At 26.1% G+C, this 57,671-nt stretch carries 52 protein-coding genes, 1 pseudogene and 1 riboswitch (1 of these 54 running past the window's edge); of the genes and pseudogenes, 33 read left to right on the top strand and 20 right to left on the bottom strand.

Annotated elements, in window-relative coordinates:
* The 9 genes in view from PWP28_RS04495 to era are tightly spaced (at most 60 nt apart) and all read left to right on the top strand, a layout consistent with a single transcriptional unit that may run on beyond the window.
* Positions 1-1,633: the 3' portion of a hypothetical protein gene (locus PWP28_RS04495; RefSeq protein ID WP_308644329.1), read on the top strand. Its footprint begins 245 nt before the window's first position; only the last 1,633 of its 1,878 coding nucleotides appear in the window; its start codon lies beyond the left edge, outside the window; its stop codon occupies positions 1,631-1,633.
* 6 nt (positions 1,634-1,639) lie between these two features.
* A complete protein-coding gene (gene amrB / locus PWP28_RS04490) occupies positions 1,640-2,452 on the top strand; it encodes an AmmeMemoRadiSam system protein B (protein ID WP_308644328.1) in 813 nt (270 codons plus the stop codon).
* A 23-nt stretch (positions 2,453-2,475) separates the two neighbouring features.
* Positions 2,476-2,817 (top strand): Asp23/Gls24 family envelope stress response protein, encoded by a 342-nt coding sequence (locus PWP28_RS04485; RefSeq protein WP_109604981.1) that lies wholly within the window; start codon positions 2,476-2,478, stop codon positions 2,815-2,817.
* 18 nt (positions 2,818-2,835) lie between these two features.
* Positions 2,836-4,494 carry a DAK2 domain-containing protein gene (locus PWP28_RS04480; RefSeq protein WP_308644327.1) on the top strand — a complete coding sequence of 553 codons (1,659 nt, stop codon included), beginning with the start codon at positions 2,836-2,838 and terminating at the stop codon, positions 4,492-4,494.
* 15 nt (positions 4,495-4,509) lie between these two features.
* The gene (locus PWP28_RS04475) at positions 4,510-5,370 is read left to right on the top strand and encodes a glycine--tRNA ligase subunit alpha (RefSeq protein WP_109604983.1); all 861 of its coding nucleotides are present in this window, start codon (positions 4,510-4,512) and stop codon (positions 5,368-5,370) included.
* Entirely contained in the window at positions 5,363-7,396 is a 2,034-nt protein-coding gene (glyS, locus tag PWP28_RS04470; RefSeq protein WP_308644326.1) for a glycine--tRNA ligase subunit beta, read from the top strand. Before PWP28_RS04475 ends, glyS begins: the two co-directional genes overlap by 8 nt.
* A gap of 24 nt (positions 7,397-7,420) precedes the next feature.
* Positions 7,421-8,374, top strand: coding sequence for a hypothetical protein (locus PWP28_RS04465; protein WP_109604985.1), 954 nt, complete (start codon positions 7,421-7,423; stop codon positions 8,372-8,374).
* Between the two features lie 60 nt (positions 8,375-8,434).
* Entirely contained in the window at positions 8,435-9,538 is a 1,104-nt protein-coding gene (locus PWP28_RS04460; RefSeq protein ID WP_109604986.1) for a TM0106 family RecB-like putative nuclease, read from the top strand.
* 41 nt (positions 9,539-9,579) lie between these two features.
* Positions 9,580-10,491, top strand: a complete 912-nt coding sequence (gene era, locus PWP28_RS04455; RefSeq protein ID WP_264149263.1) for a GTPase Era — start codon at positions 9,580-9,582, stop codon at positions 10,489-10,491.
* A gap of 51 nt (positions 10,492-10,542) precedes the next feature.
* Here era and PWP28_RS04450 read toward each other — a convergent pair whose 3' ends face one another.
* On the bottom strand, positions 10,543-10,842 hold the full coding sequence (locus PWP28_RS04450) for a hypothetical protein (RefSeq protein WP_264149261.1): 300 nt from the start codon (positions 10,840-10,842) through the stop codon (positions 10,543-10,545).
* Between the two features lie 346 nt (positions 10,843-11,188).
* Here PWP28_RS04450 and PWP28_RS04445 point away from each other — a divergent pair, with 346 nt between their 5' ends.
* The 5 genes from PWP28_RS04445 to tkt all read left to right on the top strand — a co-directional run bounded on the left by PWP28_RS04445 (position 11,189) and on the right by tkt (position 17,407).
* Positions 11,189-11,638 (top strand): PTS sugar transporter subunit IIA, encoded by a 450-nt coding sequence (locus PWP28_RS04445; protein WP_109604995.1) that lies wholly within the window; start codon positions 11,189-11,191, stop codon positions 11,636-11,638.
* Between the two features lie 11 nt (positions 11,639-11,649).
* Complete coding sequence (locus tag PWP28_RS04440) at positions 11,650-11,919, top strand: PTS sugar transporter subunit IIB (protein ID WP_109604996.1); 270 nt, start codon at positions 11,650-11,652, stop codon at positions 11,917-11,919.
* Between the two features lie 22 nt (positions 11,920-11,941).
* The gene (locus PWP28_RS04435; protein ID WP_374045481.1) at positions 11,942-13,198 is read left to right on the top strand and encodes a PTS ascorbate transporter subunit IIC; all 1,257 of its coding nucleotides are present in this window, start codon (positions 11,942-11,944) and stop codon (positions 13,196-13,198) included.
* Positions 13,199-13,266: 68 nt separating this feature from the next.
* On the top strand, positions 13,267-15,432 hold the full coding sequence (locus PWP28_RS04430) for a BglG family transcription antiterminator (RefSeq protein ID WP_308644324.1): 2,166 nt from the start codon (positions 13,267-13,269) through the stop codon (positions 15,430-15,432).
* A 13-nt stretch (positions 15,433-15,445) separates the two neighbouring features.
* A complete protein-coding gene (gene tkt / locus PWP28_RS04425; protein ID WP_305081373.1) occupies positions 15,446-17,407 on the top strand; it encodes a transketolase in 1,962 nt (653 codons plus the stop codon).
* A gap of 54 nt (positions 17,408-17,461) precedes the next feature.
* Here the strand turns inward: tkt and PWP28_RS04420 are convergent, their stop codons facing one another.
* Together PWP28_RS04420 and PWP28_RS04415 are read right to left on the bottom strand one after the other, a co-directional pair.
* On the bottom strand, positions 17,462-18,361 hold the full coding sequence (locus tag PWP28_RS04420; RefSeq protein WP_109604999.1) for a DapH/DapD/GlmU-related protein: 900 nt from the start codon (positions 18,359-18,361) through the stop codon (positions 17,462-17,464).
* A complete protein-coding gene (locus PWP28_RS04415) occupies positions 18,348-18,911 on the bottom strand; it encodes a hypothetical protein (protein ID WP_305081374.1) in 564 nt (187 codons plus the stop codon). Before PWP28_RS04415 ends, PWP28_RS04420 begins: the two co-directional genes overlap by 14 nt.
* Positions 18,912-19,214: 303 nt before the next feature.
* Here PWP28_RS04415 and PWP28_RS04410 point away from each other — a divergent pair, with 303 nt between their 5' ends.
* The 4 genes from PWP28_RS04410 (at position 19,215) to PWP28_RS04395 (ending at position 24,533) form a co-directional block, all read left to right on the top strand.
* Positions 19,215-20,147: an ABC transporter substrate-binding protein gene (locus PWP28_RS04410; protein ID WP_109605001.1), complete on the top strand. Its 933-nt coding sequence runs from the start codon at positions 19,215-19,217 to the stop codon at positions 20,145-20,147.
* 473 nt (positions 20,148-20,620) lie between these two features.
* Complete coding sequence (locus PWP28_RS04405) at positions 20,621-22,111, top strand: methyl-accepting chemotaxis protein (protein WP_305081375.1); 1,491 nt, start codon at positions 20,621-20,623, stop codon at positions 22,109-22,111.
* A gap of 188 nt (positions 22,112-22,299) precedes the next feature.
* Positions 22,300-22,458 carry a hypothetical protein gene (locus PWP28_RS04400; protein WP_158274850.1) on the top strand — a complete coding sequence of 53 codons (159 nt, stop codon included), beginning with the start codon at positions 22,300-22,302 and terminating at the stop codon, positions 22,456-22,458.
* A gap of 122 nt (positions 22,459-22,580) precedes the next feature.
* Entirely contained in the window at positions 22,581-24,533 is a 1,953-nt protein-coding gene (locus PWP28_RS04395) for a methyl-accepting chemotaxis protein (RefSeq protein ID WP_308644323.1), read from the top strand.
* A gap of 43 nt (positions 24,534-24,576) precedes the next feature.
* Here PWP28_RS04395 and PWP28_RS04390 read toward each other — a convergent pair whose 3' ends face one another.
* From PWP28_RS04390 to PWP28_RS04360, 7 genes are all read right to left on the bottom strand, one after another.
* Positions 24,577-25,452 (bottom strand): aldose 1-epimerase family protein, encoded by an 876-nt coding sequence (locus PWP28_RS04390; protein ID WP_308644322.1) that lies wholly within the window; start codon positions 25,450-25,452, stop codon positions 24,577-24,579.
* 110 nt (positions 25,453-25,562) lie between these two features.
* A complete protein-coding gene (locus tag PWP28_RS04385; protein WP_308644321.1) occupies positions 25,563-28,070 on the bottom strand; it encodes a hypothetical protein in 2,508 nt (835 codons plus the stop codon).
* Positions 28,067-29,038: a LacI family DNA-binding transcriptional regulator gene (locus PWP28_RS04380; protein ID WP_109605006.1), complete on the bottom strand. Its 972-nt coding sequence runs from the start codon at positions 29,036-29,038 to the stop codon at positions 28,067-28,069. Before PWP28_RS04380 ends, PWP28_RS04385 begins: the two co-directional genes overlap by 4 nt.
* A gap of 4 nt (positions 29,039-29,042) precedes the next feature.
* Positions 29,043-29,927 carry a carbohydrate ABC transporter permease gene (locus PWP28_RS04375; protein ID WP_109605007.1) on the bottom strand — a complete coding sequence of 295 codons (885 nt, stop codon included), beginning with the start codon at positions 29,925-29,927 and terminating at the stop codon, positions 29,043-29,045.
* Position 29,928: 1 nt separating this feature from the next.
* On the bottom strand, positions 29,929-31,089 hold the full coding sequence (locus PWP28_RS04370; RefSeq protein WP_206050566.1) for a carbohydrate ABC transporter permease: 1,161 nt from the start codon (positions 31,087-31,089) through the stop codon (positions 29,929-29,931).
* A 34-nt stretch (positions 31,090-31,123) separates the two neighbouring features.
* On the bottom strand, positions 31,124-32,338 hold the full coding sequence (locus PWP28_RS04365; RefSeq protein WP_109605008.1) for an ABC transporter substrate-binding protein: 1,215 nt from the start codon (positions 32,336-32,338) through the stop codon (positions 31,124-31,126).
* Between the two features lie 171 nt (positions 32,339-32,509).
* Entirely contained in the window at positions 32,510-33,979 is a 1,470-nt protein-coding gene (locus tag PWP28_RS04360; RefSeq protein WP_158274851.1) for a diguanylate cyclase, read from the bottom strand.
* 192 nt (positions 33,980-34,171) lie between these two features.
* On the opposite strand from PWP28_RS04360, the gene PWP28_RS04355 reads away from it, so the two are divergent.
* A complete protein-coding gene (locus tag PWP28_RS04355; RefSeq protein ID WP_308644337.1) occupies positions 34,172-34,858 on the top strand; it encodes a DUF6062 family protein in 687 nt (228 codons plus the stop codon).
* A 29-nt stretch (positions 34,859-34,887) separates the two neighbouring features.
* On the opposite strand, the gene PWP28_RS04350 is transcribed toward PWP28_RS04355, so the two are convergent.
* On the bottom strand, positions 34,888-36,171 hold the full coding sequence (locus tag PWP28_RS04350; RefSeq protein WP_109605011.1) for a hypothetical protein: 1,284 nt from the start codon (positions 36,169-36,171) through the stop codon (positions 34,888-34,890).
* Positions 36,172-36,303: 132 nt separating this feature from the next.
* On the opposite strand from PWP28_RS04350, the gene PWP28_RS04345 reads away from it, so the two are divergent.
* Positions 36,304-37,512 (top strand): HDOD domain-containing protein, encoded by a 1,209-nt coding sequence (locus PWP28_RS04345; RefSeq protein WP_308644320.1) that lies wholly within the window; start codon positions 36,304-36,306, stop codon positions 37,510-37,512.
* Positions 37,513-37,553: 41 nt separating this feature from the next.
* Here the strand turns inward: PWP28_RS04345 and PWP28_RS04340 are convergent, their stop codons facing one another.
* The gene (locus PWP28_RS04340; protein WP_308644319.1) at positions 37,554-38,072 is read right to left on the bottom strand and encodes a flavodoxin family protein; all 519 of its coding nucleotides are present in this window, start codon (positions 38,070-38,072) and stop codon (positions 37,554-37,556) included.
* A 180-nt stretch (positions 38,073-38,252) separates the two neighbouring features.
* Here PWP28_RS04340 and PWP28_RS04335 point away from each other — a divergent pair, with 180 nt between their 5' ends.
* The 4 genes from PWP28_RS04335 to PWP28_RS04320 are packed head-to-tail and all read left to right on the top strand — an operon-like array spanning position 38,253 to position 42,187.
* Positions 38,253-39,233, top strand: a complete 981-nt coding sequence (locus PWP28_RS04335; RefSeq protein WP_109605014.1) for an iron ABC transporter permease — start codon at positions 38,253-38,255, stop codon at positions 39,231-39,233.
* Positions 39,230-40,027, top strand: coding sequence for an ABC transporter ATP-binding protein (locus PWP28_RS04330; protein WP_206050567.1), 798 nt, complete (start codon positions 39,230-39,232; stop codon positions 40,025-40,027). Before PWP28_RS04335 ends, PWP28_RS04330 begins: the two co-directional genes overlap by 4 nt.
* Positions 40,020-41,282 carry a radical SAM protein gene (locus PWP28_RS04325; RefSeq protein ID WP_308644318.1) on the top strand — a complete coding sequence of 421 codons (1,263 nt, stop codon included), beginning with the start codon at positions 40,020-40,022 and terminating at the stop codon, positions 41,280-41,282. Before PWP28_RS04330 ends, PWP28_RS04325 begins: the two co-directional genes overlap by 8 nt.
* A 17-nt stretch (positions 41,283-41,299) precedes the next feature.
* Positions 41,300-42,187 (top strand): ABC transporter substrate-binding protein, encoded by an 888-nt coding sequence (locus PWP28_RS04320; RefSeq protein ID WP_305081383.1) that lies wholly within the window; start codon positions 41,300-41,302, stop codon positions 42,185-42,187.
* 98 nt (positions 42,188-42,285) lie between these two features.
* Here the strand turns inward: PWP28_RS04320 and surE are convergent, their stop codons facing one another.
* From surE to PWP28_RS04290, 6 genes are all read right to left on the bottom strand, one after another.
* A complete protein-coding gene (gene surE / locus PWP28_RS04315; RefSeq protein ID WP_305081384.1) occupies positions 42,286-43,011 on the bottom strand; it encodes a 5'/3'-nucleotidase SurE in 726 nt (241 codons plus the stop codon).
* Between the two features lie 4 nt (positions 43,012-43,015).
* Positions 43,016-43,654 (bottom strand): hypothetical protein, encoded by a 639-nt coding sequence (locus PWP28_RS04310; RefSeq protein ID WP_308644317.1) that lies wholly within the window; start codon positions 43,652-43,654, stop codon positions 43,016-43,018.
* Positions 43,651-45,117 carry a bifunctional hydroxymethylpyrimidine kinase/phosphomethylpyrimidine kinase gene (thiD, locus tag PWP28_RS04305; protein ID WP_308644316.1) on the bottom strand — a complete coding sequence of 489 codons (1,467 nt, stop codon included), beginning with the start codon at positions 45,115-45,117 and terminating at the stop codon, positions 43,651-43,653. The genes PWP28_RS04310 and thiD overlap by 4 nt, the downstream gene beginning before the upstream one ends.
* Positions 45,114-45,740, bottom strand: a complete 627-nt coding sequence (thiE, locus tag PWP28_RS04300; RefSeq protein WP_308644315.1) for a thiamine phosphate synthase — start codon at positions 45,738-45,740, stop codon at positions 45,114-45,116. The genes thiD and thiE overlap by 4 nt, the downstream gene beginning before the upstream one ends.
* On the bottom strand, positions 45,730-46,530 hold the full coding sequence (gene thiM, locus PWP28_RS04295; RefSeq protein ID WP_264149237.1) for a hydroxyethylthiazole kinase: 801 nt from the start codon (positions 46,528-46,530) through the stop codon (positions 45,730-45,732). Before thiM ends, thiE begins: the two co-directional genes overlap by 11 nt.
* A gap of 72 nt (positions 46,531-46,602) precedes the next feature.
* Positions 46,603-46,713, bottom strand: a riboswitch (TPP riboswitch).
* 75 nt (positions 46,714-46,788) lie between these two features.
* Positions 46,789-47,439 (bottom strand): outer membrane beta-barrel protein, encoded by a 651-nt coding sequence (locus tag PWP28_RS04290; RefSeq protein ID WP_305081388.1) that lies wholly within the window; start codon positions 47,437-47,439, stop codon positions 46,789-46,791.
* Between the two features lie 221 nt (positions 47,440-47,660).
* On the opposite strand from PWP28_RS04290, the gene PWP28_RS04285 reads away from it, so the two are divergent.
* From PWP28_RS04285 to PWP28_RS04245, 9 genes are all read left to right on the top strand, one after another.
* Entirely contained in the window at positions 47,661-48,698 is a 1,038-nt protein-coding gene (locus PWP28_RS04285; protein WP_264149235.1) for a GGDEF domain-containing protein, read from the top strand.
* 92 nt (positions 48,699-48,790) lie between these two features.
* Positions 48,791-50,173, top strand: a complete 1,383-nt coding sequence (locus PWP28_RS04280; RefSeq protein ID WP_308644314.1) for a hypothetical protein — start codon at positions 48,791-48,793, stop codon at positions 50,171-50,173.
* A gap of 275 nt (positions 50,174-50,448) precedes the next feature.
* On the top strand, positions 50,449-51,873 hold the full coding sequence (locus PWP28_RS04275) for an FAD-dependent oxidoreductase (protein WP_109606649.1): 1,425 nt from the start codon (positions 50,449-50,451) through the stop codon (positions 51,871-51,873).
* The gene (locus PWP28_RS04270; RefSeq protein WP_264149231.1) at positions 51,870-53,084 is read left to right on the top strand and encodes an NAD(P)/FAD-dependent oxidoreductase; all 1,215 of its coding nucleotides are present in this window, start codon (positions 51,870-51,872) and stop codon (positions 53,082-53,084) included. The genes PWP28_RS04275 and PWP28_RS04270 overlap by 4 nt, the downstream gene beginning before the upstream one ends.
* On the top strand, positions 53,071-53,451 hold the full coding sequence (locus tag PWP28_RS04265) for a DUF1667 domain-containing protein (RefSeq protein ID WP_109606653.1): 381 nt from the start codon (positions 53,071-53,073) through the stop codon (positions 53,449-53,451). Before PWP28_RS04270 ends, PWP28_RS04265 begins: the two co-directional genes overlap by 14 nt.
* Before the next feature lie 23 nt (positions 53,452-53,474).
* Positions 53,475-54,188: an MIP/aquaporin family protein gene (locus PWP28_RS04260; protein ID WP_308644313.1), complete on the top strand. Its 714-nt coding sequence runs from the start codon at positions 53,475-53,477 to the stop codon at positions 54,186-54,188.
* A gap of 36 nt (positions 54,189-54,224) precedes the next feature.
* The gene (glpK, locus tag PWP28_RS04255; protein ID WP_109606657.1) at positions 54,225-55,724 is read left to right on the top strand and encodes a glycerol kinase GlpK; all 1,500 of its coding nucleotides are present in this window, start codon (positions 54,225-54,227) and stop codon (positions 55,722-55,724) included.
* 89 nt (positions 55,725-55,813) lie between these two features.
* Positions 55,814-56,362 (top strand): glycerol-3-phosphate responsive antiterminator, encoded by a 549-nt coding sequence (locus PWP28_RS04250; RefSeq protein WP_109606659.1) that lies wholly within the window; start codon positions 55,814-55,816, stop codon positions 56,360-56,362.
* A gap of 10 nt (positions 56,363-56,372) precedes the next feature.
* On the top strand, positions 56,373-57,251 hold the full coding sequence (locus PWP28_RS04245; RefSeq protein ID WP_109606661.1) for a N(4)-(beta-N-acetylglucosaminyl)-L-asparaginase: 879 nt from the start codon (positions 56,373-56,375) through the stop codon (positions 57,249-57,251).
* On the opposite strand, the gene PWP28_RS04240 is transcribed toward PWP28_RS04245, so the two are convergent.
* On the bottom strand, positions 57,229-57,483 hold the full coding sequence (locus PWP28_RS04240) for a GIY-YIG nuclease family protein (protein ID WP_109606663.1): 255 nt from the start codon (positions 57,481-57,483) through the stop codon (positions 57,229-57,231). The genes PWP28_RS04245 and PWP28_RS04240 overlap by 23 nt on opposite strands.
* A 53-nt stretch (positions 57,484-57,536) precedes the next feature.
* Positions 57,537-57,671 (bottom strand): annotated as a pseudogene (locus tag PWP28_RS13810) (carbohydrate ABC transporter permease); the annotation flags it as partial.

The raw sequence follows: 57,671 nt of genomic DNA, 5'->3' as shown, positions 1-57,671 counted from the left end.
TATATTTTTTTATGCTCCATTAGAAAAGATTGAGGAATATGATTCAAAGATAAAGTTCTTTGGAACAAAAAAGATTAATTTTGAAGAATTTTATTTTAAAAGTTTAAAATTGATAGATTTTTTAGAAATATTATTTGAAAAATATGAAATTAAATTTATAAATTCTACGGAAATACCAGACTTTAAAGTTTCATTAAATAATAATAGTTATAATTTAGAGTATTTTTTAAGACTTTTATACGAAGTATATGGTATTGATAGTAGATTTTATGATGATAAAACTGTAATTATAAGTTATAATAAAAAAAATGAATCAGAATTTTTACCATTAATTTTAAATATTGTTGATGAAGATGATGATTTTGAAATAATAAATATAGATAATGATGAAGATTTGAGTGGAGACTCAGAATTTGAATCTAATAAAGAATCTTTTGTTTTTAATAATTATAAGATTTTGAGTAGTTATTCTGATATAAAATTTTTTGAATATATATATGATATAAAAATTTTTAGTTTTTATGATAATTATTTTTTAATATATGGAAATGAAAAAGATCTTGTTATTATTGAAGAATTGGTTAATAAATTTAATGAAAAAATAAGTTATGTTGATAATAATGAGTTAAAAAGCGAAAAAAGTTTTAATAATTTGAAAACATTAAATAAAATATTCGTTGTAAACGATAAAATGAAGCTTTTATTTGATAAAATAATAATAGATAAGAATATAGATTATTTACCACTTGAAAAGTATGATAATAATTATTTTTATATTTTAAGTTATGGCGAAGAACAAAAAGATTTTATAGAAGATCTCGCCAATCAATTTTATATTAAAGAACAAAAAGAAAAATATAGTTTAGTTAATTTGATAAATTATGTATGTGAAAATGAAGGAATAAAAGCTATATGTAACTTTGAAGATAAAGATGTATTTTTAAGTTCTAAAGATCTTGATTTATTTGAACTTTTTTCTTTTCTTGAAAATAACAGAATATTGTATAATTATATTGATGAAGAAACTATTTATTTTTATTCTGATATAAAATTGTTGAAATATTCTTTATATATTTTTACTGGAAACAACATAAATAACTTAAATATTACAGATCTTTATAATATTTATAATTTAAATATATTTAAAAACACCGATTTTTATGAAGATGTTTTTTTGGTATCAAAACCTATAATATATGTCAATGAAGGTAAAGAGTCTATTATAAACTCTGTTATTTCCATACCTATTATAGATAAAAAAAATGAAATAGTTTCTAAAGTAGAGTCTGGATTCAAGTTTAAAGTATCTGGTAATTATGATAGAAAAACTGATATGGTAACATCTAAAATAAATATAACCATTTCAGAGTTTGAAAATAAAGATAAAAGTCTTATTGTAGATGAAAGAAATATAGAAACCGAATTAAAAATGAACAATAATGGAATAATTAAAATAGGATCTATGTCTTTTGATAAAAATATAAAGAAAGAAACAGGCATACCAATACTTAAAGACATACCTATTTTTGGAAGTATATTTAAAAATTATGATAATTCATATTCCAAATATGAAATAATTATTATTACAAATATAAAAGTTCTCAATAATCCAGAGGCGGAGGATGAGGGGTGAAAAATTATGATAATTAGAAAACCCGCAGTAGCAGGATTATTTTACCCTGATAATGATGAGCAATTAAAACAAAAATTAAATTTTATTTTTGAAAGAAACACATTTAAAATGGAAAATAAATTAAATTCAAAGGTGGGGGTGATTTTACCCCATGCAGGTTATGTTTATTCAGGAAAAACAACTGCAAAAGCATTGAAGAAGGCTTCAAAATTTGGTTGTCCAAATAGAATATTTTTATTTGGACCAGATCATAAAGGTTTGGGTTCTGGAATAAATATAGATGACTCAGATTTTTGGGCTTTACCAGGTTTAAAGTTTGAAGTTGATAAAGATATGGTTTTAGATATGTGTAGGATGTTGAATATAAATCCTGACAGAAATGGTCATTTTGCCGAACACTCTCTTGAAGTACAGCTTCCATTTTTAAATTATGTATTTGGTAATAATTTTAAAATAGTGCCGATAACTTTTACACATGTAGATCAATTTGAATTAAAATTATTTTTGGAAGCTTTTAAAGAAATATTTAATGAAGGTGATTTTATAGTTGCTTCAACGGATTTGAATCATTTTGAAGATCAAAAAACAACTATTGAGAAAGATAAGAAGATTATAGAAGCAATAGAAAAAAATGATCCTGAATTATTGTTAGAAACGATTAGAAAAAATGATATCTCCATGTGTGGTTATTTACCTACTTATATACTATTGAGTATGGGATTGAAAAACATTGAAATAATACATCATACGACCAGTGGAGAGATCTTGAACGATTTTGAGAGTGTTGTTGGTTATTTATCGGCAGTATTATATGATTAAAAATAACCTTGGAGGTGAATTCAATGATTGTAGATACAGAATTCGGTGCAGTTACTATAAGACATGAGGTAGTTAAAGAAATAGTTTATAAAGCTGTTATAGAATCTTATGGGACTGTAGAAATGGGGAAACAGGGGTTTTTTGATAAGTTAGCAAACTTATGGACTAAAGATGAATCAAAAGGTATAAATATTGTTGAGGAAGATGGCAAAATTAATGTAGATTTACATTTGGTTTTAGAATATGGTCTTCCTGTTAAAAGGGTTGCTCAAAATACTCAGGAAAATGTATATCATAGAATAGTATCCATGCTAAATTATGACGATGTACAAGTTAATGTACATATTGCAGGGTTAAAGTTATAAGAAAGGGTGATGAAAAAAATGAAAGAGTATTTGGAAGGGAAAGACTTATATATAGCCATAAAAAAAGCAGCTGAAGTACTTGTAAAAAATAGAGATGAAATAAATGCATTAAATGTTTTCCCTGTCCCAGATGGAGATACCGGATCAAATATGAGTTCTGCTATACTTGAAGCGGTTCAATGGCTGGATAAAGTAAAAAATAATAATAATTTAAAAGAAGTATTAAAAGCATTAAGAGACGGATTATTAATGGGTGCAAGAGGTAATTCTGGAGTTATACTCTCTCAAATATTTAGAGGTTTTACAGAAGCTTTAGATGGAAAAAAGAAAATAACTACAAAAGACTTTATAATGGCATTGGATAATGCCAAAGAAGTTGCATATGGTGCTGTTATAAAACCTGTTGAAGGAACTATGTTAACATTGATAAGAAGGCTTTCAGAGAGGGCAAGAGAAGAACTTTCAGAAATTACCGACTTTTTAGAATTTATGGATAAATTATCAATAATTTCATTTGAGATAGTCGATGAAACACCTAAATACTTAAAAAAATTAAGAGAAGCTAAGGTTGTGGATGCAGGAGCTAAAGGGCTTGCTTATATCCTTAAAGGATTTAGAGATGCAATTCATGGCGATACAGAAGTAAATATAGCACAAATAGAAAATGCAACATCTTCTGAAATTGCAGAAATAGCCTATGAAGATCTTACTTTTCAATATTGTACAGAATGTGTTCTTCAACTAGCAAATGAAGATCTCACGAAAGAAGAGCTTGATACTATAAGAAATTTCCTTGAAGAAATAGGAGATTCTATCGTTTTAGTTCATCAAAATGAATATTTAAAATGTCATGTACATACAAATCATCCAGGAAATGTTTTTGAGAAGTTTCTTGAATATGGTGATTTAATGAAAGTAAAAGCTGATAATATGAAGGTTCAACATGAACATGTTGTTGAAAATATAAATGCCAATAAAGAAAAGAAAATTGAAGAAATTGAAGTAGAAGATGATGAAGATAGAAAATGGGGTATAGTTGCTGTATCTCCAGGAATAGGAATAACAAATGTATTAAAAAGCCTTGGAGTTAATAGAGTAATATCTGGTGGTCAAACTATGAATCCAAGCATTAAAGATATATCAGATTCCATAAATTCCATGCAATATGAAAATATCATCATTCTTCCCAATAATCCAAACATAGTTATGACGGCAGAAAAAGCAGCTGAAATGTCAGAAAAAAATGTTATTGTAATTCCTACAAAATATGTCCAAGAAGGAGTTTCGGCTATGTTGGGATTTGATGATTCATTAGAAGCTGAAGATCTAAAAAATTCTATGACTGAATATGTCAAAGGAATAATTCCTGTTGATGTTACTTATGCAGTTAGAGATTCAGAAATATCTGGTCAACAGATAAAAAAAGATGAATATCTCGTTTTTGCAGGTAAAGATTTAAAGGCACATGGAGATAATCTTTATATAGAAACTGAAAAAGTGCTTTTAGACTTTTTAGAAGAAGGTTATGAAATAGTAACTATATTTTATGGAGAAGGTTCAAATTTAGAAGATATAAATAATATGATAAATAATATAATGCAAAAAGAGCCTAATGTTGAAATTGAAATACATGAAGGTGGACAGAATCATTATCCTATGCTCATTTCGCTCGAATAATGGAGGTAGTTTGAGTTGAATATACAAGACTTAATAATGAAATTGCATGAGTTTTGGTCAAAACAAAATTGCATAATAGATGAACCATATGATATGGAAATGGGGGCTGGAACTTATAGCCCATCGACTTTTTTTGGATCTTTGGGTGTTGAAGAAAAAAAAGTTGCATATGTTCAACCATGTAGAAGACCAACAGATGGTAGATATGGTGAAAATCCAAATAGAATGCAAAGATTTTATCAATATCAAGTTATTATAAAACCATCACCAGAAAATATTCAGGAAATATATTTAGATTCGTTGAGAAGTATAGGTATAAGTCCTGAAGAACATGATATTAGATTTGTTGAAGATAATTGGGAATCCCCTACTCTCGGAGCTTGGGGAGTTGGTTGGGAAGTATGGCTTGATGGTATGGAAATAACACAATTTACTTATTTTCAACAGATGGGTGGAATATCTTTGAGTCCTATAACAGTAGAAATAACATATGGGGTTGAAAGAATTGCCATGTATCTTCAAAATATCGAAAATGTTTATGAAACTAAGTGGAATGATGACACTTTTTATGGCAGTATATATCATGAGAATGAAAGACAATTTTCAATATATAATTTCGATGAAGCAGATATAAATATGTTTGAATCCCTATATAATATATATAAAAAAGAATTTGAAAGATTAATAGAAAAAAATCTTTATTTGCCAGCATATGATTTTCTTACTAAAACGGCACATTCCTTTAATATGCTTGATGCAAGAAATGCTATATCTGTTAATGAGAGACAGAAATATATACTTGATATAAGAAATATGGCGAGAAAATGTGCTCAGGTTTATGTCGATGTAAAAGATGGAGGAGATAAAAATGAATAAATTTTTATTTGAAATAGGAGTTGAAGAACTTCCATCAAGTGAATACAAAAATATAATTATACAACTCGAAGAGAACTTGAAAAATAGTTTGAAAAATAAAAATATAAAATATAAAGATATAAATATATTCATAGCACCTAGAAGGTTTGGAGCTATTATAGATGGTCTTGAAGAAAAACAAGAAGACTCAAAAGAAGAAAGAAAAGGACCGCCAAAGAATATATGTTATGACAAAGAAAATAAACCTACAAAAGCTCTTATAGGATTTTTAAAAGGTGCTGGAATAGGTGAAGATGAAGTTGTTATAAGAAAAATAGGAAATAATGATTATGTTTTTGCAGAAATTTATAAAAAAGGTGAAGATACAATAGAAGTTTTAAAAGAAATAATTCCAGAAATCATCTTAAAAATGAATTTTAAAAAATCTATGAAATGGTCTGAAGGTAAATTTGAGTTTGTAAGACCTGTTCATTGGGTATGTAGTTTATTCAATGATAAAGTAGTAGAATTTGAAATATTCAACAAAAAATCTTCTTCTAAAACATATGGACATAGGTTTTTTGGTGATGAAATAGAATTATCAAATGTAAATGATTATGAAAGCGAATTAGAAAAGAATTATGTAATACCAGACTATGATAATAGAATAGAAAAGATAAAAAAAGAATTAAAAAGAATAAAAGAAGAATATGATTTAGAAATAGATGAAGATCAAAGTTTGATAGAAGAAATAGCCCAATTAACGGAATATCCAACTGGAGTTGTTGGAGAGTTTAAAGAAAAATATATGAAACTTCCAGAAGAGATTATAATTGTGACTGTTAAACATCATCAAAGAAGCTTTGTTGCAAAAGAAAATAATAAAATGTCCAATAAATTTGTGTCTTTTCAAGATGGAATAGGAAGAGAAAAGAACATAATTAAAGGCTATGCAAGGGTTATAAATGCGAGACTTGATGATGCTGCTTTTTATTATGAAGATGATTTAAAAGTTTCATTGGGTGAAAGATTTGAAAATTTAGATTCTATAACATATCAAAAAGGACTAGGTACTTATAAGGACAAAGTTCTAAGGATGGAACAACTTTCTCAAATAATAGCAAATAAGATAAAATATGAAAATAAAAATGTTAAAAGAGCGTCAAAACTTTCAAAAATAGATGTCACTTCAAAAGTTGTTTATGAATTTGCGGAACTTCAAGGTGATATGGGAAGAATAATATTAAAAGAGATGAAAGAAGAGGAAGATGTATATCTAGCGAGTTCACTTCATTATCATCCAATTGAGGAAAATGATTCAATACCAAAAAATCTTGTGGCCAATGTAGTATCTTTATCGGATAGAATAGATGATATTGCTGGTTATATAGGTATAGGAAAAGTTCCAACAGGTTCTAAAGATCCTTTTGCACTTAGAAGAAAAGCATTTGGTATTTTTAGAATAATAATAGACAAAGAATGGGAATTAGATTTGAAAGAATTATTTAAAGAATCTATAAATATATTAAAGGTTAATGATGAATTAGAAAAAATTTCTGATTTTATGAGTTCGAGATTTGAGACTATACTTTTAAAAGAAAATATGAATTCTGATATAATATCTACAACACTTATAAATTGGAATAGACCTTTAAGAGCCTATCTTAGTGCGCAAGCACTCAAAGAATTTGTTGAAAAAGAAGAATTTAAAGAATTTATAACCGCATTTCAAAGAGTTAACAATATTTCAAAGTCTCATAATTCATATGAATATTCAGGAAGAATGTTTAAAGAAGAAGCAGAAAAAGAATTATTTGATAAATATTTAGAAGTTAAAGGTAATTTTGAGGAATATATAAGAATTATGGATTATAAATCAGCTATTAATGAATTATTATTTTTGAAGGGTTCTATTGATAATTACTTTGACAAAGTTTTTGTTATGGATAAAGATGAAGCCATTAGATTGAATAGATTAGGATTTCTGAAAACTTTGGCAAATCTTTTCTATGACATAGGGGATGTTACAAGACTTTATCAAGGTTGATTATAAATAAGGGGGCTTGCGAAATTGAAATTTTTTGAAAAATTGAAGGATTTAGATTTAAAAAACAGGATTACAGGTTTTATATCAGATGAAGATATAACAGAATTATCTTTTCCATCTGTTGTATATTTTAATGGTAAAGATATAGATAATCAAGATGTAAAAGTAATAATGGTTGATTATGACAGAGTACTTGAAATATGGGCTGGAAATAAAAATACTGATAAGGAATTTCAAGAAGTCAACAATTTATTGAGAAGTGAAACTATGTGCAATTATAGGATAGAAAACTATAATTTACCTCTTTTATGGGAGGATTTTAGAGAATATGTGAAATTTTTTCTTGAAAGTGGAGAACTTGAAATACTATGTTTTAATTATATAGATGAAAGAAAAAGTCATGAAGAAGTTATGTTTGGCTTTGAAAGGTCTATAAAGTTATTAAATCTCATAAGAGAATACTCAATAGATTTATTGACAAATAAAAAAAATATATTTCAAATGGATGTAGTGAACTCTGGTAAAATGATAGTTTTTAGTATAGAAACTAATAGATATATAAATTTAGCCAATAAATTTGAGACAGAATCAGAAAAAAAATTTTTATGGTTTATACTGAATCTTATAATGAAAAAGAAAATACTAAAAAGATTTTTTAATTATAAACCTGCAAAAGTTTCTAAGGGTATGATGGGATTTAGTGTTTTAGAAACTGATAGTGAAGAATTAAAAAAATCATTGTATGGCTTGAATGAAGATTTGATATATGATGAAGAAAATGTTATAAATCTTGTTAAAAACAATGAATATTTTATGGATAAATTTTCACAATATAGCGAATTTGTTGGAATGATAAAAAAAGAAACTCGTATGGACTATGAAAATGTTGAAAATATGTTTTTAGATTATTTTGTTAAACAAGGTGATTCATTTATAGAAAATTCAATTGTTTTAGCTGAAAAACTTAAAGAATTATAGTATGGATTTGAATTTTCAAATCCATACTTATAAATATAATATTAGAAAAGGTGTTAATTAATGAATATCATTTATTTTGAAAATCTTAAAAATTGTCCTTATTATGAACCCTCTTACAAAAGACCAGGTACATATTTTTCTGTAGAAATTGAAGATATGAAATTTGAAGCAAATTATGAAAGTTTCGAAGATGGTGTGGTACATATAGTGAGAGCGGGAAATCGTTTAAGATTTTATCACTGGATACATGCTTATGCGGTTTATCTTTATTTTAAAAAACAGGGAAAACAGGTTAAAAAATACCATTTTGAACTTGGAAATCAAGTACATGATATAACTGAACAAGATATATTAAAAAAAGAAAAAAGAATATTATCCGAAATAATAGATTTAAAGTTCATGTATAAAGATCCAGGATCTCATTGTAGATTTTGTAAGATAAAACAAGAATGTCATAAAGAACTTTTAGATAGTGGAAATTTGATAGTTGTTCCATCTATATCTGAAAGAGTTCTTAAAGATTTTGAGGTTATGAATGTAGATCCTCTTGAAGTTATAAAAACAGATAAGATAGATAAATTCAGGCCATTTCAAAGAAAATCTCTATATAATTTGAAATCGGTTTATGAAAATACTCCTTTAAAACTTAGAAAGGTTAAACTTCCTGAGAAATATATAATCTTCGATGTCGAGACTTATCATGAAAATGATTTTCTTTTTGGATATCTTTTAGATGATCAATATATTCCTTTTATATTTGAAAGTAAAGAAGACGATCATAAATATCTTGAAATGATAGAATTCTTGGAAAAACAAGAAAGAATTTTAATTCATTATGATGTTCATGATGTTCAATCTTTAAGAAAAGTTGCTGAAATAAAGCCAGAATTAAAAAAGAGAATAGAGAAAATTTTAAAAAATTCAATAGATTTGTATGAAATAATAATAAAAAACTATTCTTTTCCAGTTACTTCATACTCTTTAAAAGATATAAGCAAGTATTTTGGATTTCATTGGAGAACCGATTTAAATGGGTATGCAGTGATACTTGAATATAAAAGATATTTAAAGGGAGAACAAGGGATAATGAAATCGATTCTTGATTATAATGAAGATGATTGTAGAGCTACAAAACTTGTTATGGAAAAGATGAAAACAATATAAAAAAGTGTATTCATGCTTTTATTAATATATGGAGGTAAAAGATGTCGGAATTCAAAAGTGGATTTGTTTCAATGGCTGGAAAACCAAATGTGGGAAAATCTACAATAATAAACGCTTTAATGGGACAAAAAATAGTTATAACTTCAGATAAACCTCAAACTACTAGAAATAGAATAAATTGTGTTTTAACACAAGAAGATCATCAAATAGTTTTTGTGGATACTCCTGGAATACATAAACCTTTGCATAAACTTGGTAAATACATGGTAGATATTGCAATTGGTGCCTTAAGAGGAGTAGATTTGATACTTTTCGTAGTAGATCCAATAGATGGTGTAAGAAAATCTGATTTAAGAGTTGCTGAAATAATAAACGGTTCAAAAATTCCTGCGATTATAGTTATAAATAAAATAGATGCGATAAAAAATAAAGGTATAATAACTAATGCCATTAGTAAATTAGAAGGAAGTATAGATAATTTAAAAGGAATATTTGAAGTTTCAGCTTTAACTGGAGAAAACCTATCAGAACTTTTAAATGCTATAAAAACAAATCTTCCAGAAGGGCCTAAATATTATCCAGATGATATAATATCAGACAAACCATCAAGATTTATAATATCAGAATTGATAAGAGAAAAAATCTTTCATTTAACCAGAGAAGAAATTCCACATTCAACTGGAGTTGTTGTTGAAGATTTAAAACAAAGAGAAAATGGGATGTTGTATGTGAGAGCAGAAATATATATAGAAAAAGATTCTCAAAAACCTATAATAATTGGTAAATCAGGAACTATGATAAAAAAAATAGGTCAGCATGCCAGAAAAGATATAGAAGAACTTTTCGAAATGAAAGTATATTTAGACCTTTTTGTTAAAGTGAGAAAAAAATGGAGAGAAAATGATAATCTCATAAAAAATACTATGAGATTTAAAGATGATATAAACTTATAAAAAAACACCAAATTTGGTAGTAATATTAAACCAAATAAGGTGTTTTTTTTATTAAAATTGATTTATAGGACCTAAAAAGTCTTCTTCTATTTCTTCATCATCAATTCTTAAAAAATGATCATTTAAATTTTTTATTTCCGAACCCTTTACCCAATTTCCAGCTTTATTGTATACAACACAGAATTTTTCACCTTTTTTCAGTTTACGCAACACTTCCCCTTTAGATAATATATCTTCAACATAGGGAATAGAACCAAAATCCATACTTGTTTTTAGTTCAGAAATAATTTTTTTTGTTACTGGGTTTTCATATCTTACGGCATAAACCCAAAAATCTATTCCGCTGTTCAAATTTATCCCTCCCTGCTCAATAATAAAAATAATATTTTTCCCCCTTATAATATGATATTATCATATTATAAAAATAAACTTAAAATGAATATTGCTATATAATGTTTGGTTATTAAATCTTATTATTTATGATTTATGATGTTTATTATTGAATAAAGGTTAAAAACTTTTTTATATTAAAAAATACAACATAAATATTAAAAATATGGCAATTATTAGATTATTGCCACAATGATTTTGAAAGAATAGAAGTGATTTTTCCTTGATTTTATGAGGGTTTTAGTATAAAATCAATCTAATGAAAGAAAAAATATTATTATAATTATTCAATGTAAGGAGTGAAATTATGCTTTTAGAATTATTAAATGAAAAAAATATAAAAAGTTGTATAAAAGCCAAAAATTGGGAAGAAGTAGTAGATGAATCTGGAAAAATACTTTTAAATCAAAATTTAATAACTGAAAACTATATAGAAGCTATGAAAGAATCAATAAGAAAAAATGGACCTTATGTTGTTATTGCCGATGGAATAGCATTGTTACATGCCAGACCAGAAGATGGCGTAAAAAAATTGTGTATGGGTTTAATAACCTTGAAAGAACCTGTTAATTTTGGAAATAAAGATCATGATCCTGTTAAAGTTGCAATAACTTTGGGAGCAATTGATAATGATCAACATATACAGGCGATGAGAGAACTCATGAATGTCTTAATGCAAGAAAATGCAATAAATACTATAGCTTCTTTAAAAGAAAAAGAAATATATCAATATATACATAAAATTTTATCTGAATAGGAGGAATCAATATGAAAATATTATCAGTATGTGGTATGGGTTTGGGAAGTTCTTTAATGTTGAGAATGGCAGTTGAAAGTGTGTTAAAAGAAATGAAAATAGATGCAGATGTTGAAGTAGCAGACGTTTCAAGTGCCGTTAGCATGAATGCAGATATAATTGTAGCTTCTCCAGAAATAGCAGAACAACTTGCAGGTCATAAGGCTAAGATAGTTTCAATAAAAAATATGACAGATAAAACTGAGATAAAAGAGAAATTAGAAGGTATTATAAATGGTTAAATAGGGAGGTTAAGGGATGAGTATTTTAAATTTTATTGTTGATGAAGTGTTGAGTCAACCATCAATACTGGTTGGATTGATGGCTATGATAGGACTTATAGCTCTTAAAGAATCATTTTCAAAAATTGTATCAGGAACACTCAAAAGTATTTTGGGATTTATCATTCTTGGTGCTGGAGCCGGAGTTCTCATAGGAAGTCTTGATAATTTAGGTCCTTTAATTCAAGAAGGATTCAATGTTCAAGGAGTTATTCCTAATAATGAAGCAATAGTCGCAATTGCTCAAAAAACTTTCGGTAAAGAAACGGCTTTAATAATGGGTTTTGGATTTATTGCAAACCTTGCTATAGCAAGATTTACACCTTTGAAATATGTTTTTTTAACAGGTCATCATACATTTTTTATGGCAGCTTTATTATCAGCAGTTCTTGGAACAGCTGGAATGACAGGAGTACCTTTAATAATATTGGGATCTATACTTCTTGGTTTTATCATGGTATTGATGCCAGCACTTGCACAACCATTCATGAGAAAAATTACTGGAAATGATGATATAGCTTTGGGTCATTTTGGAACAGTAGGATATTTAGCCGCTGGTTTCACCGGTAAATTATTTGGAAATCCAGAAAAATCAACAGAAGAAGTTAAAGTTCCATCATCTTTAAAATTCTTGAAAGACTCTATATTATCTACAGCTATAACTATGATAGTTATATTTTTCATAGTGACTTTAAAAGCAGGCCAAGAAGTGGTATCAAAATATTCAGGAGGACAAAGTTGGTTCATGTTCTCTATAATTCAAGGGTTAACCTTTGCAGCTGGTGTAAGTGTTATTCTTATGGGTGTTCGTATGATACTTGGAGAAATAATACCTGCATTCAAAGGAATAGCTGAAAAAATAGTTCCAGAAGCTAAACCAGCTCTTGACTGTCCTATAGTATTTCCATATGCACCTATGGCAGTTATAATAGGATTTTTAGCAAGCTTTTTAGGTGGAGTTGTTGGAATGTTTTTGATGAAACCTTTGGGACTTGCAGTTATAATACCTGGGATGGTTCCACATTTCTTTACGGGAGCTACGGCAGGAGTTTTTGGAAATGCAACTGGTGGAAAGAGAGGAGCTATATTTGGAGCGTTTGTTAATGGTTTAATCATAACATTTTTACCAGCTCTTTTATTACCAGTTCTTGGAGATCTTGGATTTGCAAATACTACATTTGGAGATGCAGATTTTGGATTAATAGGATTAATAATCGGAAGTATAGCAAAATTATTTTAAATAAATGGCCAGTTTCACTATATATGTGAGACTGGCATTCAAATATGAATCCATTTGGAGTGATTTAAATGGAACTAAAAACTAGAAATTATCATATAATAAAGTATCTTTATGAAACAAAGAATACTACTATAAAAGAATTATCTCAAAAATTTCAAGTCAGTCCAAGAACTATAAGATATGATCTTGATGAGATAGAAGAAATTTTAAAAATTTATGAAATAAAATTAATTAGAAAACCGCATAAAGGTATCAGTATACAAGGAAAAGATGAAGATTTTCAAAGATTTACAGAGGATTTTAAAAATACAGAAAATTTTAGCTCTTTTTTAACTAAAGAAGAGAGAATTATTTTAATTCTTTTTAAATTATTTCAATCTGAAAAACCTCTTCAAATAAAAGATTTTGAAGAACTCTTACTTGTGAGTCCATCTACAATATTGAATGACTTTGATGAAATTGAAATATGGTTAAAAAATAATAATTTAAATCTTATAAGAAAGCCAAATTATGGATTTAAAATTAATGGTGAAGAAATAAATATAAGGCATGCAATAACATTTTTACTCGAAAATACATCCAGTGAAGGGGAAATTTTAAGTTTTTTAAATATAATACAAAATAATAAACTTGCAGATAGAAGACTTGAAAAAAACTTTATAAAAGAATTTGATAAATTAATAGGACATATAGATATATTAAAACTTCAAGAAATAGTACATCAAGCTCAAGAAAAATTAAACTTTAAATTTGCAGACTCTGATTATGCCGCTTTGATAGTTCACATAGCACTTGCCATAAAAAGATTGAGAAATGGTAAAGATATATTTCTTCCAGAATCACAACTCATAGAATTAAAAAACACCAAAGAATTTAAAATAGCTAAAGAAGTTTCTTCAATTATTGAAAAGTATTATGATATAAAAGTTCCAGAATCTGAAATAGGTTTTATAACTTTTCATTTTTTAGGTGCTAAAAAAAGAGAAAAATTGAATAATCCAAACTTTAAAAATAATAAAGATAATGAAATATATGCAATAAGTCTTGAAATGTCAAAGATTTTTGAAGAGATAATGAATATAAAAATATCTCAAGATGAAGATATGTTGAGGGGTCTTTATTTACATTTGAAAGCTGCTCTCAATAGAATAGAGTATAATTTACCTTTAAATAATCCACTTTTAAAAGAAATAAAAGAGAAATATCCCGAAATCTATGATGCAACTAAAAAAGCTTCGAAATTGATACAATCCAATTTTGCTAAAAATATAGATGAAAATGAGATAGGATATATAGCTTTACATTTTGGGGCTGCAATAGAAAGAAATAAAGAAGAAGATCATGAATTCAATGCAGTTCTTGTATGTTCGAGTGGAATAGGTACTACAACTATTCTTGAATCGAGATTGAAAAAAGAGTTTCCAAATATAAAAGTTAAAAATAAAGCATCCGTTTTTGATTATGAAAAAGAAAGTAATTTAAAAGATATAGATATGATAATAAGTACATTTGAATTAGAAAATGAAAATTTACCAGTTATCAAAGTGAATCCACTTTTAAATGAATCCGATATAAAAAAAATATATCAATATATGAAAAATAATGAAAAAACACATAAAACAAAAAAAGAAGAAAAAAAAATAAATATAGAAGATTTATTAAAAATCATAAAAAAGAGTTCAGAAATTGAAAATGAGAAAAAACTTATAAATGATTTAAAAAAATACTTCACAGAAAAAGATATAAAAATAAGAGAAAAAAATCTAGCAAAAATTCAACAATACCATTTACAAGATATTTTGAAAGAGAAATATATAAATTCTATAAATAAAGTATTGAATTGGAAAGATGGTATAAAAAAAGCTGGAAAATCTTTATTGAATGATGGAATAATAGAAAAAACATATATAGAAAGTTGTATAAATATAATAGAAGATAAGGGGCCTTATTCAGTTATAGCACCAGGAGTTAGTTTGATACATGCACATCCAGAAGACGGTGTTAAACATGCTGGATTATCATTATTTATAATAAAAAAGGGAGTTAATTTTAATCACGAATATGATCCAGTAAAGTTAATATTTCTTTTAGCTGTTAAAGATAAATCAAAACATATACCAGCTATGGGCGAATTATTGACTCTATTATATACAGAAAATTTTGTACAAAATATCATAAGTTTTGGAAGTTCTTTAGAAATACTTAATTATATAAAAGATATATTAAAAATTTAAGGAGCTGAATCATATGCTAAATAAAGTTGCAAATATTGTTAGAGGTTTAACTGCGGATGCAGTTCAAAAAGCTGGATCAGGTCATCCTGGAATGCCTCTTGGATGTGCTGAAATAGGTGCAGTTTTGTTTTCGGGAATTATAAAAAATACTAATGAAAATGATAAGTGGATAAATAGAGATAGATTTGTTTTATCAGCAGGACATGGTTCTATGCTATTATATTCATATTTATATTTAAATGGATATATATCTCTTGAAGACATAAAAAATTTCAAACAGCTCGATTCTATAACTCCTGGACATCCAGAATATGGTGTAACACCTGGAGTAGATTGTTCAACAGGTCCTCTTGGTCAAGGCTTTTCTAATGCTGTTGGAATGGCAATTGCTGAAAAAATGCTTGCAGAAAGATATAATACTGAAAAACATAAAATAATAGATCATTATACATATACAATAGTTGGTGATGGATGTTTGATGGAAGGTATATCTACTGAAGCCGCATCCATAGCTGGCCATCTCGGTTTAGAAAAATTAATAGTTATATATGATAGCAATAAAATAACCATAGAAGGCAATACCGATATTGCATTTACAGAAAATATTGTAAAAAAATTTGAATCATTGAATTGGAATGTAATTGAAAATATAGATGGACATGATATAAAACAAATAGAAAAAGCAATAAATGATGCTAAAATTCAAAAAGAAAAACCTACAATAATAATAGCCAAAACAAATATAGCAAAATATGCTCCAACTAAACAAGATACAAAAGAAGCTCACGGATCTCCACTTGGAGAGGATGAAATAATAGGATTAAAAAGAAATTTAAATATACCAGAAAATGAAAAATTTTATATTACAGAAGATGTTTTAGAATATTTTAAAAAAGTACAAAAAGAACAAAAAGATAATTATATAAAATGGGAGAAAACATTTGAAGAATGGTCAAAAGAAAATCCTCAAAAATTGAAGAATTTTGAGCAAGGATTAAATCTTTCATTTGATGAAAATTTAATAGAGAATATTATAAATAAAAAACAAAAAAATCCGATAGCAACAAGAAAAGCATCAGGTGAAATTTTGAATATAATCTCTGAAGATTTAGATTATTTAATAGGAGGATCTGCAGATTTAGGACCATCAACAAATACAGTGATAAACAATAGTAATTATATAAATAAAGATGATTTTTCTCAAAGGAATATACATTTTGGAATAAGAGAACACGCGATGGGAGCAATAGTAAATGGAATAGCTTTACATGGTGGATTTAGAGTTTTTTGTTCAACATATCTCGTATTTTCTGATTATATGAGAAATCCAATAAGAATGGCAGCTTTGATGAATTTACCAGTTATTTTTATATATACCCATGATTCAATATATGTTGGAGGAGATGGTCCAACACATGAACCAGTAGAACAGATAGAATCTTTAAGACTCATACCTAATTTAAATGTAATAAGACCGGCAGATTCTGATGAAGTTAAAACGGCTTGGCTTAGAGTTTTAAAAGAAACCAATAAACCTACAGTACTTATAATGAGTAGACAAGATCTCAATTATAATGAAAAAAATACAGATTTCAAAGATTCAATAAAAGGTGGATATATAGTTAAAAAGATGAAGAATCCTAAAATAGTTCTCATAGGATCGGGATCAGAAGTTAATTTATGTTATAAAATATCAGAAAAGCTATTGAATAAAGGAATTGAAAATAATATTGTATCTATCCCAGATAGAGAAAAGTTTTTAAATCAAAATGAAGAATATATAAATCAAATTCTACCGCAAGATATGGATAGAATAGTTTTAGAAGCGGGAAGAGTTGATGCCTGGTATAAGTTAAAGAATAACAACAACTTCATCGCCATCGGAGTGGACAGATTTGGACTCTCCGGTGATGGTGATGAACTTGCAAAAAGATACGGTTTTGATATAGATAAAATAATAAATCAAATTAAATAAACATAAAAATACCGATTACTTTGATAAGAATTTTTTAAAGTAGTCGGTATTTTTTTAATATTTTTTTATATTATTTATAAATTTTTCATGATCTATTGCGAAGTTACCAGAAACATGTTGGGAATCTAATACATTCTTTGTTACAACAGATCCCATAGAAATATAGGCATCATTTCCAATTTTTATTCTATTTCTTATAGTACTCCCAGGTCCAATCCAGCAGTTACTTCCTATATCAACCATGCCCGTTATATTTACAGAAGCACCTATACGAGTATATCTTTTTATATGAACTCCATGTGCAATATAAACGAGATTATCTGTGAAAACTTCATCTTCTATAATAGTATTTCTTGTGTGGAAAAGACCTTTTGCAACTGTATTATTTGCTTGAAGTTCTACATTATTACCTATTATTAGTTGTCCGCCATGTTTTACGACTTTCATGATGCCATTCAATTTACAAACTTCAAATCCAGAAGTTGATAAAACTGTTCCAGAACGTATAATAGTATTATCTCCTATGATTGTATGAGGATGAATTATAACACCGGGTTCTATTATACAATTCTTACCTATTTTAACACTTTTTTCAGAAATATAAGCATGGTTAGAAATTATCGAAGTTGAATCTATTACATTATCAAAATCTTTTATAAAAAGATTATTTTCAACCGTGTAATTATGAAATAAAAAAAATAGTTCTTTGGGATTTTCATCCAATATAATACCGAATCTATGAGGATATTTTTTTTCTATTTCAGAATGTAATTCTTTTTTGGTTACTATACAAGTAATGTTTTCATTTTGCAAATTATCTATAAATTTTATATTTGAAAAAAAAGTTAAACAATTTTTCTGAGGTATATCTCCCATTTTAGATAAATGATCAAAATAGCCTTCGCTAATTATATGACCTCTGTTTATAGCTTTTGAAATATCATATAAATGCATTTAGATCATCCTTATGTTTCTTCTTTTCTTCTTCGTCCTCAAATGTTATATTTAAAAACAATTGTTTATTTTTTTCTTTTCCTGGAAAGTATGTTTCTATACCAAGTTTCTCATTTAATTCAACTTCTTTTTTTTCTTTTAAAGATAAATTATTCATCTTTGCTTTTTGCTTTTTTTCTTCTTTTTCTTTTTCATCTCCAAGAATGAGATTTTCTTCAATTTTTTCTTTATATTCTTTTATAGCTTTTAATATTTCTGCAATTTTTTGATTAGTTGTAAATAAATCTTCATTTACAAACAAATTTTTTGTATAATTCTCATGATTATTTTCGATTATTCTTTTTTCAATATTTAAGTTGTTTCCCATAGAGGTATAAGATTCTAATTTATTATTAATAAAATTTCTTGAAATTATTTTAGAGTTAGGAATAGAAATATCTTTTTCTTTTAAAGAACCTTCAAAATTCAAAGAATTAGAAAAATCAAAAGATTTTTTATTCAAGTTCAAATAATATTTATTATTGTATATATTATCATTAATTATTTTCATCATATATCACCTCAATATATAATTCTATTATATTATATATTAATCCTTTAAAAAATATTTAATAACTTGACATAAAAATGAATAAATTATATAATAAGATATTAAAAGGAGTGAATTCAAATGTTTGAAAGTAATTACTCAAATTTTAATATGAACAATTGGTGGTGGCATCTTTAAGGGTGCCCTGTTTTTGTATATAAATAATAGAGGCATCCATTTATGGATGCCTCTTTTTAATTGAAAATACCCTTCCTTTAAAAAGAGGAAGGGTATTTTTTTATAATTTTTTGGAGGTTGATTGGCATGAAAAAAATTTTTTTAATTGTTTTTTTAATTTTTACCATTAACGTTTTTTCTTTGAAAGTGGGTATAACTCAGATTATTGAACATCCAGCCTTAAATCTTATATATGAAGGAATAGTTGATAAACTTCAAGAAGAAAATATAGAAATAGAAGTAGACTATCAAAATGCACAAGGATTATTTCAAAATGCAGTTATAATAGCTAAAAAATTTAATTTAGAATGTGATTATATAATTGCAATAACTACACCATCAGCTCAAGCTGCAAAAACAGAAATAAAAGAAAAACCTTTAATTTTTTCCGCAATAAATGATCCAATAGGTGCTGGATTAATTGAACACTATGGTAAAAACAATGGAAATATAGCCGGTATAAGTGATATGTTGCCAGTTGAAACTCATTTAAAATTGATAAAAAAAGTTTCACCACAGGCAAAAAATATAGCAATACTATATAATCCGGGTGAAGCTAATTCAGTATTATTAGTAAAAAAAGCAAAAAAAATATCTAAAAATTTAGATCAAAATATTTTAGATATAACTGGAACAAATATAAATGAAATGATAACATCTATAAATTCAAATTTAAATAAAATAGATGCTGTATATCTTATAACAGATAATCTCGCTGCATCTGGAATTGAAATAATTTCAGATATTTTTTATGAAAATAAAATACCTATATTTTCTTCAGATATAGATATGGCAAAAAAATCAGCTGTTATAGGTTTTGGTTTTGATTATTATACATTTGGTAAAGCAACTGCCGATATGCTCATAGAATTAATAGATGGAAAAAATATCAAAGAAATAGAATCAAAGCTTATAGATTCAAAATATTTAAAATTATATATAAATTTATCCAGAGCTGAAAATTGTGATATAAAAATATCTAAAAAATTTTTAGATAATGCAGATATGATACAAAAATAAAAAGGAAGCTTAAAAAAGCTTCCTAATTCTTATTTTAAGGATTCCCATCAGACCTAATATATTTCAAATGTTTCAAAGTTACAGAAAATCGAGTCAATTTTAAAAATGCCATAATACGAATAAAAACAGTTCTTGCAAATAATTAAATACCTACTTTCATAAATTATAAAAAAGATTATACACTCATAACAATGATTAATTTTTGTTACTTAGAACTTAGTTAAAAAATAAACCAATACAAACGAATTACTCAGTTACATTCGGTCTGATGGGAATTTTTTACCTACAAAAAATAATTTTAAAATCATTGAGATAAGAAATAATCTTATATAAATAATATATTATTATTATGTGCTAAAAATTGCGTTTTAGTTACTTTTTCGAAACGGAAAGAATTGAAAAATTTATTCAAATTATTGTATATTAATGATAAAATATAATTGACTGTTCATAAAAAATGGGGAGGAAAATATATGAATAAAGATTTTTTTAAAAGAATTCATAAGTTTGTATTGGGATTTATCATATTATTCTCAATAGCCATTACAACTTTTAGTTATATATCTACGGGTGTTGAGAATGGATCTAAAACATTAATTGCAATAATAGGTGTGATTATTGTATCTATAATAGTATATTTTTTAAAATTTAATGATAATATTAAAGGTTTCATATTAACATTAATTCCTGTTTTAGGAGTTTATTTAAAAACTTTTTCAGCAAATTATGGAACTCTTTATAATCCAATAATAATATTAGGATCTTTGATATTATTAGCTATGTATTTTGATTTTAAATCTGTACTGATACTTGCAATATTTAATGATATAGTTTTAATAACAGCTTATAATATAAATCCAATATTAATATTTGGAGATATAAATCAAGAAAAAATTTTAGGAAGTTTTGTAATGGTTATTATAACTATAAATCTCAATGTATTCACATTATATATGATAACAAAATGGGGAAATCAAGCTATATTAAATGCTGAAAAAAAATCTGAAGAAAGTTTTAATTTATATGAAAATATTAAAAATATAGCTTTGAAATCCAATGAAAAAACTATCGAAATAGATAAAAATACAAATGTATTAAAAAATATATCTGTTCAAAATGCTCAAAATTCTAATGATTTGAAAGAAAGTTCAAAAAGTCTTGATGAATCAACAGAATATTTAATAGCCTCTGTACAAGAGATTAATTCTAAAATTGAAGAAATTTCTAATAATTCAAAAGAAATAGAAAATTTCACAATAGAAATGTCCAATAAATCAAATGATTCTATTAAATTATCAGAAGATGGTGAAACGACTTTAAGAAATGTTAAAAATATAATAGAAAAAGCTTTAAAAAACTCTGTAGAAACAGAAAAACTTTCAAAAGAAATGGAAGAAAGCTCAGAAAATATAGAACTTATAACTCAAACGATTCAATCTATTACTGAACAAACAAATCTTTTAGCCTTAAATGCAGCAATAGAAGCAGCTCGTGCAGGAGAAGCAGGAAAAGGATTTGCAGTAGTTGCAGATGAAATAAGAAATCTGGCAGAAGAATCAAAAAAAGCTACTGGAAAAATAGCTCAAATACTTACAAATATAAAAAAACAGTCAAAAGATCTCAGTTCAGCGGCGAATGAAACAGATGAAGTTGTTAATCAAATAAATTATGAATCAGAAGAATTAAGACAAAAATTTAACAAAATCACAAATATGTTGAGAACTATAGACTCTAATTTAAATAGACTTCAAAATAATACAAAAGATCAAAATGATTCTATTTATCATATAAATGAAGAAATGAAATCCATAGAATCAGTTGTTTCAAATATAAAAAATAAAACAGAAAATCTTGAAAATATTTCAAAAGTACAGAATAAACAATCTTTAAAAATAAATGACATAGCCGAAAAATTGTTTAATAATACAAAAATACTCATAGAAATGATACAAAATAACGGATAAATTAAATTAGCGAATTATTTAATCAAGTGTTATAATTAATTTTTATTTAAAATTTAATCGATTCTCTAAAAAAGAGTCAAATCTTTTTAAAGATAAAAAAACAAATATGTATTAAAATTTGAATGATAAGTTATTATTTGTGATTTTTGAGGGAATTATATCTTTATATTTTAAAGGGGGCTTATAAGATGAATCTTAAATTTGGGTTTGACAGAGAACAAAAAAAAGAAGAAAGAAAACTTTTAGAAAAAGAAAAAATAGAAAATTTTAACGATGAAGAGAGAGCATTTTATTATGAAATTGAGAAACTTATTTATGCAGAAGAGGAAAAAGATATAAAAAATTAATTCAAATTTTTAAAATCCCAGTTTATATAACTGGGATTTTTTATTTTATAAATTTCATTGAAAGTTAAGTATAAGTGTGTTATAATAAAAATGAGTTAATATTAAGTTAAGGGAGGGATTGTATGAAATTAGGAATGAAAATATTTGTTGTGATTATAATTATAATATTAATATTTACAGGATTATCTCTTTACAATAGCTATGTTATATTTAAAAATACTGGGGATTATGCAGAAACAAATTTGATAAAAGCAAATACAAAGATCATGGAGGATTATAATACATTTTTTGAAGAACTTGATAAGCTTACTAATCTCACTTCTAAATTAGATAATGTAAGAACGAGAAATGAACATATAAGGAATATATTTAAATATATAAATGAAAGTTATAAAAATATAGACCTTTCTTATATGGGATTTGAAGATGGAACTTATATATTTGAACCAGATAGGGAAATACCTGCAGATTATGATCCAACTGTTAGACCATGGTATATAGAAGCCAAGAGTATGGAGAATGTTTATATAACAGAACCATATGAAGATGTTTCAACAAAAGAAATGGTAATTTCAGTTGCGAAAAGAGTTTATGGCCCGGATAATAATATAATAGGTGTTGTTGCCTTTGATGTTTCTATGACAGATCTTGTGAATGTTTTGAGTGCCAATAAATCTTATGATTCTTCATATGCTTATGTTTTAAATCAAAAAGGTATTACACTTGTACATCCTGAAAAAGAAAGAATTGGAGTTGATATTTCAGATAATATTTTATTTAAAAATCTTGATGGAAAAAATGGTATTTTAAATTATGAATATGATGGTGTTAAGAAGATGGCTTTTTATAATACATCGGATTTAACGAATTGGATATTTTACACAGTAGTAGATGTTAAAGAAGTTGAATCTGAGGCAAGAAGTCAATTAGTGTTTAATTTAATATTTATAATAATAATTATCATTATATCTTTGGTATTGACCATAATATTTACAAAAATTAATATTTCAAGTCCTATAAATCATCTCATGAAAAATGTTGATAAGTTCGGGGAAGGTGATTTAACAGTTGATTTTACGATAAAAAGTAAGGATGAAATAGGAAAAATTTCCGAAAGTTTAAATTTAATGGCAAAGAATATTCAAGAAGCGATGTCATCTATAGATAATTCTGCATCTGAAACAAAAGTATCTTCTGAAGATCTTGCAAATATTTCACAAAAAATAGCTGTAATGATAGAAAACGTTAATGTTCAAATGAATGATATAAGAGATAGTTCCGGAAATGTTTCAGCCAATGTAGAAGAAGTTACATCAGGAGTTCATGAAGTCGCAGATGGAGCGAGAAGTATTTCCCAATCAGCTATGGAATTGAGTGAGTTTGCCGATAATACATTATCATTTGCTCAGCAAGGAAGTGAAAAAATAGATTTTATTGGAGATAGCATTAAAAATGCTGTAAAAAAATCTTCAAAAGCTAAAGAAGAAGTTACAGTTCTCGAAAAAGAAGCTTCGAATGTTGTTGAAATAATAAATACAATAAATAATATAACAGAACAAACTAATTTACTCGCATTAAATGCAGCAATAGAGGCAGCTCGTGCAGGAGAAGCAGGAAAAGGATTTGCTGTTGTAGCGGATGAAATAAGGAAACTTGCTGAAGAATCAAGAAAAGCTACAGAAGAAATCGATTCTATATTATCTGATGTAAAAAATGGTACGGATACTGTGAATAAAACTACTATAGATGTTGAAAATGAAATAAAGAATATAGAAAATAATATGTCTAATTTAAGTGAATTATTTGATAATATAAAAAATAAAGTTGAAGGCATGACTTCTGGAGTTGAAAATTTAACTGCAGCGAGTCAACAACAGAGTGCATCAGCTGATGAAATGAATAATGCTATGGATAATATTTCAAAACTCGTTGTTGATATAAATGAAAAAATAAATGAAATAAGTGAAGATATCGAAAATCAAAATTCTGAAGCTCAGAATATAAGTGCAAGTAGTGAAGAATTATCAGCACTTTCTGAAAGTTTGTCAGAAGAGGTTAAAAAATTTAAATTTTAATAAAATGAAACTGTTACATGAGGTAAGAGAATATTAAAATCTCTTACCTCAATTTTATTGAATAAGTACAATTGAATTTTTTATTTATATCTAAATATAATGAATCTTCTTTATCTGAAAAATCGCCATCGAAATCTTCAAAATCTGCATGTCCATACCATGGCTCTATACATATGAATGGGGATTCGCCTTTTTGTGACCATATACCTAAAAAAGGAAATCCTTTGAAATCAACTGTTAATGAATATTCATTTTTATTATTTCTTAAAGATATTTTTGAAGATTTTAAATTTTTGAATATCAAAGCATCTTCATTAAACAATTCATGATTTAATTTTATTATTTTCTCATTTTTCAAATAAGGTATACTTTTTCTACTGAATAATCCAAGTTCTGTATTCAAACATTCTCTATTTATGGTTTCATTATTTTCAAATTCTAAATAATAATCTTCAAAAGACTCATTTTCTAATATAGGACATTTAAATCCTGGATGAGCTCCTATAGAAAAGTATATTCTTTTATCATCTAAGTTTATTACTTCATAATTTATGAATAATGAATCTTCAATTATTTCATAGGTTATTATTAATTCGAATTTATAAGGATATTTTTTCAAAGTATTTTCATCATATTTCAAAGAATATGTTAATTTTGAAGTGCTCGACTCTTTTAAATCAAACTCTAAATCTCTGGCAAAACCATGTTGGCCTAATTCAAATACTCTACCATTTACGGTATATTCATTGTTTTTAACTTTTCCAACTATAGGAAAAAGTATTGGTGCATGGCGACCCCAGTATTTTTTATCTGCAGTCCACAAAAACTCTATATTTGAACTGTTTTTAATACTTATTAATTGAGCACCCGAGGAGTCTACTACAATTTTTAAATTTTCATTTGAGATGGTTTTTAACATATTTTCCCTTCTTTCAATTCATTTTTTATCATTATGTATTATATAATAAAAATATAAACATGAATTATCATATCTTATAAGATATGATAGTTCATGTTATTTTATCGATTCTATTTTTCGGATATTATAATATTATAAATTTTATTTTTTTCTACTTTTAAAACATTTGAAATTATTTTTATTTTATCTTCTCTCATATTTGAAAAATAAATATTATATTTATCATCAAATTTAATCGTTTTTGTTTTATTATGATTTACAAATCTTATTAAATAATCATTATTATTTATTATTTTTAAAGCATATATAGTTATATCATTTGGTAAATCGAATAATTTATCTTCTATTATTTTAGAATTGTTTAATATTATAGGGTGTAAAGAATAAGTACTTGAATTTTTAAAAAGTTCTTTTTCATTTTCAATTATTCTAAAAGCATATTCTAAATTTATGCTTCTAATTATTTGAGAATCTTCAGTTTTTAAATTTGGACCAGCTTCAATCTGTCTCGTAGAAATATTTTTTTTTGAAAGACTATCAACAGATCTTAATAAAGTTAAATATATTTCATTTTCAATTATTTCATATTCGTATAGGCCTCGCGTTATAATTTGAATTTTTTTATCAGTTACAAATTTATTCATGGTATATCTTGGAATAATTTCTTCGGCTGATGTATCTTTATTTAATTTATAAGGTCCATTGTTGTTGAACTTGATATTATTATTTAACTTTGTTTTGTGTTCTACAAGACCATAATAACCGTCATTATATATTAAATTATTCTTAGATATTTTGAAACTACTTCTAAATCTATTATTTTTTTGTTTGTTTTTTATATTTAAATAAATATTAACACCTTTTAAATTTTTTGAAAGTTTATATATTATAGTTATTGGAGAATTTTTAAAGTCAGATTTACATTCAATTATTTTCATATTTTCGTTTTCTTTAATCTTTAAAGATTTAATTTTAGGGTTTACTTTTAATTCTTTTCCACCATAATCATAATTATATTCATCTCCTATATCTTTCGAATAAAAAAAAGTGTTTAAATTATTATAATTAGTATTCTTTATTTTATCTTCAATATCAAAAGATAGATCTTCATTTAATTTAAATTTTATAAATTTATTTTCAAATGTAGCATTATTAATATTTTTTTTATGAGTTGAAATTTTTTGTGATTTTTTTAATTCTAAAGTTATTATCTCAAATGGTTTTAATTTTAAACTGAAAGTTATTTTTTTTACACATTTTTCTAAAAAAGGAATTATTGATTTATCTGTTAGGTAACTATTCAATTGATTAATTTCTTTTATATAATTATTACCACCTACAGTATTTTCTGATTTATCCATAATATTTAAAATTTTTTGTGATTTTTCTATTATACAAGGTATTTTTTCATTTTTTTGATAAAGTTCATAATCATCTTTATCATTATCTAAATAAAATTCATATATATCATTGTTTTCATATTCAGACATATTTATTATGTTTATATAATTTTTGTTTTTAGAATCATCGATAAAATTGTTTAATATTCTTGACAAAGTAGATCTTGCATTATCAAAAGAATTTTTAAGTCTAACTTCAACTTCTTTTCCTACACTATCTGTTGAACATCCTCCAATAGAATCATGAGCTTGAGATTTTAATAGTTCTTTCCAACCATAGTTTATTTCATTTTCAAAGTTTTTTTTATATTTTTTTATGGCTATTATATTCAATGGTTCTATATATCTTTCATATAATATTTGAGACTCATGGTTTAATAATTTTAAGTATATTCTGCTTGAACTTATGTCTTTTAAAATAGGTTCATATAGAGGACTTTTTAATTCGCCATATACTTTTTTAAATTTCTTTTTATGTTTAAAAACTTCATCAGAATAGTTTTCAAGTGTTGAATGAATTATATTTTTTGAAAAGATTTTTTTTATTTTAAAGTCTGGAATTTCATGATCAATTCCATTCATCAATAATATATTATCCGATGTATTATTTTTAGATATTTCATTTATTTCATAATTTAATTTTTTATAAAAATCTTCAAAAGTTGTTCCAGATTTAGCTAAATTGAAATACCCTCTATATAAATTTATAGTATTTATGAAATCACCGTTTTCAGAATACCATTCAAATTCAGTTTTTCTACATTTTTCGCCTACACCTCTCCAGATTACAGCAGATTTAAAATCTAATCCTTTTAAAATAGAGGGAGTATAAGCTGAATGTCCAAACATGTCTGGTAAATATCCAATATTCATATATTTTATATCATAATTTTCACATATTTTTTTTGCGTATAAAAAATTTCTTATTAAAGCTTCTCCTGAGATTAGAAATTCATCTGGAAGAATATACCAAGGACCGATTATTATTTTTCCATTTCTTATCATATTTAAAAGTAAGTCTTTTTTTTCAGGTCTTAATTCTAAATAATCTTCGAGTACAATTAATTGACCATCGAGCATGAAATATTTAAAGTCTTTTTCATTTTCTATTTCATTTAAAAAAGAATCCATCATATTTATTAATCTATGTCTCAAAAGTTGATTAGAAACGTACCATTCTCTATCCCAATGTGTATGAGTTATTATATGAACTTTCATAATATCATCTCAGGATAGATAAGTTTATTTACTTTTTTGTTTTCATTTATTATATCAATACTTGCATCATAAATATTTTGAATATATAAATCTATATTTTGATATATCGATTTCATTTTATATTCTTTATTTTTATATTCAAAAGTATCTATCAAACCATCATATCCAAGACAAAAAAAGTCTTTATCGAATAAAAAATTTTTTTCTAAAAGTATTTTTGAAGTTTCTACTGCCATTTCATCACAAAGACAAAATATAGCAGTATTTTTTTCTATTTTAGTATTTTTTAAGTATTTTTTTACATTTTTTGGGTCTATTTCTGTTATTACTTCAATATTATCATCCTTGTTTGATTCTGAAAGAAATCCATCTATTCTTTTTGATATAACATCATAATTTTTTTTCATTCCAAGTATGAGATATTTTTTTGGATTAAATTTTTTTAAATATTTAAAAGCAAGTTTTCCACCATAATTGTTATCAAAATCTATATAATTAAAATCAAAGTCCATTTTTGGATTTCCGAGTACAAGATATTTTTTTTCTAACTTATTCAATTCAAAAATTCTTTTATCTTTTTTTTCTGGAGAAGCTAAAATAGTTAAATCAATTATATTTGCAGAATTTAATTTTTTTATTGAATTTATTTCACTTTGTTTTACATGTAAAGACATTATCAGGTTATAATTATTTTGTTCATATTTTTCTTGTATTTTTCCCAATAGAACTTGATAAAATTTTGATTTCACTATTGAATTTATATCATCACCAAATGAGAAAAGTATTATATTTGTATTTTTTCCTTTTAAAGCTCTTGCATTTGAACTTGGTATAAAATTGTATTCATCAACTATTTTTAAAATTTTATTTCTTGTTTTTTCATTTACCATATTTGGATTTGAAATGGCTCTTGACACTGTTGAAGGAGATACACCAGCCTTTTTAGCTATATATTTCATATTTATCATAAATTCACCCCTTTAATCCAGAAGATGCTCCAACCTCAATGAAATTATCTTGCATAGATAAAAATATAAAAATCATGGGAGCAGTCATCAACATTGTTGCTGCCATCATATATGGCCATACTGTATAAAAAGATCCTTTGAAAAAATTCAAACCTAATGTTAATGTAAACATTTCTTTTTGTTGCATTATTATCAATGGCCACATAAAATCGTTCCAGGTATTTAAAAAAGTATATATTCCGAGAGCTCCAAGAGCTGGTTTACTTAAAGGTAATATTATTTTAAAAAAAGTTTTAGGTATTGAAGCACCATCTATTTTGGCTGCATCTTCAAGTTCTTTTGGAATATTAAGAAAGAACTGTCTCATTAGAAATATGCCAAAAACCATTGTAAGTTTTGGTAAAATTAATCCTGTATATGAATTCAATAAGTTAAAATCTGATATTAATAAATAAGTTGGAATTATTATGGCTGGAAAAGGTATCATTATTGTTGCAAGCAATAAACTAAAAATTTGATTTTTGAATGGAAACTTTAATCTTGCAAAAGCGTATCCTGCAAGTGAATCAAAAAATAAATTACCTATAGTAACAGATATAGCATATATAAATGTATTCAATATCCATCTGAAATATGGAGTTATTTTAAAAATTTCTACATAGTTTGCTGTAGTTGCAGGGGCATTAAAAAGTGTTATAGGCCATTTAAAGAAATTTATTTTTGGTGGCCATTTCATAAAATCTACACCAACACGGATACCTTCCTCATTTTGATAAGTTATTGGTGTAAAAGAGATCATTGCCGACCATATGAACGGAAAAAGAGATATAAAAGCATATAAAATTAATATTGTATATGCGATCATCTTTAAAGTATTAAATTTTTTCATATCATATCACACTCTCTTCTTTAAAAGTTTTTTTAAAGATCGAAGTTATTATAAGAACTATAAAAAATAAAATTACTCCAAGTGTTGAAGCATAACCCATTTGTCCATATTCGAAAGCATTTTTATATATATAAAAAGAGAGAGTTATATTTCTTAAGTTTTTTATTAACATATATATTTGATCAAATACTTGTAAAGTGCTTATTATTCCTATAGTTATTACATAAATACTTTGATTTTTTAAAAGAGGAATTATTATTTTAAAAAACATTGTAGTATTTTTAGCCCCATCTATTTTGGCAGCTTCATATAGTTCATTTGGAATATTTTGAAGACCAGCAAGATAAGTTATCATAAAGTATCCGGCAGTTGTCCAAATATTCATAGCCATTATTGCACCAAGAGCAGTTGTTGGATTATTTAACCAATCTATTTGGGGTATACCAAATATTCCAAGCATACGATTTAATATTCCTGCTTTAGAATATATCAAAGAAAAAATCATAGATATTGCTGCTGATGAAGTTATTGATGGAATAAAAAAACTGGCTTTAAAGAAATTAATTCCATGTATTTTTTGATTTGAGGCAATTGCTAGTAGGAGTGCGAGAAAAGTTTGAATTGGAACTACTATTAAACAAAATAATAAAGCATTGCCAAGTGCAATCCAAAAATATTCATCATTATATGCTTGAATATAATTATCCAATCCTATAAATTTAGGCTTGTATTTAAATGCAGAAGAGGCTCCATTTATATAATTATTCAAAAATTTTTTTACAGTCGTTTGTGAAGACAATTCCCTATTATAAAAATCTTCGAATAATTTTTCTATATTAATTTTAGAATTTTTTATTATTTTTATTTGTTTATCATTTAATTTAATTCCAAGTTCATTTTGTATGAAATCTAACATATTAAAAGAATCAATATAATTATTTAAATTTTCTTTTTTTATATCATCTATAAATTCTCCAATATAAAACTGTATAGAATCTTCTGGAATAATAGGCATTTCAAATTGTTTGTTTTTTGTAGAATTATAATCTGTAAAACTGTATATGAATGTCATCATTATTGGATATAGCATAAAAGTTATTAATAATATTATTACAGGAGAAATAAATAGATAACCATAAAAATTTTCTTTATAATTTTTCAATGAAGAACCTCTCCTTTAATAAACAATAATTTTATTATTTAACCCATTTCATATAATTTTCATTTATCTTTATTTTAGCCTCTTCAAAAGTTATATGATTGTAGAATAAATCTTTTAATATACTGTTTAATTCATCATTAGCTCTTGTAAATCTTCCAGAAGGAGTTTGAACTTTCCAAGGATGAGCAAAATCTAATGCATCATAAAATATTTTTTTTATATTATCTGTATCTTTTGAAGCTATAGACTTTCTTGAAGATAATGAGCCTACTTTTTCTACAAATTCTTTTTGACCTTCATCAGTTAAAAATTTTATAAGTTCCCATGATTCTTGTTTGTTTTTAGAATATTTATTTATAGACCAACCGACTGTATATAACATTGATGATTTTTCAGAAAAATGAGGTATATTGACTATTCCAGTTTTATTTAATAAATCAGGATATTGTTCTCTTAAGTAGCCTACAGTCCAGTTTCCTGTCATTGCCATTGCGACTTTACCAGTACCATAAGCTTCTCCTATCCAACTTGCACCCAATGCTGATGGTTCAACGGCAAGATTATATTTTGATACGAGTTCAACATAAAATTTAAAACCAGCCCATGAATTATTACTTGTAATAGCTGTTGATAAGTCCTCATTAACAACTTCTCCGCCAGCTGAAAAAATAAATGGGATTGCTCTATTAAAATCTGCTGCTATAACAAGAGGTGTATCCATACCTTTATTTTTTAGTTGTGTTGCTTTATCAAAAAGATCAAACCATGTATCATTATTTGTTGGATATTCTACTCCATATTTATCAAAAAATTCTTTATTGTAAAATAAATTTAAGGAAGAAGCATCTTTTGGTATGGAATATAATTTATTATCAAATGTGAATGCATCTAAAAGATTTGGAAAAAAATCTTCAATATCAAAACTTTCTTTTTTTATAAATAAATCTAATGGATATAAAGCATTAATTTTATAAAATTCTTCTGCCCAAGCTACATCAACATAAAATATATCAGGTCCACTACCAGCTGAAATTTCACTCATTAATTTTTGAGTAAATTGATTTACATCACCAGCTGGTTGCCAAACAGCTTTTATATCTGGATTTTGTGCATTAAATTTTTCAATTATATTTTTTATTATAGATTCTTCAACAGGATTTCCAGGCCAACCACTCATAACTATTGTTTTTTGAGTAAAGCATATAATACCAAATAATAGTATTAATACAACAAAAAATCCTTTTTTCATAAAAAAATCCCCCCTTATTATTTTTGCAAACGTTTGCTGCAAACGTTTGTATTAATTTTATCATCATATAATATTAATTTAAAATTTGTTTTTTGATATTTATATTTGATTATAGGGGGTTATATCTTTTTTGATGTCTTTAACTCTAATATTCAAATTTAGAATTCAATTTTATATTTTTTCAACACGATTTTTCCCATTTTTTTTAGCAATATAGAGTGCATTATCAACTCTTATCAATAGTTTTTCTATTGGTTCGTCTATATTATAAGAAGAGACTCCAAAACTAAGTGTTAGCTTTATTTTAGAATTAAATTTATGATTTTCTACTATTGATCTAAGTCTTTGAGCGAGATTAAAGGCTTTTTCTATGTCTATACAAGTGAGAATCATGAACTCTTCTCCACCCCATCTGAAGAAATAATCATCTTTTCTCAAATTGTTTTTTATTAAATTACTTAATTCTTTTAATACTTTATCTCCAGTATTATGTCCATAAGTATCATTTATAGCTTTAAAAAAGTCTATATCAAACATTATTAAAGAAAATATTTTTTCTGATTTCTTTTTTATTATTTTATTAAAATGTGTTCTATTGTAAATATTAGTTAATTCATCATGAATAGATAGTATTCTCAATTTACTGTTTATTTTTATTAAATATGATGTGTATGCAAAGAATGAAATTAAAATCATTATAAATAAAAAAATTTCTAATTTGATTCTATCTATCATTTCATTTATCAATTTGTTATCTGTATAGATTATTAAATATCCAAAATTTTTATTTTGAGTATTTTTTATATTTATCAAATTTATTATGTAATAATTTTTATCTTTTTTTGTTAAATAATTTTTGGATAAATCATCTTTATTTATTTCATGAATATTTTTTTCTATTATTGTGTTTAATTCATTTACAGTTATTATTAAATTACTTGTTTGAAAGTAATTTTTTGTATAAGAATCATAGAAAAAGTTTTCTAAAGAGAAGTATTTTTCATACAATTTAAATTTATAATTCGTCAATGTTTTTAAATTTTCTTTATTTATTATAAAAAATGCAAAACATTCATTTTGTTTCATGAATTCATTAGATATTTCTGTTAATGGGATACCAAATTCTAATACACCATAAAAATTTTCATTTTTTATTATGGGATAAATAAATCTATAACCATTAAAGGTTTTTCCACTTTCAAAACCCTTAAAAAAAATTTTATTGTCTATGGATTTACTTATTCCAAATCTTTCTGATTTTAAATTATCATCATAATCATTTAAAGAGTGCATTCTTAATATACTAGTGCCTTCTTTAGATATAAATTGTATGCTGTAAATTCCCAGTTTTTTTATTTCATCATAGAATGGAAGTACTTTTTCATATAAGTATAAACGATTTGAATTTAATAATTCTTCTTCTGATAAATTGTTTATTATTATATTCGATAGAAGTTCAGTTGTTTTTTCATAATTTTCTAATATTAATTTTTCTTGTTTTAAAAAATTATCTATCATTTCATCTTGAACGGCTTTTATATTATCCGTTTTTTTGATAATTCCTGTGAAAAGTATTATAGAAATAAATATAAATATTATTATAAAAATACAATACAGATAAATGTTATGATTATCTTTCATGAGAATCCCCCCTTTTATTTCGATAAAAAAAACCTCTTCAAATAAATGAAGAAGGCTATAATTTTTAAAAAATTTTTTAAACTTTATCATAATATTATCGGATTTATATTAGTTTATAATAATTTAAAAAACAAAATGTATAATAAATTATATGACTAATATGATGTTTTTGTATTAAAAAAATGTTAATTTATCTTTGAGAGGTGGGAGATTTATATTAAAGAAAAAATACAAGATATACCTATAAATGATGCTTTTATGATAGATGGAAAATGTCCTTTATGTTATATAAAGGATCAAATAGAAGAGCAAATTATTTCAAAAGTTTTGAGTAATGATATGCTTATAAGCGATGATTTTGTAGAAGATTTAAAAAAATATGGTTTTTGTAAAGAACATTTAAAAAGATTATTGAATAAAAATGATAGACTTAGCCTTGGAATAATATTGAACTTTCAGTTCAATATTGAGATAGAGAATATTGAGAAAAATAATGGACTAAATTTTAGGGATAAGATTTTAAAGAAAGAATTAAACAATGATAAAGAATGTTATATATGTAAATATTCAGAAGATCTCATGCCCATTTATTTTAATAATATAATCAAAATGTATGAAGAAAAGCCTGATTTTAGAAGTTTATTTGATGAATCCGATGGTTTTTGTATTAATCATTATAATCAGTTGATTAATCATAATAGAATAAAAAAAGATATGAAAAAATCTTTGAAAGAATTAGAAATTAAAGTTTTGAAAAATATTCAAAGTGATTTAAAATATTATCTTGAAAAATTTGAATTTAAAAATAGAGATCTTCCATGGTTGAATTCAAAAGATTCTATTGAAAGAACTATAAATAAACTTATAGGAGATATATAAAGAACTTCTCATATTCATGAGAAGTTCTTTTAGTTTATAAATTTTTCTGTTGATTTTGAACCATCAAATAATGTAAACAATTGAAAATAATCTGTGGTTGATAATTTTTTTTCATGCATATCTAAAAAGAACATTTTCTCTTTAAAAGGACTATTTTTATTGTTTAAATCGAATAAAGTTATATTTCCTTTTGATATAGGTGCTAAGTCATAGCCGCTTATATTGTTAATTTTTTCTATTTTATTGCTTTTATTATCTCTATAATAACTATTTATGTAAAAAGAATATATGGATAAAACTTTATTTTTAAAATTTTCATCATTATTTAGATAATTTGCAATTGTGGGTTCTGAAGATATTTTATTCAATTTTGTATGAAATCCTCCCCATTGACCATAAAATTTTTGATTTTTATACATTTTTGTTATTTTTAAAAAATTATATGTTAATGCTTCTTCTCTTTGTTTAATTGGTTTAGAATCGTATGTAAGATTTAAAATAGAGTCTTTTTTATCATAATCATGATATAATTTCATGTTTAGTAATGAGTTTTCAACCATGAATTTTAATTTTTCGAACTCTTTTATTTTAGAATAATAGTTTTCATTATTTATCATATCTGAATATATAGATTTAAAAATATTTTGAATTTCATCTTTTATTCTATTGGGATTTGGATAATTTTTATTTTTAAAGTCATAAGTTTTAAAAGTTTTTATTAAGTATTCTAATTTTTCATTTATTTCGATATTTTTTATTTTAATTTTATTATTATCCAATAACAATTTTATTCCGAATAATGCAGATTCTTGCTGGAAGTCTAAGTCTGCTCCGATGAATATGAAATTGCCATTTTGTTCATCATAATATTTTTTTAATTTTTTGTAAAATTCATAGTTTTCTTTGGAATTTGCAAAAGTTCCATCGAGATTATTCATTATATAAATTAAGTATTCTTCATTTCCAGTTTTTAAATATTCATTTATAACATAAGAACTTGCATATCCAGATTCTGATATGTAAATATTGAAATCTTCTTCTTCATGCAGATATTTGAATAATTCGAGCTTATAATCAAAATTCAACTTTGTGGCATGATTTTCTGATGAAAATATTATTTTAAAATTGTTTAATTTATTTTTTAAAATAGGTGAAAAATCTGGATTTTCTAAATTTATTTCTATAGAATTATCATTTAAATATTGAAGTTCTTCATCAGAAAATTCTTTATTTGTATTTGTTTTTAATAAAGCACAAGAACTCAACATTAATATTATGGTATATAATATACTTAGTAATAGTATTTTTTTCATGAAAACCTCCATTGAATTTAAATTTATGATATATTATAACAAAGTTAACTTTTTTATAGGTTAAATTTTATATTAAATAAATTAATATTGTTTAAAATATAATTATAATATAATTTGTTTGAGAGGTAAAATATGAATATATTTATTGCAAGACAACCTATTTTTGATAGAAATTTAAATGTTTTTGGGTATGAACTTTTATACAGATCAGACTTTGAAAACATAAGTAAAATATTTAATGGTGATGTTGCAACCTCAATGGTTTTGAATAATGGAATATTGATGTTGAATGATGGAAAGTCTGAAAAATATTCGTTTATAAACTTCACAAAGAAACTCATAATTGATGAAGTGCCTTTGTTATTTTCAAATGAAGATATAGTTGTAGAGATATTGGAAAATATAATACCCGATGAAGAGTTTATAAGTAAATGTATAAAAATGAAAAAAAGAGGTTATATTTTAGCTTTAGATGATTTTGTTCTTTCATATGAATATGAAGATTTGATAAAACTTTCGGATATAATAAAAGTAGATTTTTTATTGAATTCTAGATCTGAAAGAAAAGAAATAATAAAAAAATATAGTAATTATAATGTAAAGTTTCTCGCTGAGAAAATAGAAACGAATAAAGAATTCGAAGAGGCTAAAAGTGATGGATATTCTTTTTTTCAGGGATACTTTTTTGAAAAACCATCTGTGATATCTGGGAAAGATATAGATATAATTCCAACAAATCTTTTTAAACTAATAGATATGGTTTATTCTAAAGATGTGAATTATAATGATATAGCGAAAGTAATAAAAAATGATGTTGCTTTAACTTATAAACTATTGAGACTTACTAATTCTGTTAATTTTGGCAAAAGCCAAGAGATTAGTTCTATAAATCATGCTTTAACTTTTTTAGGAATAAAAGAGCTTAGAAAATGGTTATCAATAATAATGGTTAATAATATAGATAATAAAAAAACAGATGAATTAATAAAAATTTCACTTATAAGGGGTAGAATGACAGAATTACTTGCAGAAAAACTTAAATTGTCTTCTGAAAATAATGATTTTTTCCTTGTTGGACTATTATCATTGATAGATACTTTGACAAACACGACTATGGAAGAAGCTTTAAGATATTTGCCAATAAATTTGATCATAAAAGAGACTTTACTTGGAAAAGATACCATCATAAAGAAAGTTTTGAATATTGTTCTGATGTATGAAAAAAATGATTGGAATAATTTAGAATTTTTTTGTAAAAGTGTAAAAATTAATTTTGAAGAATTAACTAAAATATATTATAAATCAATAAAATGGGCAGACAATGTAATAATGGAATATTAAAAAATCATCGATTAAATATTAAATAATCGATGATTTTTTGTTTAAATATTTGAAAGTATTTTTAAAAAAGTATCTTTTGCTTTTTGAAAATCTTCATCATTTGGATGTTTTGCAGCTTCAGCATGTCTTTTTTTTCTTTCTTCATTCATAGCATGAGGATGATCTGGTGGAAGATTTTTAAACTTTTCTGCAAGTCTTGGATCTATTTTACCTTGACAATGGAAATGTCCCAAAACCTCATTATTGTTATTTTTCATCAATTCTTCAAATCTATCAACACATTTTTGCGCATGTTCTGAATCAGGATAAGCTCCAAGTGTAAAAAAGAAAGCTATTTTTTTATTTTTTATATTTTTCAAAACTTCTAAAGTTTTTTTATCGGCAGTTCCTCTATCTACCCAATAACCAATAGTTATAAAATCATAATCATCAAAATTTTCAATATTTTTTGCTTCATCAATCGATATAAAATCGGTATTTTCTGGCATTACTTCTTTTATACTTTCTGCAACCTTTTTAGTATTTCCGGTTAAAGTAGAATAAATTAAAATTGATTTCATAAATAACCTCCTGTTTGTTGTAGTTTAATCTACTGATATTATATAGAAAATACATCAAAAAGTCAATAAAATTTGATGTTTTAACCTTAAAAACTTATTGACACCTACTTTTTATTTTGATATAATGTAGGTATAACTACATAAATATATTTAGTTTAAAAAAATAAAGAGTGGTGAAATATGAAGAAAATAATTCCTATTGTTATTGTAGTATTTATAGTTATATTTTTTATATCTCTTTTTTCAGGAAGTGTAAAAATAACTTTTTCAGATCTTATGACACTTTTTCAAAAAGATGTTGATAATGATTTTGTAAAAACTATAGTTATGGATGTTAGATTACCAAGAATAATAATGGCTTTACTCACTGGAATGATGCTTGCATCTTCGGGTACTGTTGTTCAGACGGTATTTCAAAATCCTCTTGCCGATCCTTATATAATAGGTATAAGTGCAAGTGCGACATTTGGAGCCGTACTTTCATTTGTTTTGAATTTGCCAGATTATATGTATGGAATAATGGCTTTTTTTACATCTGTTATAACTTCTTTTATGATTTTTAAAATTTCAAGGACATCTAAGAAGACTCATACATCTACTTTATTGATAGTTGGAGTCGCCGTTTCTTCATTTTTAGGAGCATTTACATCTTTTACTATGTATTTAATCGGTGAAGATTCCTTTAAAATAATAATGTGGACTATGGGATATCTTGGTGGTGCGAGTTGGTCTAAAATAGTTATGATGATATTTCCTTTAATCCTTTCTATAATTTTGTTTATTTTGAATAGAAATGAATTAGATGCTTTATTGAGTGGCGAAGAAGAAGCACATGCTTTGGGTGTTAATGTTGAAAAACTAAAAAAAACTATGTTAATAACAGCGTCACTAATAGTTGCTTTTTCTGTTGCTTTTACTGGAATGATAGGTTTTGTTGGATTAATAGTTCCACATATTATGAGAATGTTTGTTGGAAGTTCTAATTCTAAATTAATACCTTTGGCTACAGTTTTTGGAGGAATATTCTTATTGGCAAGTGATACTATTGCACGTACTATATTGGCACCGGTTGAAATACCTATAGGAGTTATAACTTCATTTTTTGGAGCTCCATTTTTCTTATATCTTGCATTAAAGGGCAAAAGAGGTGGATTTCATTGATAAGAACGGAAAAACTCAATTTTAATTATGGAAATAAGCATATATTAAAAGATATAGATATAGATATAAAAAAAGGTAAATTTACAGGGATACTTGGACCTAATGGATCTGGAAAATCTACATTACTTAAAAATGTTCTCGGTTATCTTCAGCCTGAATCTGGGAAAATTTTATTGAATGGAAGATCTTTGAAGAGTATAACAAGAAAAGAGGCGGCAAGAATAGTAGGGTTTGTACCTCAAAAATCTGGATTCAGTATGAATATTAATGTTGAAGATTTTGTAATGCTTGGAAGAATTCCTCATTTAAAGAATAAATGGAGTGGATTTCAAAAAAAAGATAGAGATGTTTGTAATAAAATAATATATGAACTTAATCTTGAAAACTTTAGAGATAGAAGTGTTTTGAGCCTTTCTGGAGGAGAATTTCAAAGAGTATTAGTTGCAAGAGCTTTATGTCAAGAACCAGAAGTGCTTTTATTAGATGAACCTACATCAGCTCTTGATATGAACTATGCTGTCGATATTTTAAGTACAGTTAGAGACTTAGTTGAAATAAAAAATTTAACAGCTGTTGCTGTTTTGCATGATTTAAATCTTGCTTCCATATTTTGTTCTGAACTAATTTTAATGAAAGAAGGAAAAATAGAACATTGTGGAAAACCAAAAGAGTTAATGAATGAAAAAATTCTTAAAGATATATACGGTTTCGATTCTAAAGTCATTTATGAAGATGATGAAACCCCTTATATAATTCCTGTATGCAATGGTAGAAGAGGTGTTGTGAATGTTTGAAAGTAGATATAGATCACATCATGATTCAGGTAGAGCTTTAAAAGATATACTTGAACCATATATTGAAAGTAAAAGGCTTACAAAAAAAGATTTTGAAGAGGTTATGGATAGTTATCCAAAAAATGATAAAAGGGTTTTATATGTTCATACTCCTTATTGTGACAAACTTTGTACATTTTGTAATTTAAATAGAAAATTATTACAAAATGGTATGGAACAATATACAAATTATATTGTTTCTGAATTTGAAAGGATAGGTAAAACAGAATATATAAAATCGAAACCATTTGATGCTTTATATTTCGGTGGAGGAACTCCAACGACATATTCTGAAAGTGAAATGGATAAACTTTTAAATTCTTTAACCAAAAATTTAAAATATTCAGAAGATTATGAATTTACATTTGAAACGACTTTGCATAATTTAACAGATGAAAAATTAAAAATTATGCAAAATTATGGAGTTAATAGACTGAGTATAGGTATTCAAACTTTTTCAGATAGAGGTAGGAAATTGTTGAATAGAACTTATGATCAAAAAGAAATTTTGAAAAGATTGAATCATTTAAGAGATATTTTTGATGGACATATGTGTATAGATATCATATATGCTTATCCCGATCAAACGGAAGAAGAAGTGATAAATGATGCTAAATTAACTTGTGAAGTTATGGCTGATAGTGCGAGTTTCTATAGTCTTATGATACAACCAGGTTCAGCTCTTGCAAGTATGATTGAAAATGGGAAATTTAAATTTGAAAGAACAAATGAATGGGAAATCAATTTACATAATAAATTTCTTGAGAACATAAATAATAATTATGAAATTCTTGAACTTTCTAAAATAAGAAGAAAAAATAGGGATAAGTATAGATATATAACTCTCAGATATGATAATGCCGATACATTTCCCGTTGGAATAGGTGCTGGTGGAAATGTGGCTAATATGGGTGTTTTTAATATGAGTCCAGAGATGCAATTTTATTCATATACAGATGAAATTAGTAAAAAATATAATAAAATATTAGGTCATATGCAATATGCAAAATATGATTTAAAATATTTTGAAAATGAAATTTCAGAATATTCTATGGATTTACTTGAAAAAAGATTAAAAGAATATGTTAAAAATGATTATGCTTTTGAAGATGAAAACAAATATGTCCTTACAAATGAAGGACTTTTTTGGGGCAATAATATAGCTGTTGATTTATTGGGTTTAATAATAAAGAATGAGTTTGAATTTAATAAATAAATTTTGGAGGTGTAGTTTTGAAAAAGGTATTTTCTACTTTATTTATAATGGTTTTAATGGTAAGTGCATTTTCTTTAAGTATAAAAGATGGTAAAATTTTCGATGAAAATGATTGGTCAGTAGAACTTAAAGAGTATAATAGTATAGTTTTAATAGATCCATCTACAACTGAAGTTGCTTTTTTATTAGGTGCTGAAGATAAAGTTAAAGCGATAGGTCATACATCGAGATCTCCTATATGGCCTTATGATAAAACTGTTAATATGGAAACAGTTGGAACTATAACTAAACCATCACTTGAAAAAGTTCTTTATTATAAACCCGATCTAGTAATACTAAATGGTATGATTACAGAGTTTGGAGAAACACTTAGAGGACATGATATAAATGTTTTAACTATGAGTGCAGATGGTATAGAAGATATTTTAGATAATTTGGAAATATCTGGAATAATCTTTGGAAAAGAAAGAGAAGCAATAGAAATGGCACAGACTAAAAAAGCTTTATTGAAAAAAATAAAAAAAGATATAAAGAAAAAACCTTTAAATATGAAAGGGGCATTCTTATACAGTACAAATCCTATAATGGGATTTAATGCAGATTCTCTTCCTGGCCAGATACTTGAAATCATGGGAGTTGAAAATATTACTAATGGAATAACAGCGGCAAGACCTATTTTGAGTCCAGAATATATATTGAAAGAAAACCCAGACTTTTTAATAGGTGCTATGAGTATAAAAAAACCAGAAGATATATTGAATGCAAGTCCTATGATAAATAAAACTAATGCTGGAAAAAATAAAAATATACTTTTAGTAGATTCTTCAAAGATATTAAGACCATCACCAAGAATTATAGAAGAAATTGAATCATTATATGAAGAATTATCCAATATAAATAATTAATTGTAATCTATTGTTTTTTTAAATTTTATTGACAAAAGGTAATTTTTATGATATAATTGAATTGTATTAAAAATAAATCCCAGCTTTGCTGGGATTTTTTATTTATTATTTTTTAAAAAGTTATAATCTGTATTATCTATTTTTAAAGGGGTTATTGTGATATAGTCTTTTTGAATATAATAATTATCTGTATTTGAATCATTTTTTTCTTCTATTAAATCACCATATATTATATATTCATCCTTATTTTTTTGTCTTATCCTGTTTGAATAACGTCTTCTACCGAGCTTTACGTATTTTTCTCCTTTTATTTGATAATCAGGTTTATTTGGCGAATTTATGTTTAGTATAGTACCTTTTGGTATATGTTTTTTATTTAAGATTTTTATTAAGACATTTATTATAGAATTATAATATTTTGTATTTCCATATTCTAAAGATAGAGCAATAGCTGGATAACCACTAAAAGCAGCTTCAAAAGCTGCACCAACAGTTCCTGAATATCTTATATCATCACCTATATTTGGTTCATCATTTATTCCAGATAATACTATATCAAATTTAATATTTTTGTATACATGATCGAGTCCCATTATTACAGAATCTGCGGGAGTTCCAGTAACATAATAAGAATCTTTTTCTCCACAATTCAATGAAAATTTTTTAATTTTTATTGAATCAGAAAAAGTTAAAGCACCACTCATGCCAGTATTTTCCTTTTCTGGAGCACAAATATATATATCATGATATTTTGATATTTTTTCAGCTAAAATCTTAATTCCTTCACTTTTTATTCCATCATCATTTGTCAATAGTATATTCATATTATTATTCTCCATTTTCATAATAATGATCAAATATTTGATTTTCAAAGTTTAAAGATTTTGCAAAGTAAACATTCATATTTTCTATATCATTGAAGTCATTTATAATATTTTCAAAGGTTATTATTACATTTTTGTATTCAATACTTAAAAGATCTTCACACCATTTTTTATATATAGATGAATTATTTTTTGATAGTTGATTTATATTTTTTTTAGCTAAAGAATAATAAGAATAATAGCATGAAAAAGCTGAAATTATACCTTCTTGAAATCCTTTTTTGGAAGAGTTTTCCAAATGATATAGATATTTCTTCATTATATTTGAATTATTATAATTTTTGATATCTTCAAAATTTATATTTAACTCTTTTATTATATTATAATAACTTTGAAATTCGCTGTTCACAGCGTTGTTTATTAAATTATTTAAGATGATCAATTCTTTTTCATTTCTTGCTTTTGATGCGATGATATTTAAATTTTTAATGGCTTTGAAAATATAATCATAATCATCTTTAATATATTTTATAAATTTATTTTTTGGAAGAATACCTTGAAAGATCTCTATTATAAAAGGATTATTATTTATTTTTTCTATTATTAATTTATTTTTTGATTTTAAAAATTCTATATTAGTCATTTTTTAACACCTTTTATTATTACATAATCTCCATGAGTATACCCTGATTTTGGTTCTTCTTCTATTATGTTTGAGTATTTTGGATGCATTGTAAGTGTTTGAATATATTCAATATTTTTTATTCCATATTCTTTCATTAAATCAGAAACTTCTTCTACAGTTGCCCATTTAACATCTTTTAAAAACTCTAAAGGATAAGGATATTCAGGAGATATTTTTTTATCAAATTCTCCTTTTAAATAAGATAAATCATATAATAAAGGAAAAGAGGATTCTTTTGGTAATATTGAAACTATAATTTCTCCATTTTTTTTACATACTCTTACAGCCTCTTGTATAGATTTTCTTTTATCATTTACAGATGCCATTATAGTGCCGAGATAAACATTTTCCCAACTTTCATCATCATAAGGTAACTCCTCTGCATATCCTATTTTAACATCTAATCCTTTACTTTTAGCGAGTTTTGCCATATCTTCTGAAGGTTCTATACCCTCTTTAATTCCAAGTTCTTTTGCAAAAAGACCATCTCCAATACCCACAGCAAGAGTTTTTTCGGGATTTTTTAAAGCCTTTTTTTGTGCTTTTAATTCATTTTCGAATAATATTTTATTTGATTTGAACCATTTATCATAATCATTTGCATGATATTTAAAATGTTGAATTTTTGCTGGTTTTATATTATGATTCAGTGGACCATGTCCATGTCCAATATTTTTAGGGGCATATTTTATAGCTTTTGTTATGAAATCTTTAGCTATAGTTAAGGCATCTTTTAATGTATAATTTTGGGCTATTAATGAAGTTATTGCTGCCGATATTGTACAGCCAGTTCCATGAGTGTTTTTTGAATTGATTCTTTTTTCTGAGTATTCATAAAAATTAAATCCATCATATAATATATCTGTTGCAATTTCACCTTTAAAATGTCCCCCCTTTAAAAGAATATTTTTAGCTCCTTTTTCATATATTTTAATACAGGCATTTTTCATATCTTCTATATTTTTAATAGCCATTTCACTTATTATTTCAGCTTCTGGTATATTAGGTGTTATCAGATATGATATTGGAATTAATTCTTCTATTAAAAATTTTTCATTGTTTTTTTTCAATAGAAATTCTCCACCTTTTGCAACCATTACGGGATCTAATATTATTTTATCAAATTTATATTCTTTTAATTTTTTTGCAATAGTTTTTATAGTTTTTTCTGTTGAAACCATACCTATTTTTAATGCATCGGGTCTTATATCTTCAAAAACCATATCTATTTGATCTGAAATTATTTGAGGATCTATGTCTTGAATTGATTTTACCTGTTGTGTATTTTCAGCTGTTATTGCTGTTATTACAGACATTCCATATACTTCAAAAGTATGAAAAGTTTTTAAATCTGCTTGAACACCTGCTCCGCCACTGCAATCTGTGCCAGCAATTGTTAATGCTTTTGCTTTATAATTCATATATGTTCCTCCTCTATTATTTTTAAAAATTCTTTAGTTGTCTTTTCTATATCTTTAGAACATAGCAAGGCAGATATTATACAAACTCCATCTATATTAGTTTTTAAAACTTTTTTTATATTTTTTAAATTAATTCCACCTATTGCAGCAACAGGTATTTTTATTTTTTTCATTAGATCTTTTAAAGATTCTATTCCCATATAATTGGCATCTTTTTTAGTCTGAGTGGAAAAAATTGCTCCAGCTCCTATATAATCGGCACCTTTTTTTTCAGCTATTAAAGCTTGTTCAATATTTGAAGCAGATACACCAATTATCATATTTGAGGCGTATTTCTTTACTATTTCTATAGGCATATCATCTTGACCTATATGAATTCCATCTGCTTGTATTGCAAGAGCAATATCTAATCTATCATTTATTATCAATGGAACATTATGATGATTACAAATTTTTTTTAGATCTTTTGCAACTTCTATCATTTGTTTTGTATCGGTATTTTTTGCTCTGTATTGTACACAAGTTGCACCACTTTTTACAGCTTTTAAAACACTTTCTCTCTCATCCATATAATTAATGTCAGTTATCATATAAAGTTTTAATATGTCTTTATTAAATTTCATTTATTTCAACTCTTTTCATTTTTGAAATAGTTTCTTTATTTAATTTCATTAAATTATCTAAAAGTTTTATTTTAAAAGATCCAGGAAATTTTTTTTCCCTTTCAGAAATTTCAGCTGCTATATTAAAAAATTCAACAGCAGAAATAGCTGCTTCAAAAGGATCTGTTATAGAAATAAAAGCACCTATTAAAGCACCTAAAGAACATCCAGCTCCTGTAATCTTTTGTAGCATTTCTGATCCATTAAAAATTTTTGCAATTCTATTTCCATCACTAATATAATCAATTTTTCCAGTTGTAACTACTGTACAATCAAATTTTTTAGCTGTTTCTATAGTAATTTTAGATGTAAAAGATTCTTCAGAAATAGTTGCATCTACCCCACGAGTTTTTCCTATTATTCCATTTATTGCAGCTATTTCTCCTGAGTTTCCTTTTATTATTTTTGTATTAGCTTTATTTATTAATTCTATACTTAAATTAGTTCTCAATTTACTGGCACCAGCACCGACAGGATCTATTATTACTGGAATTTTAGTTTTTTTTGAAATATTTGCTTGAAATCTCATTTGATCTGAAGTTGTTTTATCTAAAGTTCCAATGTTTAAAAGGAGTGCAGAAGCTATATTTTGCATTTCTTCTGCTTCTTCTTCACAATAGGACATTATTGGAGAGGCTCCACTACTTAAAAGAACATTGGCTGTAAAATTTGTAACCACATTGTTTGTAAAACATTGTATTACAGGATTTTTTTCACGCATTTTAATAAGATTTTCTTCTACAAATTGCATATAATTTTCCCCCTTAATATAAAAAATACTCCGCATCATGCGGAGTACTTTTTGATTTTATATAAATATTATTTTTTATATATTGTCCATCCCTCCGCCAGTATTACCTGGATCAGGTTCACGGGTTCCAGATTTGCTATATCTGTCTCAGCTCCAGCAATAGGAGCACTCCCTGGAATTTCTTTTTTATTTACTTTTAATATAATTATAAATCAAACATGTTAATTTATTACTTCATTATATTTATTTGATCATTAATTAAAATTCTAAACTTAAACCAATTCCAATTCTCATACCACCTAAATCTAATTCTTTTTTCGTACCTTCATATTTTTTATAATTATCATCTGAAATTGTTTTTATTTCAGTCAAAGGAAGTTTAGCTATTCTGTAATTACCATTAAGATTTATATTAAATCCATTTTTTATTTCATAATTAAATCCAGCACCCAGTACATATCCCATACCGGTATATTTTTCACCTGGTGTAAAAGATATAGAACCAATAGATCCTTTTGAAGTAGTTTCATTCATATAGTAAATTAAACCTGCTTTTGCATCAAAAGAAAATGGAGTTGCTGGTATATTTACCTTTAATTTTAAAGCACCATATGGTCCAAATGTATTTTGAGAAATTGAGAAACTGCCATCTGAGTTTTTATAAGAACTGTTGAACCAATCAATTCCTCCTTCTATACCTAAGTTATGATTTAAATACAAGGCCATTCCAGCATATGCACCATACCCTTTTGAAATTTGTTCTTTAATGTCTTCATCAACAGATGATTTTTCATTGTCGATATAATAGTCGAAGTTATGAGTGTTATAAGTTCCACCTCCAACTATATCGAATGCAAAAGATAAACTGAAAATACTTAAAGATAATAATAAAATTAATACTCTTTTCATAATAAAGTCCCTCCTTTTGATTATAATTAAATCTTACAATAATAAAATTAATAAAAGTTTAAAGAATATATATAGATCTTTTGCAAAATATTATGTTTATAAAATATTAAGATTTATATAAATATAATGAAAATGTTTCTATTTTTTAATAAATTAAAAAGAATTATCAAGATTATATATTATAATTAGTTCGTATATGATATCTTTTTGGGAGGATTTCTATGAATCATAAATTTTTAGATTTAATTTTTGGAGGGGAAGAAAACTCCTTAGAACAAAAGATCTTTTATGTTTCCTGTCTCACTGGAACTTTGGCTTGTTTACAAGGTTCTTTTATGAATTTTCTAAGATTTAATACTGAATTTGGATTTATATTATTTTTTATAGGCATATGTTATTTGATATTTTATTTGTTTACAAAATTTGTTGATTATACGAAAAATATACATTTTTTAGTATATATAATTACTATTATTAATTTTTATCCCATAATTTGGATATTAGATGGTGGTATATTGGGAACCGTACCATATCATTTTCCAGTATTTATAGTATATTTGTTTTTAAGTTTAGATGGAAATAGAAAAAAAGTAGCTTTTTTATCTTTTTTTATTATGATAACTTTTTTAATATTTTTACAATACTTTAATCCGAGTATGTTTCATAGAGAACAAAGTATACATGAAAAAATTTTATCTGTATACAGTCAAATATTAACAATATTTTTATCTTTATATTTTTTGATGTATATATATTTTCAAGAATTGAAAAGTAAAAAAGAAAGTTTAGAAAAATTGGCTAAAAATGATCCTTTAACTGGAATTTTTAATAGGAATCATTTTTTTGAAAAGGTTGAATTTTGTTTAAAGAATACTTTTGATAAGAATATGTATTTAATGATGTTTGATATAGATGATTTTAAAAATTTAAATGATAAATATGGCCATTTAGAAGGAGATAAAGTAATTTTAAAAGTTGTAGAAATAATAAAAAATAATATAAGTGAAGATGATTTTATAGGAAGATATGGTGGAGATGAATTTGTTGTTTTTTTTAACAATAAAAATGATGATTATATAAGAGAATTTTGTTTTAAAATAAAGAATTCGATTCAAAGTATAAATTTTTTTGAAAGCATTTCTATGAGTGGTGGAATATCAAAATACGATAAAAACTTTGATATGGATACTTTTATAAAAATAGCCGATGATAAAATGTATGAAGTGAAAAGATCAGGTAAAGGTAAAGTCTGTTTTTAATATTAAATTCTTATTCTTTTTTTATTTTATATATTAATTTTAAGATGACATTGTATAATATACGTATAAAAAAGTATAAGGAGCTGAATTTTATGAAAAAAATTGCAGTTTTATTGATTTCTATCATATCCATTTTATCATTTTCATTTGATGTTAAATTTAATTTAAATCCAAAATTAGATTTTGATAAACTTTCAACTGAAATGAGATTTGATTTAAGTCATGAATATGAATATTTTAAATTTTTGGCCGATATGTCTTTAAATAGTGATGAAAAATATGGAACTGGACAAGGCGGAGGACTTGATAAATACTATTATTATATGAATAATGGTGGAGTATCAATGAAATATGAAAATATAGAGTTTGATGCTGGAATTTTTGAACATTATGATGAAGTTCATTCACCATATTCACTTTTTATATCTTCTCTGGGAAATAATTCAATGATTTTAAACTTTAGATTTGAAGATGATAATTTCTTTTATGGATCGAGATGGATTAGGTTAAATAAAAATTCTGCCCTTTCTTATCCAGATAGAGGTGCCAATTATAAAGTTTATGGATTAAAATTTGGAAATATAAGATTTGCATATCAAGATTCTATAGTATATACTGGCAGATATTTTGATGCGGAGTATTTTTTGAATCCAATACCAAATTTTTTTGTTCAGTATATAAATGTAAGTTCAGGTAATCCTTGGCAGCAAAATGGAAATGATAATTCTATAATGGGATTTTTAATAGACATAGAAGAAGATTATTATTATGCATATGCTCAAATATTGGTTGATGATATAAATATGAATAGATTCTTAAAACCAGAAGGATATCAAAATCCAGATAAAATAGCATGGTCATTGGGTGGAAATTTCGATACGAATTTTGGTAATATAGGTCTTTATCATGCTGGAGCAACTAAGTATACATTTGAGCCTTATGGTAATTCTACTCAAAATACTATGTATGGATATACTTATTATCCTGATGTTGAGTATGAGGTTAAAACTATTAATAAAACTATTTTAAATGAAGATAATTATATTGGGTATTACAATGGTGAAAATAATATTTCTTTTATGATTACATATAATAATGAAAAGAATTCAAGTGATTTATTGTATAAGGGAAGTATAGAATATTCTGTTTCAGGTAGCAAATCACCAGCCAATCCTTGGCATGAAAAACCTGATTGGAATTCAGGAATAGATGGACATAAAAATAGTACAAAACTTTTAGATGAATCTGTACTTGAAAATAAATTAATTTGGAAAAATTACTTTAAATTCAATGTTCTTAATAATTTAAGTATAGGATTTAGAGCTGATGAAGGATATATATTTAATAAACTTAAACTTGTTGATGCAGAGCCAGAGTCTGAACATAATAATATAAAATATTATAAACCATCTAATGAAAATATTCCAATATTAATTCTTGGAATATATTTTGAGTATATTTGGAATATAAATTAAAAAAAGCCATATCAATTTGATATGGCTTTTTAATATTGTGAAAATATTAATTTTATTTTATTAATTTTTGAATATTTGAAGTTATATAGATATTTAATCTGAATATTTCGAGATAACTGCTCTTATTTGAAATTTAATGAGTTTGCAAAATTGTTTGTGAATTTGCTATAATATATGAAATTGAATAAAAGGCGGAGAATATGAGAAAGCCACATAGATTAAGCGTTTTTTAACGCTCAAGCTATGTGGTTTTTATTTTTTTGGAGGTGACCTTTTTGATTGCTGTAATAGGTGCTGGTGTTGTAGGTACTTTAATTGCAAGAGAATTAATTAAATATGAGAAGGATGTAGCTATTTTTGATGAAAAATCGGGACCTGGAAGAATGGTTTCAAAAGCTAATTCTGGAATAATTCATGGTGGTTATGATGATACTCCCAATACATTGAGAGCTAAGTTGAGTTATAAAGGAAATAAAATGTATGATGAACTTTCAAAAGATCTATCTTTTGATTTAAAAAGATGTGGATCACATGTAGTTGCATTTGAAGAAGAGGATTTAGAGTATATAAATTCCTTGGTGGAAAAAGCTATAAAAAATGGAGTTGAAGAATATCAAATTATAAAAGGCGAAACTTTAAAGAAGATGGAACCTAAGGTAAATGAAGATATAATAGCTTCTTTTTACTGTCCTATAGCAGGTATAGTTAATCCATGGATGGTGGCTCATCAAGCAGCAAGAAATGTTGAAATGAATGGTGGAAAACTTTATTTTAATAAAAAACTCATAGATGTTGAAATGAATGATAAAAGATATTTATTAAAATTTGAAGATGATTTTGAGTTTGAAGCAGATATAGTTATAAACGCTGCAGGTTTATATGCAGATGAAATAGCAAAATTATTTGGAGATGAAGTTCCAAAGATATATCCTGTTAAAGGAGAATATTATCTCACAAAACCAGAGTTTAAATATGTAAATTCTATAATTTTTCCAATACCCAATAAAATATCTAAAGGATGTTTAGTAGTTCCTGTTATAGATGGTGGATTTTTAATAGGACCAAATGCTCAAGAAATAAGAGATAAAAAAGATTTTTCAAATACCAATGAGGGTCTTTCTGAAATAAGAGAAAAAGGTTTAAAATTAGTTCCAGAAATAAATTATAGACAAGATTCTGTAAAAACATTTGCTGGATTAAGACCTGAAACGGCTGAAAAAGATTTTTATATAGGAAAAGGTGAGGGAAATGTTGTACATGTAAGTGGAATAAGATCTCCTGGATTGACTGCTGCACCTGCAATTGCTCAATATGTTGTTGATGAAATTATAAAAAAAGAAATGAATACAAAATTCTTAAAAAGACAAGATTTTAATCCTAAAGTAGATAGTTTTAGAGTATTTAATGAAGAAGATATAGATCTTTGGAATGAAAGAATTGAAAATGATCCAGAAGCTGGAGAACTTGTATGTTTCTGCAATAAAGTTAGCAAAAAGGATATTAAAGCGGCTATAAAAAAAGGTGCAAAAACTTTAGAAGATATAAAATTTTTGACAGGGGCATCTTTTGGAGAATGTCAAGGAAGTTATTGCTCATCAAAAATAGTAAAAATTTTGGCAGAAGAATTGAATAAGAAACCAGAAGATATTGTTATGAATGAAAAAGGAACTTGGATTATTGATTCAGAGGTGAGATTATGATTTATAATACAGATGTTGTTGTTGTTGGCGGTGGAGCGGCTGGTCTAGCAGCGGCATTAGGTGCAGCAGATGAAAATGCCGAAGTTATTTTAGTTGAAAGAGAAGATGATGTTGGTGGAGTTTTAAATCAATGTATACATAATGGTTTTGGACTTCAATATCTAAAAGAAGATTTAACTGGTCCTGAATTTAAAGAGATTATGCAAGAAAAAATTTTTAATCCAAAGATAAGAATATTACCAAAATCATATATTTTGGGAGTTAATAAAGATAAATCTGTTTTTCTTGTTAATAAATATGGTGTTCATACGATTAATACAAAAACTATGGTTATTGCAACAGGGGCAAGAGAAAGGCCATTTTCGTCTATAGGAATAGCTGGTAAAAGACCTTCAGGAGTCTTTTCGGCAGGACTTGCTCAAAGATATATGAATTTAATGAATTTGAAACCAGGAAATTCAGCTTTAATAGTCGGTTCTGGTGATATAGGACTTATAATGGCGAGAAGACTTACTCTTGAGGGAGTTGATGTTAAAGCTGTTATTGAGATTATGTCATATCCTGGAGGGCTTGAAAGAAATATTCAACAATGTTTAAAAGATTTTAATATACCTCTATATCTTTCAAGATCTGTAAAAGAAATAAGTGGAGAAGAAAGAGTTGAAAAAATATTAACTACAAAAGTAGATGAAAGATTTAATTATGTAGATGGAGAAGATATGATTTTTGAAGTAGACACTTTAATATCTTCTGTAGGATTGATACCAAATATTAAACCTTTTGACTTTTTAAATCATGATAATGGCTTTATAACTTCCAATACAAATCAAACATCTGCCGATTGGATATTTGCTGCTGGTAATTGCACTGTAGTGTTTGATTTAGTTGATTATGTTGCAGCACAAGGAGAAAAAGCCGGAAGATTTGCTGCAAAAAAAGCATTAAAAGATTATGAAGATGATAAAATCATAAAACTTCAAAAAAGCAAAAATATAGGAATAATGTATCCTACATATATAAACACTGATTTTAAAGGAGAACTTTTTTTAAGAGTAAAAAAACCTTTTAATAAAATATGCATAGAAATACCTGAATATGGAATAAAAAAAGTTATAAATGAAGCTATTCCTTCGGAAATGATAAAAATTCAATTAAGAGATATAAAGAATTTTAATGAAATTATAGAGGTGAAAGCTTATGAAATTGTTTGAAGAGAGAATGACATGTGTTAATTGCCCTGTTGGATGTAAAGTTACAATAAAATTTTATGAAGATAAAACTATAGAAAGTATTGAAGGAAACAGATGTGAAAAAGGAAGGCAATTTGTTATAGATGAAATAATAGATCCCAAGAGAACTCTTGTTACAAGTATTCTCGTTAAGAATGGTAAACAGCCTCTCACATCTGTAAAGTCTGATAAACCATTACCTTTAAAATTTGTTGAAGAAGCTATGAAAATAATAAGAAAAACAGTAGTTAAAGCACCTGTTAAAAGGGGGGATATTCTAATTAAAAAAATTTATGAAGATGTGAATATAATATCTACAAGATCTGTTGAAAAAGAAGAACTCCCTTAAGGTGTAATTATATATTAAGGAGTGTGGGGAAAATGTCGACATTTGTTGCTGAAATTATTGGAACAGCTGTTCTGATATTGTTGGGCGATGGAGTTGTTGCTGGGGTTTCTTTAAATAAGTCGAAAGCAAAAGACTCCGGATGGATAGTCATAACTTTTGCATGGGGTTTAGCAGTATCGATGGGAGTTTTTGCTTCTGGTGAAGTAAGTGGAGCTCATTTGAATCCAGCTGTTACAGTTGGATTAGCTTCAATAGGAAAATTTCCTTGGGCTGAAGTGCCTATGTATATATTTGCTCAGTTAATAGGTGCGTTTATTGGTGCAGTATTGGTTTGGTTGACCTATTTGCCTCATTGGAAAGAAACTGAAAGCCAAGAAAGTAAATTAGCTGTTTTTTGTACGGCACCAGCCATAAGAGATTATGGTAAAAATATGTTAACAGAGATTATAGGGACTTTTATGCTCGTTTTTGGTATTCTTTTTATAGGAACAAATAATTTACAAAATGGAGTATCTGCATTATCTGTTGGTTTATTAGTATTTGTTATAGGAATGTCATTAGGTGGACCAACCGGTTATGCAATAAATCCTGCGAGGGATTTAGGACCAAGAATAGCACATGCTATTTTACCCATACATGGCAAGGGTAAATCTGATTGGAAATATTCATGGGTGCCTGTAATAGGTCCTATTATAGGTGGTATTATAGGTGCATTTACATTTAACTTAATATTTTAAATAAAATGTGTATAAGAACAAAAGGGGGATACAATTATGAAAAAATATATTCTTTCATTTGATCAAGGAACAACAAGTTCAAGAGCTATACTCTTTGATCATAATGGCAAAATAAAAGGAGTTTCTCAGAAAGAATTTAAACAGATGTTTCCAAAATCTGGTTGGGTAGAACATGATGCAATGGAAATATGGGGAAGTCAAAGTGGTGTTGCAAGAGAAGTTCTTGAAACGGCAGGAGTTAAACCAGACGAAGTTGCAGCAATTGGTATAACAAATCAAAGAGAAACAACTGTCGTTTGGGATAAAAATACTGGAAGACCTGTTTACAATGCCATTGTATGGCAATGTAGAAGAACAGCAGCCATTTGTGATGAGTTAAAAAGAAAAGGTTGGGAAGAAAGGATAAAAGAAAAAACAGGTCTTGTAATAGATGCTTATTTTTCAGCAACAAAAATAAAATGGATTTTAGATAATATAGATGGTGCAAGAGAAAAAGCTGAAAAAGGGGAATTATTATTTGGAACTATAGATACATGGCTCATATGGAATTTAACAAGGGGAAAAGTTCATGTGACAGATTATTCCAATGCATCAAGAACTATGCTATATAATATAAAAGAATTAAAATGGGATGATGAAATACTTGAAGAGTTAAATATACCTAAATCTATGCTTCCAGAAGTTAAGCCTTCAAGTTGTGTATATGGTTACACAGATGAACGAACTTTTGGAGGATCTAATATCCCAATAGCTGGAATTGCAGGAGATCAACAGGCAGCACTTTTTGGACAAGCTTGTTATCAACAGGGAATGGCAAAAAACACTTATGGTACAGGTTGTTTTATGCTCATGAATACTGGTGAAAAACCTGTTGAATCTAAAAATGGTCTTTTAACAACTATAGCATGGGGTATAGAAGATAAAGTTTATTATGCATTAGAAGGTAGTATATTCGTTGCTGGAGCTGCAATACAATGGTTGAGAGATGAATTAAGACTTGTATATGATGCACCTCAATCAGAATATTATGCTAATCTGGTTAAAGATACAGAAGGTGTTTATGTTGTGCCTGCTTTTACAGGACTTGGAGCACCGTATTGGGATATGTACGCAAGAGGAGCTATTTTAGGTCTAACAAGAGGAACAAAGAGAGAACATCTTGTAAGAGCTACACTTGAATCTTTAGCATATCAGTCTAAAGATGTTTTAGAAGCTATGCAACAGGATTCTGGTATAGAGTTAAAAGCTTTAAAGGTAGATGGTGGAGCGGCAGCAAATGACTTTTTAATGCAATTTCAATCTGATATATTGAATGTTCCAGTATTAAGACCTTCTGTACTCGAAACAACGGCTATGGGTGCAGCATTTCTTGCAGGACTTGCAGTTAAGTTTTGGGAAAGTGAGAAGGATATACAAAATATATGGGAAGTTAATAAGACTTTTGAAAGTAAAATGGAAGAATCCGATAGAATAAAAAAATATAAAGGATGGCAAAAAGCAGTAAAAAGAGCTATGGATTGGGAAGAAAAAGAATAAATTTTATCAAAATGATCCTTGATTTATCAAGGGTCATTTTTTAATATTTTTAGTATAATAGAATTAAATACTTACAGGAGGAGATTTTTATGATATTTTTCAAGAAAAATACTGTTATACCAGCTGTAAGAGACATTAATGATTATGATGAGGCTTTAAACTCTAAAATGGCTTCTATATTCTTACTTGGAGGTTCTTTGGTAGAATTGAAAGATTTACATGAAAGAGCTAAAGAATATGGCAAAAAATTAATAGTCAATGTTGATCTCGTTTCTGGAATAGCTATAGACAAAAAAGGTATAGAATATCTTAAGAAAAATGATATGTGTGATGGAATAATATCCACAAGAAATACAGTCATTCAGGCAGCTAAAAAATTTGATTTTTTTACCATACAAAGAGTATTTTTAATAGATTCGTCCTCACTCAATGCATTAAAAAATGTTATTATAAATACAAAACCTGATATGATAGAAATATTACCTTCAGTTGCAGCACCATTTTTTTTAGAAATATACAAAAATATAAATACTAAAATTATTGCTGGAGGTCTAATAAGAAATAAAGAAGAAATAAATGAACTTTTTTCAAATGGAGTTTATGCCGTGTCTACGAGTAAAAAAGATTTATGGAAATAGGAGTGATGCTATGCATTATGGTATTATAGCAACATGGGAAATGGCATTTGAAGGTATAAAAAAAGGGTTTGAATTAATTGAAAAAAATTTTAGTTCTGAACAAGCTTTAGAAGAAGCTATAATGGATGTGGAAGACAATCCAGAATTTAGCTCTGTTGGTTTTGGTGGATTGCCAAATGAATTTTGTGAAGTTGAATTAGATGCAGCTTTTATGAATGGAGATACTTTATCTATTGGCGGTATAGCTGGAATAAAAAATTTTTCAAATCCCGTTTCAATTGCAAGATCTCTTATGAAAAATAGATTTAATAATTTTCTTGTTGCTGAAGGGGCAGAAAAATACGCGGATTTAAATGGATTTAAAAGAAAAAATATGTTAACTGAAAATGCGATGAAACAATGGAATTTAAGAAGAGAAAAAGTCATGAAAGAAGGACTATCTCCTTATGATGGTCATGATACAGTTGGAATGGTAGCTTTGGATTTTAAAAAAACTATATGTTGTGCAACATCTACAAGCGGATTATTTATGAAATTAAAAGGTCGTGTTGGTGATTCGCCTTTTTTTGGTTCTGGACTTTATGCTGATAGTGATATAGGTGGAGCTACAGCAACTGGTTTGGGCGAAGATATAATGAAAGGTAGTATTTCATATGAAATAGTTAGAAATATGGAAATCGGTATGAGTCCTCAAGAATCTGCTGAAAAAGCTGTTTTTAAGCTTCATAAAAAATTATCAGATAAAAGAGGAAAAGCTGGGGATATATCTGTTGTTTGTATGAATAAAGATGGCGATTTTGGAGCAGCAACTAATATAGATGATTTTTCATTTGTTGTAGCAACAGATAAACAGCCTTTAAAAGTTTTTAAATTAAACCGTTTTTTTTAATTAATATTAATTTGTTTTTTCTGGAGAGTTTTTTTATTTCATACTCTCTTTTCATTGCATCACTTTTATTTTTGAACTCTTCAAAATAAACAATTTCAACAGGTAAACGACTTCTCGTATACTTTGAACCTTTTCCAGAGTTATGAGTTTCTAACCTTTTTTTTAAATCATTTGTCCAACCTGTATACAATGAATTATCAGAGCATTTTAATATATAAGTATAACATAACATATTATCACCTTTTAATAAAAACAGGAGAATACTCCTGTTTTTTTGATATAAACTTAACCTTTAACAGAACCAGATAAAAGACCTTTTAGGAAATACTTACCAAGAACGATATAAACGATAAGAGTGGGTAAAGCAGCAACCAAAGCACCTGCCATTTGAACATTCCACTCAACGACTTGAGAACCAGC

Origin of the sequence: Oceanotoga sp., from assembly GCF_030445905.1 — a bacterium.
In the GTDB taxonomy this organism is placed as follows: domain Bacteria; phylum Thermotogota; class Thermotogae; order Petrotogales; family Petrotogaceae; genus Oceanotoga; species Oceanotoga teriensis.
This window is presented reverse-complemented; position numbering and strand designations above follow the sequence as displayed.

Bases quoted from the DNA above. Each gene is read 5' to 3' on its own strand.
- PWP28_RS04325 (WP_308644318.1), top strand. From the start codon at position 40,020: ATGTTTGAAAGTAGATATAGATCACATCATGATTCAGGTAGAGCTTTA.
- PWP28_RS04290 (WP_305081388.1), bottom strand. From the start codon at position 47,439: ATGAAAAGAGTATTAATTTTATTATTATCTTTAAGTATTTTCAGTTTA.
- PWP28_RS04365 (WP_109605008.1), bottom strand. From the start codon at position 32,338: ATGAAAAAAGGATTTTTTGTTGTATTAATACTATTATTTGGTATTATA.
- PWP28_RS04270 (WP_264149231.1), top strand. From the start codon at position 51,870: ATGATTTATAATACAGATGTTGTTGTTGTTGGCGGTGGAGCGGCTGGT.
- PWP28_RS04430 (WP_308644324.1), top strand. From the start codon at position 13,267: ATGGAACTAAAAACTAGAAATTATCATATAATAAAGTATCTTTATGAA.
- PWP28_RS04310 (WP_308644317.1), bottom strand. From the start codon at position 43,654: ATGACTAATATAGAATTTTTAAAATCAAAAAATAAATTAATAATAGAA.
- PWP28_RS04445 (WP_109604995.1), top strand. From the start codon at position 11,189: ATGCTTTTAGAATTATTAAATGAAAAAAATATAAAAAGTTGTATAAAA.
- PWP28_RS04240 (WP_109606663.1), bottom strand. From the start codon at position 57,483: ATGTTATGTTATACTTATATATTAAAATGCTCTGATAATTCATTGTAT.
- PWP28_RS04335 (WP_109605014.1), top strand. From the start codon at position 38,253: ATGAAGAAAATAATTCCTATTGTTATTGTAGTATTTATAGTTATATTT.
- tkt (WP_305081373.1), top strand. From the start codon at position 15,446: ATGCTAAATAAAGTTGCAAATATTGTTAGAGGTTTAACTGCGGATGCA.
- PWP28_RS04440 (WP_109604996.1), top strand. From the start codon at position 11,650: ATGAAAATATTATCAGTATGTGGTATGGGTTTGGGAAGTTCTTTAATG.
- PWP28_RS04480 (WP_308644327.1), top strand. From the start codon at position 2,836: ATGAAAGAGTATTTGGAAGGGAAAGACTTATATATAGCCATAAAAAAA.
- PWP28_RS04285 (WP_264149235.1), top strand. From the start codon at position 47,661: ATGAATCATAAATTTTTAGATTTAATTTTTGGAGGGGAAGAAAACTCC.
- thiE (WP_308644315.1), bottom strand. From the start codon at position 45,740: ATGAAATTTAATAAAGACATATTAAAACTTTATATGATAACTGACATT.
- PWP28_RS04345 (WP_308644320.1), top strand. From the start codon at position 36,304: ATGAATATATTTATTGCAAGACAACCTATTTTTGATAGAAATTTAAAT.
- amrB (WP_308644328.1), top strand. From the start codon at position 1,640: ATGATAATTAGAAAACCCGCAGTAGCAGGATTATTTTACCCTGATAAT.
- PWP28_RS04280 (WP_308644314.1), top strand. From the start codon at position 48,791: ATGAAAAAAATTGCAGTTTTATTGATTTCTATCATATCCATTTTATCA.
- PWP28_RS04350 (WP_109605011.1), bottom strand. From the start codon at position 36,171: ATGAAAAAAATACTATTACTAAGTATATTATATACCATAATATTAATG.
- thiD (WP_308644316.1), bottom strand. From the start codon at position 45,117: ATGAATTATAAAGCAAAAGCATTAACAATTGCTGGCACAGATTGCAGT.
- PWP28_RS04245 (WP_109606661.1), top strand. From the start codon at position 56,373: ATGCATTATGGTATTATAGCAACATGGGAAATGGCATTTGAAGGTATA.
- surE (WP_305081384.1), bottom strand. From the start codon at position 43,011: ATGAATATACTATTGACAAATGATGATGGAATAAAAAGTGAAGGAATT.
- PWP28_RS04250 (WP_109606659.1), top strand. From the start codon at position 55,814: ATGATATTTTTCAAGAAAAATACTGTTATACCAGCTGTAAGAGACATT.
- PWP28_RS04340 (WP_308644319.1), bottom strand. From the start codon at position 38,072: ATGAAATCAATTTTAATTTATTCTACTTTAACCGGAAATACTAAAAAG.
- PWP28_RS04420 (WP_109604999.1), bottom strand. From the start codon at position 18,361: ATGCATTTATATGATATTTCAAAAGCTATAAACAGAGGTCATATAATT.
- PWP28_RS04380 (WP_109605006.1), bottom strand. From the start codon at position 29,038: ATGATAAATATGAAATATATAGCTAAAAAGGCTGGTGTATCTCCTTCA.
- PWP28_RS04390 (WP_308644322.1), bottom strand. From the start codon at position 25,452: ATGTTAAAAACCATCTCAAATGAAAATTTAAAAATTGTAGTAGACTCC.
- PWP28_RS04265 (WP_109606653.1), top strand. From the start codon at position 53,071: ATGAAATTGTTTGAAGAGAGAATGACATGTGTTAATTGCCCTGTTGGA.
- PWP28_RS04395 (WP_308644323.1), top strand. From the start codon at position 22,581: ATGAAATTAGGAATGAAAATATTTGTTGTGATTATAATTATAATATTA.
- PWP28_RS04415 (WP_305081374.1), bottom strand. From the start codon at position 18,911: ATGAAAATAATTAATGATAATATATACAATAATAAATATTATTTGAAC.
- PWP28_RS04405 (WP_305081375.1), top strand. From the start codon at position 20,621: ATGAATAAAGATTTTTTTAAAAGAATTCATAAGTTTGTATTGGGATTT.
- thiM (WP_264149237.1), bottom strand. From the start codon at position 46,530: ATGCAATTTGTAGAAGAAAATCTTATTAAAATGCGTGAAAAAAATCCT.
- PWP28_RS04410 (WP_109605001.1), top strand. From the start codon at position 19,215: ATGAAAAAAATTTTTTTAATTGTTTTTTTAATTTTTACCATTAACGTT.
- PWP28_RS04375 (WP_109605007.1), bottom strand. From the start codon at position 29,927: ATGAAAAAATTTAATACTTTAAAGATGATCGCATATACAATATTAATT.
- PWP28_RS04400 (WP_158274850.1), top strand. From the start codon at position 22,300: ATGAATCTTAAATTTGGGTTTGACAGAGAACAAAAAAAAGAAGAAAGA.
- PWP28_RS04460 (WP_109604986.1), top strand. From the start codon at position 8,435: ATGAATATCATTTATTTTGAAAATCTTAAAAATTGTCCTTATTATGAA.
- PWP28_RS04485 (WP_109604981.1), top strand. From the start codon at position 2,476: ATGATTGTAGATACAGAATTCGGTGCAGTTACTATAAGACATGAGGTA.
- era (WP_264149263.1), top strand. From the start codon at position 9,580: ATGTCGGAATTCAAAAGTGGATTTGTTTCAATGGCTGGAAAACCAAAT.
- glpK (WP_109606657.1), top strand. From the start codon at position 54,225: ATGAAAAAATATATTCTTTCATTTGATCAAGGAACAACAAGTTCAAGA.
- PWP28_RS04385 (WP_308644321.1), bottom strand. From the start codon at position 28,070: ATGAAAGTTCATATAATAACTCATACACATTGGGATAGAGAATGGTAC.
- glyS (WP_308644326.1), top strand. From the start codon at position 5,363: ATGAATAAATTTTTATTTGAAATAGGAGTTGAAGAACTTCCATCAAGT.
- PWP28_RS04360 (WP_158274851.1), bottom strand. From the start codon at position 33,979: ATGAAAGATAATCATAACATTTATCTGTATTGTATTTTTATAATAATA.